Raw genomic sequence first — 57671 nt, forward strand, 5'->3', positions numbered from 1 at the left:
GGATAAAAACTCTCATCATTTTCACCGACAAGCACCAGTGCAGGCATTGAGATGCTTGAAATATCCTCAAGGTAGTTGTTTGGCGCAAAATTCACCGCCATACGATACGAATAGCTATCAACCTGCAAGCTGTCGTTCCAGCTTTCCGGGCGATTGAACAGCAGCACGGGCAAGCCATTAAGTGCACTAAAACCAAGCCTGTTAATCATCTCCAGGCCAATCCATCGCTTCAGTGCAACGGTTACCCATTCGCCGCTATTGGGTTTGACGGTGGGCGCCTTATGACCAAGATAAGGCGCAATCAAAAGCAAGCCATCCGGTTGAGGTACGGATTTGTTGCCTACGTAGCGCAGCGCCATGCCGCCACCCGACGAGTGTCCTCCAAGTACAATACGAGTGCCGGCGTAGTGTTCTTTTACATAGCCAAACAAGTCTTCTATATCGTGATCCAGCTGGCCAATATAATCGATATCGCCCCGCGCCCCGTCATTGCGGCCATGCCCTCTAAGGTCCGGTGTGATCACTCTCATCGTCCCGTTCTTTGCCAGGAAAGAGGCTAACTGACTCAGGTATCGACTTTCCGAGCCGGAGCCGTGCAATAAAATCAGGGTGGTATCACTGTCAGCCTCATAGAGTCTGAAAAAGAGTGCCTTGCCATCTCTCAGGGTAACGCTCTGCTCACTTCCCTGCTCTTTTTGTTGTGTGCTTTGTTTCAGGGAGCTGTAGTCGTAGTTTTCAACCATCTTTTTTTCTGGAATCGGCCAATAAATTAATGTCAGGCAAATTCCAATGTAAACTACGAGTGAGATAAATAAAAATTTAATCATGGGTTTGGATATCTTTATACTTTTTAGTTTTTATTGTGGACAGTGAGCGCTGGAGTGGTTTTCTAATAGAAACTCTCGTATTTGAGATCTAATTACTACGAGACTGCTGTTTCAGAAGTTCTATTAAATGACTTTATAGCAAATCCGATCATAAATCCTGATGCAACAAAAAATGAGAGCGGTTTTTGATGTGCTTGTTAAGCATTTACTCGGCCTCCAATTGTATATCTCTTACTACTGTTGCGTAGCTGTCAGCCTCAAAGGCTACAGATTTATATCCAGGAGCTGAAACAAACACGGTACTAGATAGTCGGATAGCTGAAAAAGGAACCGGTGTCCAAATTCTAAGTTTACTTAATGAGTAATACCCATCTTTGTTTGTGGTGGTACTTTCTGATTTATTTTCCAATTGATTGTGTTGAATCAGTACCGTTGCCTCAATAGGCAAACCATTCTCATTAGTAACCCTCCCCTCAACGGCAGGACTAACTGCTATATTTACGCACCCTTGAAGGAAGATAAATGCAATTGTAAGTATCAGTGCTTTCATATGCTTAACAGTGGTTTATGCGAACAACTTTCGCTTAGCAAGCTAACTGTGCGAAAGGCGTAATTACCTGAAAACCAGCAACAGCAAGCCTTTCCGCCATGCTCGCTGATATGATGACTTTAACCGCCATGTCGGAAACTTAGGAAACTTAGGACACCCATGGTTTGAGCTAATAGAAAATATGGGTGTCCTATATTTTATTTTCCGATATTTTCCCGTCCTATATTTTTCCCAACCGAAGGCGACAACACCGCATTGTTATGTGTTTTCATTGCGGCCAAGCTTATTGTGAACAATGGGCACAAAAAAAGAACCGACTGAAATGATAAACCCCAAACCCATACCCCAGGAACCTACGGGGTGAAATACACCGAAGGTAAGAAGTGCAGTCCAGGAAGCGAATAACGAAAGAACGATTATTGCTGTGGCGATGACGCGGAAATCGCGCTTACCCGAACCATTGCGAGACCAGACCACCAAAATGATGGTAGAGAGGAGATTCAATATAAGTAGTGGGAACCCTGCGCTCATTTTATTCCTTTGGACTCAAAACATTGGTGTTACCCATTAAAAATGGACACCTATTAATTGTTTCTTAGCTCAATTTCAGCAACAACTTGCTTGCCAACACCTATTATTTGATTGTGGTGCGTTTCGCAGAGCAGCCAAGATTTGTCTTTTGGGACAAGATAATACTCAAAAGCGAAGCATTCACCTATGACTTGAACTGCGGCTTCGGTAGAAGCTTCGAAGATTGGATAATATGCTAGATGATGATCTTCGACTACAAACCACACAATCTCTTTTGGATCCGGGACCAGCTCAGGTAGCCGCTCAAAACCTTTAGGGTCACTACTGTTAAGAGATTCAGAAGGCTGCAAGAAGGCCTCCCACCACCATCGCCTATCTCCGCCCTCTACAAAGTGGCTAATCAGTTCCTTGTATAAAAAACCATCTTCATCCACGAGAAGACTGACGCTATTAGATAAGCCAAGCTTGCTTATGGCTTTTTCCACTTCCTTTAATACTTGGGACATAGTTTCCTGACATGTAACGCCAAATTCAGGTGCGCCGTAGTCGTCACCTGGAATTTTTTGTTATGCGATGGTTACGTGTCGTACTCGCCGCTATCCCACGGCTCAAAGAATGCCATGTAGTTACCCGGGAGCAACTCTACTGCCCATACTTCATCATCGTCTTCAGGTTCCCGAACTATAAGCCCTATATCCGTACCGTTATGCTTGACAGAAAACGGCTTAACTTCAATACGTTGAAACTGAACTTCACCGAGTTCATTTAGACGAGATAGATACTTTTCTCTTCTTTCATCATCATCGTATGAGCCTCTTGGACCCATAGCATCAATTTTTGAGTTGGTAAGATTACCATCAGCATCGAATAAGAAGAGAGCTATATATTCACAACCCTCTTTGTTCGGATATGCAGGTTCAAAAGGTGTTGTTAAAAAGAACTGAGATCCATCTTTTGTTTTACCAATATGCTCAGCATGATAATTATCATGATTTATTGCTATTTTTTCTGGTTTCATTGACTCGATATCTCTTGAATCGCATAACGCCTAAATCAGATGCGCCATAGGCGTCACCGGGATTACTTGTTAGGCGCCCACAGCTTGTTAGGCGCCCACAGCTCAAATAGTAGGTTTGATTGTTTTTGAGAAAGTTCTCTCGTTGTAGAGAGGCCAGAACCTAAGTTTGTAATGCCGGCTTGAACTGCCAGCTCTAGAAAATCTTCCCACTCATGGTAATAGTCTTCGTTGTATGCATAGTGATACGCTCTGATTTTCAGGGCTGAGTCTTCGCTGATATGTTTAATTGTGAAGTGACGATAAACATATTCTGGTGATTCAGAGCTGGAACTCTCTCGTTCAATAATTACAACTGAATCGCCAATTTTAACTTGATCATAAAACTTCGAACCTTGCTTTAACCAAAACCATGCAGGCTCTTCATTTTCTGATACTTCTATATTTTGGTTATCTTCTTCTATATGATTTTCATCCCCAGGATACGATGCATCATTCACGACGCTAATCATCCAAGAACGAGGCGTTTCAATATTTATATTTCGTTTTTTCCTCTTAGCCTTTCTATTTCTTTTAACTTCAATGCTTAGAATTTTGTCAATGTATTCCCTGTCTACTTTATGGGATTGCAACTTTAACTTTTCAATAGTTTGCAACGCTCCAGACATGACGTTTGGATGATCTGAAATTATCCCAATTTCATCCAGTGACTCTCTCGAATGAGAAGAAATATTTGCTGAACCAATATAAGCATGATGATCAAATACTATTGTTTTGGCATGCAAGGAATCACACGTATAAATTTCTACACCATTTTTAAAGGCATCAGATATGACTTTGGCAGACGTTCTTCCTGTTCCAATTGCATCTTCAGATATATCTGCAACTAATGTGTCGCCATAGGTGAATTGTATTGCTGTATCATCAGTTATGTATGAAACCGCAGCTTTCTTCCCTTTGGAATCACCACTTAACTTTTCGAGTTTATCCCAAAGATTATCACTACTTACTTCGATCATGAATTGGACTCTTGATGTTTTGAGGCGCCTAACGCCTAGTTCAGCCGCGCCGCCGACGGCGGCGTCGGGTGAGCGCAGCGAACAAACTGGAACCATTTATTATGAGCGAACTAGAGTTCCTTCAACACTCTCTTTGTTTAATGTGAATGTAGCGTTGAAGTATTTATCTAAATCGTTTTTTATATCTTCTAAATCTACATCTTTGCTCAAATATGTGAATCCATGCAAATCCAATGAACCTGTTTTTTCATCTTTAGTGGGAAAGAAATCCTCTATCAAATCTACTGCTTCAAGAGATTGCCAGCAAAAAGGAACTACTCCAGTGTGAACAAATGTGTTTGTCCATGTATTAATGTTTTTTAAAACTTCAATACTCACTGGGATTTCTAAATATTTATCATTTTCACCAAAGAAGTCCAATAGCTTACTTATAGGAATAAATTTAAATCCGCCTCCAACTTTTTCTACCTTTTCTAAGCCAATCATATTTTTAACTCTTATCTCAATAGCTTGACGTATCAAAGTAGGCATTGAAGAGAAGTTGAAATTTCTAGTAGTAGTTTCTGCTATGAATTTTTTTGTAAAATATGAAAATTTTGCGTGTAAGAAAAACTGATGACTTGCTAAATAATTACTACGACTAATTTTATTGTTCAGCTTGAGCATGTTCCCTGATATTTGATCAAGGATTGACGTGTCACATATCAGTTCTTGAGTTAATAGAATAAGATCAGATTCAGTTAATATGTTCGAATAATAGCTATTAAACTGAGAGTTTTCATCAATTACTTTATCTATTTGGTTGCAAGCTGATTTGCATTGAGCATAAAGCCAATCTTCATCAATTTCACTACTATATAAGTTTGTTAGATAATCACTGGTCTCTTTATCCGATAAAAAATCTTCTAATTTTAATTTTACACTTGATAAAGTTTTTTTGTTGAAACTGATATCTCTCATCGTAACTTTATTTAGTTCTTCACTTTGAATCACTAGATATATACTCCTAGCTCATAACGCCCGCTTAACAGGCAAATACTGGTTGGCTAAAATCCGAAGCGCAGCGTAGGAGCCAACCAGTATTTGTCCTTATTGAAGCGCTTGTTAAATTTTTATTTTGCCGCTTTACTACCAAAGTAAAAAGCTAAAACAGCAGTTAAAGCCCCCCAAAGTTCTTTAGGGACTTGTGACTCTGGGCGCATTATAACCAAATACACAATTGTTAATGTTATGATTATGCCGATTATTCCAGAAACACCACCGATACCATTTAAAAAAGCTGTGATACCTACTTTTTTGGATTTTCTAGAAACAAGCTCATTTAGGAGTGCTTGGTTTTTACATACTTCTGCTTTGTTCCCTTCGAGATATACGAAACAGTGATGAGATTCACCTGATTCATTTTCAAAATTTACCAGATAAAGAGAGCCGTCCAGAAATTCGGAATGATGATTAGCAATCCGAAAGTTTTTGCATTTATGTGCAAACTTCTCCGCTTCTTCAATTGCTCTTTCATGATTATTCATATAAAACTCGAAAGAAATTTAACAGTGGTTTATGCGCACAAGTGTCACATAACAAGCTATCTGCGAGAAAGGTGAACTTCTCTAAAAGCCAGTAGCAGCAAGCCCTTTCGCCGCACTCACTGCTTTTATATCTTTATTGTCCATGTCGCGCTTCCCGATTTGTATATTTGTCGCTTAACTTAAGCAAGCTTCACAAAGCCAAAATAAACCCATACAAACCAGGGCGTTACCCAGCAACAGCCAAAATCACATAGACGAACAGCATACGGCTCAACTGCTACAGGCACGCTACCGCCCCTCCGGACCCGAAGTACAATAAGTCAGGTTGCAACAGGGCTGTAGAGACAATTCTGAAGCTATCGTACCGAGTCCAGTCAGCTCAGTAAACGACATCAATTAGATACCCTTTGTGGAGCAGTCACTATTACCATTACGACAATTTCAAAAGACAGGATGGCAGTCATAACACTGAAATCTTTCAGGCCTCTATGAAGGGTCAGTACAACCGAAAAAATTGCAGCAAACTGCATACAGATTCTGAGTATCAGCGACTACGCCGGCTCCCCATAGATGCACCCGCTGACTGATGCCACGGGCTGCAAAACCATGGATAAAATTGATCTGTACAATCAGCCTGCCACGACTACTTTTACTGAATAAACAAATAAATATTCATGGATATCGTGGGCGTGACAAATTCAGGCAGGATAAATACGAAGGGTAAAAGCTGGCTGCTTTCGATACTTAATGACATTAGTCGTTCAATTATACTGGCATTCGGAGTTTATGGTTGCAGTTTGACTCTGCAGGCAGGGCCTGAGGTCGAGCCCAGGACATATCAGCCGCATATGTTGCTGGGTGATCTGCCCGGCAACCAGACAGCAGACAACACACTAATTGATCCGCCTAAAACACCCGCAGTACCTGTTTCCCCAGTACCTGTTTCCGCAGTCATGACCGCCCCCTGTCTGGTTACAGCGGTAACACAGGACAGTAGCGGCACTCAGCATGTAACTGTCACTTCAGTCTCAGACAGTTCAACTCTTACGGTTTCGGTCACATCCTCAGCCAATTCTCTGCCCTGTGTCACACCGGCTGCTTGTGCGGGCGCAGAGCCGAATGCGCAACCGCCATCCATGACCCGGGTAATCGCTGCAGCGGACACTACAATCAATCTTCTGCATCCGGAAGCGCCAGAGTTTATGGTCTGTAATCCACTTGTTGCCAATGTGTCTACGCTGGTAAAAAAAACCTATAAAGTTGATGTATTCTGCCATCCTGTTACCGGCGATGTGATAACAAGAGGAGATCCCGTCGAGTGTAAGGTGGAAGTTATTAATGGCCTGCCTTACGCCCATTGTTATCGTCCAGATGGCACACCCCGGTCTCAGCCACCCCCGGAAGTCGTATTATCACGGCACCAGAAAAAAGCGGCGCCCCCGCCAGCCGTGACAATGATGGCGGCCACTCAAACAAACATGCCATCTCCCTTTATGACACCCCCGCCAGCTCCACTGGATACCGGCCTGGAGTCTTTTCCCTTATCCGCTGTTAATTCGGCGGCTACCTTCATGACGACAGCAATGACGACAATGACCGGACACGCCAGCTTATCACCAGGCCATTTATCATCAGGCTATTTATCATCAGGCTATGCAACTGGCATAAATCATATCCGGCCTTCACGCCTACATGCCTGCACCTATTCGGGTTGCAATAAAACCTATACCAAGTCATCCCACCTCAAGGCTCATTTTCGAACCCACACCGGAGAGAAGCCTTTTGCCTGCGATTGGGAGGGATGTACCTGGCGATTCGCCCGCTCAGATGAACTGACTCGCCACATGCGTAAACATACCGGCGAGAAACCGTTTGAATGCACAGTCTGTAAAAGAAAATTTAGCAGGTCAGATCATCTTGCTTTACACGTCAAGGCACACGACAGGCAAAGTGGGAAGCTAGATAACCGATAGAGTCCGCTCAGTGTTGGTAAACTCTTGCCGGGCTATAACTATTTCAATTAATCGGATCGTGGCTTCTTTGCTTCAATAAAATATATGGGTCCTTCAATATAGCCACGCTGCTGACCGGACAGAATTGAAAGCTGGAACTCTCCCGAACTACTTTCCTGCCAACAGCCGGACTCCTTTGAAAAAGAATATATTGAACCATTATGTTCCAGCATGACCTGACGGCCATACCCGAAGTTGTTCAGTCCATTTAAGCGCTCAAGGAGGAGAAGCTGATGATTAATAAGGGGTTAGCCATATTATCGAAGGAGCCTGATTATCGCAGAACTCAGCAGCTCCTTGTTTTTAAATGAACTATATATGCACCTTATAGTCATAATTAATCACAACACGCAAATAATTTACCGTTTGACTGCATACTGAATGAACCGGTTTTTTTACTGCTTGCTACTATTATCCCTTTGCTATTGTTGTCAGCTCACAGCCGCAGATTACCCACGTGCAAAAAAACCTTTTGTCAGTGACTGTAAAATAGCTAAATCGTGGCTTATCCCTCACGATCTGCAAACGACCACTGCAGTTGAAGCTCCCGGCTCACAATGTACAATCACAAACGCTGAGTCCCGGTGGTCTGAGCAAGAAGCTCACGCAGCAGAGTCAGGTCTGACCGTGGTTGAAACCGGGCTGCCGGATTATATGCTGCTCGCCTTGCGCTGGCATCACATCACCCGGATTCTGCTGAAAAGAAAGCCTGAGCTGATCATCCAGTGTGACCCTGACGGCAATACCCTGCTCCATCATGCCAGCACACAGGGTTATGCGGACACAGTAGCTCAGCTGCTGGCTCTGAATGCCGACCCAACCCGGCTTAATGCGGCCAATCAAACCCCACTTGAATGTGCCCGGGCCAGAGGCAGAATTGCCGCTATCCGTCTGCTGGAAGCACTGAATCCGGAGCCTGAACCGCCAACAACACCGGAAGCGGCTGAACTGACTGTTGAAACGCCTCCCTTACCGACATTTACCTGGGTAGAAGTGGAAGAAGCCCTTTCCCGGGCTTATTTGTTATACAGCTTTGAAGAACTGAATGATCTGATCCGGCAGGGCTTACTGGTCTGGCAGGATCAGGTTGCATGGAGAGATCCGGAAGAACTGGGCGTGATTCTCATAAATGCCCTGTTGCCTCCAACTGAAGCCGAAACTGAACAGATATGTATTCGCTGGCTGGCACACCACCCCAGAGCTAGCGCCATTATCGCCACCCGTAACAGCAGCGGAGATACCGCACAGGATATCGCCCGCAAGAAGGGTTTTACCGGGCTGACTGCCCTTTTGCAGTCATACTGCGATCAGGGTGATGGACATGAAGCCGTCCCTGTTCAGCCAGTTCCGGGTAGCCATGCCTGTGTGGACACAGAGGAAAATAACCTGGATCCATCTGATGACGAAATGAATAGCCTGGAGTTAGTCACTGTAGTACCCGGTCAACACTATAAAATGAATGATCTGGGTGCATCAGATGGTCAGCTGGGCCGACCTGATATTTCGGCTGTAGTAAGGCCACCTGCTCACACCAGCAGCCCGGCTCCGGCTCAAGACAAAGACACTCAGCCCCCAAATAATCTGGATGAATCTGATGATGAAATGAATAACCTGAGCCTGGGCGCTGTAGTACCCACTCAACAAAATGGGCTGAATGATTTGGGGTGTCTAAGAGAGGAAAGTCTAAGGGAAAGGCTAAGGGAGGATACCCATAGATATCGGGAAACTTCATACTGTATTCATGAACGCTCAGGCTCACATATTGAAATCAATGACCTGAGTGCATTAGATGATGAGCTGGATCCACCTGCTCATATCAGCCGTTCAGCACTGACTCAAGACGAAGACACCCGAACCGAAAATAATCTGGATGCAACAGATGACGAACAGGAACCTTCCCCCACGCCTACACCTTTCTCTAAAAGCAGAAAGCCGCTACCTCATCAAAACCCGGCAGCGCCTGTAGATCCTGCCAGTGCTTTCGTCACAGCCTGTGAAGGCCGGGATTTCAGCTCCCTGTTGCAACTGATTGATTCCGATCTCCATTGTACTGATCCACAACTGGATTGCTGTACTCTGGAACAGTTTACCCACCTGCTCTGCAGCGCTACCCTGGCCGGCCAGCAGCAGGTTGTGGAATGGTTGATAACACATCCGCATATAAAAACCATTGCACGCAATGGCTGGCAACAAGAGTTCATGCCAGTTCTGCTGGATGGTCAACCTGCTCCGGAAACCGCACTGGTCGATAAAGATGCGGCGCTGCATATTGCGGTACGTCACCAGTACTATGAGCTGGTCAGATTATTACAGCCCGTCAGCAATCCCGGACGACTGAACAGCAAGTCTGAAATGGCCTGGCGTATGATGCATCATGATCAGGCTCTGATGATGTGGCTTTATGCCCGTAAGCACGACCTGGATCCGGACACCCTGCCCTGGCCCGTTACTGAGGCTATACCCGGAACACGGATCATTGTGCTGTCAGATGCTGAACAAGCCCAATATCGGAGATTCAGGGAGATAAATACCTTCTGCGGGACCCGCAGCACTGACCGGCTGCTGTCCATTGCTGTAAAAATGAAGGATATTGCTGCCATCCGTGGGCTACTTGCTACCCGCCACAATGATGATTCCATAAAGCCAAAAGGCTATGACTCCGTTGTCTACTGCTCAATCGATACTGATGGCGATTCCTGTTTACAGGGGAGCTACAGTCAGTTCAAAAATGATAAAGGTGCTTATCTGGTTCTGCTCAAACAACCTTATGGCTGTACCGAGCTGTATGAAGAAAGCGTTGTATATGGCCAGCGCTCGCTGACCCGCAAGAGCAAAGTGGTCATTACCGGTCACGGTCCCAATATAGCAGGCAGAACCGGTGCCGAGTTTGCCCACGTCATTCATCAGTGGCTGAATGAACACGACTGTCTACCATACGATACCCCGAGTATTACGCTGTGCAGTTGCCATGCCGGTGGAAGTCAGGTGCCTGCAGAACAACTCTATGCCACCTTTGGTGAAAGGCGGAACATTGGCTGGCTCAACTTTGCTCATGAATTTACAGAAACCCTGGCCACGCTTGATCGTTACCCACGGGTAACGGCAACACCGGGTCTTGTTATGATAACCTCACAGGGACTGACGATCAGTGTGCTGGGAACGGAGACCGATGTGTTTGTTTTCAAGGCAACACACTGGCAGGGCGACAGCAACTGGCTTGATAATCCTGTCCACGCTATGGAAGCCAACCTGACCGGTATTACTCCGGAGAATTACCGTCATGATCTGATCGTGGTCTTTGAATATGACCCGGTTACCGCAACGATTACCAAAAGGCTGAAACATGACCAGGGAATGGGCGGGTTAAGTTCCAGGATGCCGCGGTTGTAGCGCAAGGTTGAAATCAACACCCGCTATCACTCTGTTTTTACCGCCTGCCGCAGATCATCAATAATACTGCGATAGTCCACATACAAACTGTCCCTGTATTCATCAAGATAAGCGCCAAACATTCGGTCATAGCTGTCAAAACTGTCTTCCTTCTCAACTCGGGTCCAGATCAGATACGGCAACAGCCTTTTACTGGCACTCAGTGCCAGATGCCGGCGTTCATCAACGACAATGCCGCTGTAAAAGTTGAGCTGATTATCAGCGGGCAGCTGAATTTTAATGGCGGGTTTGAACAGCCGGGTAGACCGTTCATAGCAGCAGTCCATGCTGTCATAGATATCTTCGTAATCAACCAGCAAACTGCACTCGCCCTTGTCCTCACCGGATTTCAGCCGAATAGTCAGCTTGGCCACAATAAAATGACCGGTAAATTTTCCCACCAGTTTTACCACCAGACGGGCGTCCGACAGATCCCTGATATGAGCAAACCCGATATTCTTTGCAATACCCGCTATCTCACAACTTACCCGGTAAACCCCGCTACAGGTAACCGGCGCAATAAAATCACGAAGCGATAGCATGAGAGTAAACCTGTGGCCTGGCACGAAGATAAAATGAGACAGAATAGAAACAAAAGATAGCTTAGATCAGTTTTTCATGATCATCCCGGCATCAATTTTGCTCGGCTCGGATAGTGTCAGCATTGCACTTGAGCGGGGCCAGTTTTTTCAGGGATGGAGAACACACCCTAGGGCGTTTTGAAAGAAACAAGTGACAGCAACACCGTCTATCAAATAAATATTCAATTTTACTGCAGGTGGCATATTTTTAAATATCCAGTCACTCATTGTGAATGAATATCTTGTGCCATGAATCCAAGCTATCACTGGAAGAATGCTGTACTGATCCCGGGTATGTGCTGTATCTGGATGATAGGCCTCGGTGTTGCCGAACTGGATGCTTCAGACCATGAACCGGATTCCAGTACAACAACAATGTTTACTCGATTGAAAGTCAGTTCAAAGCCGCCGGTAAAATCATCGCCTTCCACCAGACGTCATCATTTGTCACAACACAGCAAATCCCATGAGTCACTAGGTTCAGCGACAACTTTCTCTACAGTAGCAACCTCTGCGTCAGACCACTGTGTACCCGTTAAAGCGCCTGTAACCCCTATACAGAGTTCTCATCAGGTACAGAGATCAAACGGGTACTGCAAACCCTATATTTTTGATTACTGTTCTTCTGACTATTTTCCTGATGCCATTGCTGTTGCCGCACTGGCTGCCGGGGATCAATACCTTGAGCTGCGACGGGAAGCCAAAACCGGCCTGAAGCATACTTACTCTGAAGAGGTCACAGTTCAAACCGAAGATAATATGATGTGCTCATACGATATGACAGAATCCTCTGCAGAGAAGCGCTGTGACTATGCTGAGCTGGGACTGCAAATGATGGCCAGAGAGAAGCACTATGCTGTGCAGATGCTGGTGAAGCTGACACCGCAGGGCGGAGCGATACTGGAAAAGGTTCACAACACCACTAAAACACTGAATGGTTACCCCGAACAACTTTCCAGTACGGTTTATTACACCGAGTGTAGGGACAGCTATTTCCCCGGCCTTCTACTTATTCCCTGTCCCCGGCATGCGATGTCTTACCTGATTGTGGCACTGCGGGAGCGTGACACCCTGTTTAAACAGAATGTGCTGGGGACAGAACACGATTTTGTTAAGGTCACTCCCCAAGAGCTTCTTCCGGAGCAGGATCTGATTATTCTCAGTCTGGCACTGGCCCGCTGTATTCTGGAGATTTATCAGGAAAGTTATGAATTTGAACAGCCTCCTGCGCTAAAGGATTTCTGCCTGCATGATACAACACACCCGGTATTTATCCGCCCTCAGCATCTCCGACCCAAAAAACCTGCGACGACAGAAATAGACAGGGTGACGGCAACTGCCGGAAATGGTGCAGCCGCACCATGCCAGACTTGCCCGAGAAGTGAAGTCATATACTGGCTGGGCGGAGTATTCGCCATGCTGGCAGGCGTTGATAATATTTACATCCTTGAACTCAGGGCAAAACTCAACGCCCATGATAGTAACTATGTTCAAGTGTGCGAAGCGCTCAGGAAGACGCCATACAAACAGCATGTCACAGATCACCTTGACACGGCTTGTTCGAAGTGGGGTGAGCTTAAGAAGTCAGGTGTCGTGCCCAGAGTAAAAACCAAACTGCCTCCAAAAGTCCATCTGCTGGCACTGGCGAGCTACATGCTAAGAGAGAAGGCCACTAACAGGCCAACCATTAACCAGGTCGCTGATTACCTGTTAGCCGTTGTCAAAAAGCATCAGATTCCCGTCGATTTGCCATAAATAATGCCTCCGGAGTTCCCCTTCAAGGTGGCTCATACTACCTTCGTGAAACAAGGAGATATAAAAGAGATATAGGAGCAGAGATATAGGGCACCCATATATTGAACTGTAGAGGTCTAAGTATGGGTGTCCCTTTTTATTTTGCTTTTATTTTTCTTCAGTCACTTGGATTTTTGTTATGCTGTGCGCTAAATCAGTATTTGATATTCTCGTGAATCACCCTGTGAAATAAACTCTATGCCCTTTCTTGTGAAAAATTCCATCAACACTTCAACCCTATCGTAACCAAGAGTATTCGTGCCATTTTCAAAGTTTTCGATCACATTTTCACTGATGCTAACACTGGGATCATTTGCTATGTCCGTATAAGTTAGTTCTAGTGCCAAACGTGATTTTTTGAATACGCTAGGAGTAAATTTATCACAGGCTTTTCTAGTCACTTTCCAAGATTTGTCTACCCACTCCAGACAAGCATTTGTAGCCAAAACAATCTTATCTTTGATTCTATCAAGATCTTGAGGATATAGTTTAAACCACTCACCTCTTAAATGATGATCCTGATAAAAGAAGTGCAAATTCCGTTCAGCATCTTCAGCTTCTTGTTTAGTAGCAAACTCCACCTTGTGGTGAATATATAAATATTGATGATTTCCTATATTTAGCTCACCTCGTCGTTTATAAGCATCATTAGATATACCTATTTTCAACGGACCACCCTTCGGGCCTATAACATATAGAAAGTAACTCATTATTTCCTCTAGAGCATAACGCTTGGTTCAGGTGACGTGCCGCAGGTGCGGTCATCTGGAACCACTTGTAAGGAGCGATCTAAAGAGCGATCTAGGAAAGAGCGATCTAGGACACCCATATATTGAGTTAATAGAAAATATGGGTGTCCTATATTCTTGCCTAAATCAGGTGCGCCGTAGGCGCCACCTGGATTTTTGTTATCTGTTCATTACTCGGTGCTAGCCATGTGATTTTCTTTGCTTTATAACTTCTTTAATTCTATTCTTCAGCCAGTCGACAAGTTTTTTTGACTCTGGATCAATTCTCAAAATTTCATCGTAGTGCTTTAAAGCAATATCATGTTTATTTATAATTTCAGATAAATAGCTGCCATAAGCAAGATGTGCTTCTAAGTAATCAGGGTTGATAGATAGTGCTTTTTCATATAATTCACATATTATTTTCTGATTTTCTTCGTTGTTGTTGCGACACTGCTTATAATAGTTCGCCAAATTGTTATAAGCTCTCTCTTCGGTTGGATTGTATGAAATTATTTTTTCATACTGATTTTTGGCTCCTATATGATCGTTGAACTTATTACTTAATAAGCAACCTAAATTCAATCTTGCGATTGTGAAATTTGGAAGATTTTTTACCGCGTTATCGAGCAAACTCCTTGCTAGCTCTTTATTCTTATCTAATTGAAAAAGCATGAAAGCATAGTTGTTCATCGCATAGTAATTATCACAATTTAATTCTATTGCTTTTTCGTAGTTGAACTCTGCTTTTCTTATATTGCCTCTTTTGGAAGCAATACTTGCCCGTATTGAATATGCATCTGATACAGGGTTATTATTCTCTAACCATTCATCAAGTAATATTTCTTTTGTTTCAATATCATCAATATTAGATATTTTTAAAAGCTCAACCAGATGAGTGATATTGACGAAACCTAAGCAGTTTAAGATGGGTTTGTAGCCATCATCTTTTAGCTCTTTAAATGTAAGGTTTTTTAAATCACTAATATATGAAAGAAAATCATTGACTTTGGATACAATTTCTTCTACTACCTTCAGCTCACTTATCTCGTTAATAATTGCTGTAGCTGGTATCGAAGAAATAAGTGTACTTATAGAATCCTTTTCTTTGATCCAGTATTTTGTATACTCAAGTCTGTCTTCTATTGAATAAATCTTTGTACCATCGACAATTACGGGAAGTATCTTGCTGTTAAAATCCGTATCTTTCAAAATATGTAAAACTTCTTTCATGCAATTTTTAGAAGACAAGTAATTTCTACTTATCAGCAAGATAGCAAAATCGGTTTCACGTATTTTTCCCATGAAATCAGAAATCTTTGACTTATACTCTAAGTCTCTTACATCTCGAACAAGGTCTATTTGAAATTTACTTAAATCTTGTTCTATTTCATTGGCAATTTTCATATCATGCCATGAGTATGAAATGAAAACTATTTTCTTTTTGTTCATGTTTACTCTGATGTCTGTTGAACAGCTAACGCCGCATTCAGCGGCTTGTCCGCTGCAATGCTTTGTTAGGGCTTAATTCAGAGTTACTTACAAGCAGCTTTCCATCGATAAGATATACATCTATCTCATCCTGATCCATCAGGTGAGCCAGAACCTTGAAACTGTGTAGCTTTGCATCCAACAAATCAAATACTTTGTCTTTTATTTGGGCAACAAAGGTAACATGCCTTTCTAATTCATCACTCAAATTCTTGCGGTCATAACCAGACAAGCTCATATCTTCTTCGATTTTTTGCTTGTGCTCGCTTGTAAAATTGTCAAAAGCTTTCAGTCGGTACTCCATAAGTTTCTCAAGTTCTCGTTGAACTCTATTTACGAAATCTTTATGCCTCTTAATGTTACTGGTAGAATAATTACCACTAAGAACTATTTCACAAATTCTACCAGCTACCAAGCGTTCGAAGACTGAAAATACAGGGTGAGATAAAACTTTCATCACGAAGAACTGATCAGGATTGATCCGTCGACCATCATGCGTATTGAACCAGTAGTTATAACCCGTTGAATAGTATTGTGGTTCCGACTGTAGCAAGTCGCTAAATCTCTGTCTTTGAGAGACATACATTTCATAACAGTCTTCGTTATTCTTTACTATTCGAGATAAATATACATCTCTCATTGACCTATCCACTGAGATGTCAGGTATGCTTCTAAAACTATCTACTATAGTCTCTGAAATCCTTTCAAATCGAGCTTGTTCCTCAAGAATTTGGTGATTCCTGATATCAACGCAAAGATGGGAGATGTAAGATAGACTATTTTGAATTGCGCTATATAGACTTATACCTAACAAAGTGGGCATTAGATCCGTTTGATTTTCTAGTTCAACTTTTTCCAAACCAGCAACATCACTAATTTTACCTTTCTCTATGCATGTAGATGTCAGCAGCCCCTTTAACTCTCCACTGTTAATTGTCATTAGTTCACGAGAAGAGTCTTTCTTAAAAACAACTCTATAAAAGAACTCATCTTCAGCTCCTGTCGAGGAACTGTTTAGTTTTTGACTAAATGCCGAAACAAATGACGAATTTGAAATTAGGGAGGGATTAGGAATTAACTCCATGAGTTTCGGATTATTCTCAAAAATAACTTGAATGTTTTTTGGTAAATCTGACATGTATATTCCTTTCTATATTTTTTGAGCCCTTACAGTGGTTTATGCGCACAACTTTCGCTTAACAAGCTATCTGTGCAAACGCATAATTACCTCAATACCAGCAACAGCAAGCCTTTCCGTCATGTTCCCTGATATGATGAATTTAACCGCCATGTCGCATTTCCCGATTTGTATAGTCGTCACTTAACTTGTCCAGGCCTCAAAAAGTCAGAACAATCCAATACAAACTAATGACTTGCAGCGCCACGCCACATGCCACATAGACGAACTTCACTACGCAGGCATTCGATAGATACGCTACCGCCCCTCCGGCTCCGAAGTACAGAAAGGCAGATTGCAACAGGGACACAGGGATATTTATGGTGCTATCGTACCGGCTAACTTCAGGCCGGTAAACGACATGTAATAGATATTTGGAGGCAGGCCGTTCAGTTCGGCCAGAAAGAGGCGGCTTATGGCGATTCTGCAGTGGTATCCGGGCACACTTTAAGCTTGAACAGAACTGCTATCGCATGCATTAACTCATGGCTGACAGGGATTTTTTTCAGGGTGGATTCGAATACGCTCCCGGCAAAACAGCAGTCCGTGTTCTGCTGGTCAGCTTTAAGCATCACCCCAATACAGACGGTACAGATGTTATTGTGATCGTACAGCAAGGTGTGGATTTGGGTTCATGCCTAACCCAGCAGAGAGTATGCATGCCAACCGGACATCCTTTTTATCTTGGTAAGAAATGATAAACCTTGTGCTCAGGCACCATTTTCCCATATTTATCTTTTATTTGACGAACCAGCATTAAGCTTTGCTGATCAGTACGATCAACTTTTGAGAGAACGTAGAAGGCCGTAGCCAGCGCTTCTTTTACCATGCCGCTGGAAATATGACGATTAAACTCAGAATCAGGGCCAAAAACTATTGAAAAACGAGCAACGGCATCTGTAAAGCCTCCCTGACAAAGAATAATGGCAGCCCTTTCATACATCAGTAGTTGATGAATGACTGTTTCAATAACATGGTTTGATAGATAATTAACGATTGAGCTTTCCAGCTCAAAAAGATCTTCTTTTTTTCTTCTCCGGGACATCACTTCAAAAAGAAAACCCCAGGCTTTGAGACTTGCACTTTGGTTAGCAATCTCACTTCGACTATGAGCTAACAAATCAGACCAGCACTCAGTAGTCTCGTGAGCAAGCGCCAGATTCATTTTTTCATGCCCGGCTTTCAACCACCTCTGAAAATCATGAACTGCTTGAGTTCTTTGTGTCGCAATATGCTGACAATGGTTACTCTCACGATCATGATCCTCTCGCCGATTGTCCCCTCTGTGAGACACAACGGCTTTATGTGGCCCAACACCTGCATCCATAAGTGCCAGGCCAATCGGCATGGTATAGATTCTTCTATTACAGTGCTGGCAATATGCCTCGGTATTTTCACTCCAGGCTCTGCATTCATAGCAATATTGCTGTTTTTTTGAAGGAGGCTGGAACGGGCTTGTCGTTAGCGACATCATTGCCTTGCAGCGCTGGCATGGATCACCGGTATTCAGATCTGCATTCCAGTGCCTACATTTCTGACATTGTTGCCCTTTAGCCGGGGATTTTAGCTTGGCGGAACAGTGCCTGCACGAATCTCCTGCCTTTGCCCCTTCATTCCAGGCTTGACAGTTTTGACATATATAAGCAAAAACTGAATGACTGTTCAGCAAGAGCAAAAATATAATGAAGGCAGAAATCGAATGAACGTTGAGAATTCCTTTACTCTGCCACCTTAACAACTGAGTCACCTGGGCTTTACCATTCAAACACAGCGTTCGACGCAGTGTTAGTAAAGCGCACTACCCGAATCTATCAAGGTGCTGCGCGCTGGTGTCTTTAGGACTTGCTTTAATCTTTATACGGTCAGCTTCTCTCATCGTAAGCTTTGCGGGCGCGTCTGATTTCATCATGATGCGTGTCCGCCCAGGAAACCAGCTGATACAGAGGTTTAACCAGGTCTTTCCCCAAATCTGTCAGCTCATATACCACCTTCACAGGTACTTCGGCGTAGACCGTTCTGCTGACATACCCTTCCCGCTCCAGGTCCCGCAACGTCTGCGTAAGCATGCGCTGTGAGATGCCCACCACTCTGGATTTCAGGGAGTTAAATCTGTCCGGACCTTCGACCAGTGCAAATAAAATCAATACTGACCATTTGTCACCGATCTGTGCCACTACATTACGAATGGGGCACTCTTCAGTGTTGTGAAAGATACGCTTTTCAGCTCGAACTGTAGCGCTCGCCTGCTCTCTGTTTTTTACTACCACGCCGCAGCCCTCTTACCAATATCCGCCTATGGGTTACCAAATTGTGACCAGATGACATTCTGGTGCCTTCTTGTGGTGCAGGTTACTAATAAATACCATGACGTACAAATGGTACTTACTTCTGACCAGCAACATTAAGAGCAACCCATTATGTGGAAAATCATTTCAACAACACTACTGATATTGGCAAGCACAATTGCTTCTGCACAAAAACCCGCCCCGCTGGTGATTGACTTGCAGTCATTACAGAAACCCGGCTGGACACAACAAGAGCTGGCAAATGCCACTCTGATTACAGATTTTGTCCAGAAGCTGATGAATGATCACAACTTCGATTACATACTCAAGCACTATAACGACAGTGCCTATGTTCAGCACAATCGCAACCTGCCCGACAAGGTCACCGGCCTGGTCGGCTTTTTAAAAGCCTTTGTCGAAGACTACCCGGACTACACCTATGACGTGAAACATATCTATGTGGATGGCGACTACGTGATCTTTCACTCTCATGCCACTTTGAAGCAAGCTGACCGGGGGGATGATGAAAAAGGCCTGAATATTATCGACACCTGGCGCATTGAAGACGGAAGGATTGTTGAGCACTGGGATTCAATTCAGGCGCTGGATGGATTTATGCGGTTTTATTCTCTGGTCAAGGGTGGCAATATTCAGAATGGTAATGGGGTGTTTTGATTCACTGGGGATTGAAAGACACCCGGTAGCGTAAAAGCCTGGAATTTTTTGACGTCTTTTTTATTTTTGATAGGCCCAGACAGTGCATCCAAGTGTCCGCTTTTGGCGTTACCTGGATGCATTTTCTAAGTGTAAATCATATGGCTAACTTGTTTAGCTTTTGTAGCTTCAAAGATTTTGAAAATCCTTTTGCTGAAAATAAAAGCTTATACTCATTTTGATAGCTTTCAATAATGACATTTCTTTTTACTTTAAATTCGTTTATTAAGTAATCACGGCCTTTATCTGACGATGGGAAAATCGTAAACCATGAACCGTTGCATGCTTGAGACATTTTCACTAGCACATCATTAATATAAACAGGTTCATGGTTTGATACATCTTCATTAGAGCCATCACACTTGTCTTCATCGTACTTTTCTATGTAAACGCTCAAATCACCGGCAACCGATTCAGACAATGTGGCGTACATGCTTCCATGCAATGCCTCTTCGATAGCGTAATCACCTTCTTCTGTTTCGTACCACTCGTTAATATCAGCTGCAAATAAACTTTTACTGAACAATAGGGGGATGAATATAAATATCTTCTTCATTTAATGTAACTAGAATGGAAATTGTATCTGAAAACTATCTAATCCATCCTAATATATGAAAGAAGCTATTGGTATACATAAAAATACCATTTCAAATTTACTGGATTGCTTATATTAATGAAACTATTGCCTAACTCCATAATCAGGTTTGCTGTGATGATTTAGAGGAGTAAGGATTTAGGCCATCCATGTAACACATAGATTCAGGACACTCATGAATTGAGTAAATACAATATGTGAGTGTCCTTGAGGACTCTCCTAAACGTCACGATCACTAGCTATGAGATAACTGTAATAGTCAAACTAATTATATTTAAAAAGATGCCGAAGCCACCAATAAACCTACCATTGCCTATATTATTTAGAAAAACAATAAGCCATTTTGTCGGCCTGAGGAATAAGATATAAATTGGTATAGCAATATATACAAAAAACTTTTCTTTATCCAGTACTTACTCTCTATTGACTGCTCTGGAGTTCTATAATGTGGACCTTTTTTAAAGTCCTTAAAAATAACATCTCCTCTTTCTCTTATATCTTCTATATCATCAATGAGGCTATTTTTAAAACCTGATATTTTTTCATAATGATTAGAGATTAAACTTTCAATTAATTTTAATGTTTTCGGATGCCAGATTTCGATATAAGCAAAAAATGTTCCTACAATACCCAAAAGAATACTTAGTATAAACATGTGACCTCATTTAAATTTTAAGCCTGTCATTTAATTATCTAGAGAACCTATATTTATTTCAGAAAAACTCAAAATAGTTCATCACATTTACTCAAAGAAAACTTTAAAGAAAAACTTAGGAAATCTATAATATTTATTTTTGCGGTGCGTCGTTTACGCTGCAGCTAATTCGATAACAATTTCTTTTGTAGCAGTCATTAGATTTTTCATATCTGGTATTATTATTTTGGCACGACTTTCTGTTACCTTATCCATCATTGGAGTCAGCATCTTTCTCGCAAAGATCTTTCTGTTACTAGATGAATACATCTCCCTCATTTTCTTAGCCATATCTAATTCTTTTATTTTATTAACAACAGTTTCAGCTTCCGATTTATTTAACAAATATTCTGATGCCATTTGAGCGAAGACATCATTAACAATATCCAGCATTTCTTCAGCATCTTCACGAATAAACTCATCAAGTACGGCTTTTGCTCCTTTCTGAGCTACTGTTCCTCCTCCAAATGCACCTAGCAATCCCCCAATGATTCCACCCGCTGTTGTACCAATAACAGGAACTGCAGAGCCTAGAGCCGCTCCTGCAGCTGCACCTCCCATCCATCCAGCAGTTCCTCCTGCAACACTTGTAGCAGTAACAGCTACATTCTTAAAAAGCTGGGCTCCCGACACTTCATCTTTAAAAAAACGATAAGCATCGACTGAGGATAAAACGACTGTTGTTACTACTCCTGTAACAACATTACCTCTTAAGAGTTTACTTAAATGATTTGCTGCAGCCGCACCATAAATATTTGCACCAGACCTCATACCATTGGCCAGCCAGGCTGTTATATCTTTACCAAGTTGCCGAACCACCCAATCAGTAGAACTACGCAAGCTTTGCTCAATCCCTGTTCTACTGAGTTGAGCTGTGATTAAGCTTGAAACCCAGGTGATACCAAACGTTTGAATTCCGGAGTACGCAGCATTCTTTACAGCGACATTCCATTCATCGCCATTCCAGATTGATATAGCAAAAGTGATAGCAGCAGATATGCCCATTGCAGAAGTAGCATGTATTACTCCATTTTTGGCATCGTAAATTAGGGAGTCAACATTTCCAGCTTTAGCTATATTCTTAGCTTGCTCATACGTATAACTTCCTTTTTTAACTATTGTTTCAGCCATATCAGGATCAGTAACGCCATCTATCTGGCCTTTTTTGATCCGATCTCGCATTGCCTTTACAGCGTCGGCATGTAAATCACTAGGCACTTCAATTTGCATTGGTTCGCCATTGCGATCGTAATATCTAAACTTTGCTTCCTTGAAACACTCAGATACACATTTCGATCCAGTTCTACAATATTTAGTTTGTATTTCCTGACCATTAACTAATCGATCAGCTCCATTTTTTGCATTGTCATCACCAACTATCTGGGCGTCTTTTCCAGAAAAGATATCATCTAAATGATTGGCATCTTCTGCTGCGAATCCATGACCACGTTCACCATGGTATTTTACTTTCCGAGTGTATTCCTGAACATTATTTGCAACACCCGTGAAGACTCCTTCCTTTTCATAATTTGAATTATCATCTAAATCGCCGGGTTTTATTTTTTGTTCCATATTTAATCCTAATTAAGTTTTAAAGACTGGGTTTGATTGCTCAAAAATCCAATTGAAATGGTTTATGCGATAGAATTTCAATTAATTATCGTGTTAAAGCTGTAGCAATTTGACCGCTACTCGACAAAGTAATTTAGGGCACCTACATTTTGATACCACGCGCAAATTAACCCAAAAATTGCTATGCACTCTTCAGTAATACGCTACTAAAAGGGAATATGGGATCAAGGCACCCCACAAAAAATGAAAGAGTCCTTATAGCAGTGCGGTTGTTGTTGGTAGATATTGAGCCAGCCAAATCATCAGAAATGTGTTGAACGTGTAGCAACTACCAGTGGAATGTTGGTCAACCATGTTCAATGATGGCTATACGATCGGCCTGACAGGAGTTTTAATAAGCAAAAAAGAAACAAGCCACTATCAAAGCACTTATAAAAAACCACCATTTCTTGTATAGCACAATTTTATTTCATTATTTCAAATAGACAATTTAGATATTATAAATAGTTACCTTTTCTTTCTGTCACCTTTCTATAATTCTGAATTATTCAATCAATTGAACCTTTTAACTGTACTTCGATCTTAATAACATTCTATTCAACAGGTGCAGTGATGATTAATCGCAAATTAGTTATTGCCATAGCAACCCTCCTGTTACTATTTGCTAATAGTTACAGTTTTGCAACAGGTAGCTGGAAAACATATGAAATTGATAAAAAAAGCTTTCTTGTAAATTTGGGCAGCGGGTTGAAACACGACCAGTTACTCTGTCCATTCTGCTCACAGATAAATCTCAACCCGGTTCATGATTGCTCCCAAAATGACATATGTTGCAATGATTGCTTTGCTACAAACCAGTTCAGTTTCTGCATCGGTTGTGGAGAGCAGCTCTCTTTAACAACAGAATCATCACTCTCCTTAAACGTATTTAAAAAAAAGATTCATAACTTACCGGCTATCTGTACTGAATGTGGCTGGGCGGGAATGCTACTAGACGCTCCTCTTCATGCAAAGGGTAGTTGTGTTCCCGAGGCCGAAATGCCATGTCCCTATAACCCCTGGTGCTCGAAGAAACTATCAAAAGAGCAGATGGCTTCTCATATTGATTCATGTGTATATCGTGTCGAAGTATGTGATTTGTGCTGTAGTGAAGTAGCACACCTGCAAATGAGTACACATCAGGCTGAACACAAGGCTGACAGATTGCCCGGGAATCTGCTGACCGACAGAAACACTCTCTCAAATTATTTTGGAGATCTATATAAAGAGGATGAAACAGAGAGCAGCACTTACTACTGGGTAATTCCAGCAAATGAACTGGATCAATTGATGTCTGGCCAGGTTGCCAGCCTATGTTCATCATCTCCTATCCTGTTTTTTAATGGAGATCAAGGTGAAGTCTATTTCACACTTGATCGCTCAGGCGATCTTTGTCTAATCAGTGATCCAGTACTGGAGATGGGCTCCTGTAAAGATCTGTTCAGCATCACTGTATATACCTCGTACTCCATGAAAGACGGCATACTGCATGTTGGATCATTCAACTCCTATGGCAGTGTTGTTCATAATTCTGATAGTAAAGTTGTTATTACACCAGTTTTACAACAAAGCGAAACAATGAAAGGGTTTATGCAGCAATGTGGAGATAGTAATTACAGTAAGTACTTTGTCATCGCAATTGATACAAAGGCAATTTAATGTATAAACCATTGTGAATCGGGGTAATCAGCCGGTGATGCCTTACTCAGGTTAGTAGTGATTTTTAAAAAAAATAAAGACACCCATGTATTGAGTAAATACATGGGTGTTCTAGAGTATTTAGAGTCTCTTACCGTGCCGTCAGTCTTGAGCATCGCCTCTCACAAGCTCAAAAAGAATTATCTGGGTGTACTTTTTTATTTTATCTGGGTGTCCTTTTTTATTTTTAAGCGGATCGAAGGCTTATATGTTTTATGCCACTACTTGCAGCCTGCTCTGACCTTTTCTGAATCTAAATATTCTTCATAAGTGGAAAAGTTATCTGGAAGAAAAACTTTCACTCCTGGATTTTGCTTTAAATTCAGCCTGTTGTACTCAAGACTTTTGTCGTATGCTGCGCACTCGCTTTCTAGATCGTTGAGAATGCTATAAGCAAAACCTAAATTAAGATATGCACTAGTAAGTGCATCATATTTTTCAGTTTTATTATAATTTTCGATAGATGCTTCAAAATACTCTTTGGACTTCAAATAACGATTATCCATTGTAGCCGTCTTATCCAAAAAGCCATTGTCTCTATAGAATTTTTCCCATTTTGTAAGAGATCTGGACCTGAAGAAAAAACCATAAGTGCTATAGGCTCTTCCCAAACAAAGGTAATTTTTTGATGCTTTACAAATCTGAATAGCTTCAAGTATAAGTTTTTCAGCGGGTAATGGTCTCTGTTGCCTATCAAATAATTCAGCTGCCCACACTATTTTTTCTTCCGGGTCATCCGTTTCAGGAACAAGCATTGCAGCACAGCCAGATAGAATTACTGAAACCAATGAAATTATTGTTATTTTACTTTTATTCATTTATTTCCTTGATAATAAACAATATGGGTATCCTAATACTAATTACGTTTTATTAATATTTTAAGGATTACGATAGTTTGACCATATTATTGGTTTTATAGGCTAGAACTGATTGAGTAAATTTGATTGCTGCATAAAAGAAAAAATATAATGAAATCATTGAGTTTAGTAGTATACTGATTCTTTCAAAATATTCTAACAATGGGTTTAATAAATCAATAGATAGGAAGTTTACTATAAATTCATGATAATGCTTTGCAGATAGAATAATGACGGAAATGAAAAGTAATAAGACCCCAGTACTTAAGTGATTTAAAAATTCATATCTATTTTTCATTTTGAATTATCGTTGTATTGATCTGGATGACTATGAGCCGCTATAAAAGCAAGTTCAAGTATTATAATTATTTCGATGATCTTTTTATTTTTTTACTTTTTGAAACACACACCCTTAGATGGTTCGTATGTTTCCCCACCTTTCCTAACCCTGGCTACATAAGTCATTGATTGCATATCAACCATAATCGTTTTAACCCATACCGGTTCAGCAGCCTTGTTGATGAGTTTAAATACATCTACCCCGCTGATTCTTGAATGAGTAGCTGTAAATACTCCTCCACTTTGCTGGTAAAGATTGTACAGCCGCACTTCGGTAAAAGAAGGGTACTGTATATCATCATTTAGAATTACAAAATCCCCATCTTCTGAGAAATTAAGAAAGTAATATTCCCATCGATTTGAGCCAAGATTTTTATAGCTCTCAAATTCTTTGAGTTTTTTGGGTCCACATATAAGTGAACCTTTAGATTTAAAATCATATCCGTAACTATTTGGTGAAACCAATATGGATAAAAACAAAACAAATAATCCGGATAATATATATTGGCGTGTAATGACGGTCATATAGATAAGCCCTCTATTTTTATTTTTCATATAACAGCGGTTTATGCGAACAAGCTTCGCTTAAGAATTTATCTGTGCAAAAGGCGCATCGCTCTGGAAACCACCATTAGCATCCAATACCACATAGACCAACACCACAACGTCGCACGCCAAAACCCACGCTACCGCCCCTCCGGGTCCGAAGTACATAAAGGCACGTTGCAACAGGGACACAGGGACACAGGGACACAGGGATATTTTGAAGCTATCGTACCGGCTCCAGCCCGTTCAGTAAACGACATAGAATGGATACATTCTGAGGGGCCAATATCGGCCTTGATTAGGCTACATGCGGGGTATAATCGGACAAACATCAACAAGGTGGGATGACTACTTGCAATACCTTCATTCCTGAAACCCGACAGCCAAGTCAAACAGCTGCCATCGTACTCGGGTATGTCTCACCAGCGTTTCCATCACTTTCTCAGCCCCGCCGGGAATGGCCTGTTTTAAAACTGAATCAACTTCCTCCGGTGATTTGGCTCGCTGCAGTCGCAAAGTATCTGTAATAGCGAAAGCCAACCGGTCACTGACAAGAGTCATACCTTCCGGATAGTGATGAAAGTTACTCAGCCACCCGTAATCGATAATCACTGCCGTCTGATCATCCTTGCCAACTGCAGTTCTGATCGCCTGAGCCAGCATACCTACAGGCGACCCTTCATCAAATGAATCAAGATCATGAGAATCATACTGATAGCTACTGTAAAGCAGTGCTAACCCCTGGCCATAACTGCGGTCGGCAGGGTTGTAACTGAAAAATGAAGCATAGGTACTGCAAGAGCTGTCAGTATCGAGATGCTTCAAGATAAACCGCTCCAGCGGGTCAGAAAAAGAATCGTATTCCTCTTCGTCGCTTTCGCTTTCACTATCGGTATATTCATCGGTCTCACTTTCCAGGCTCAACCTGACAGACGGGATGCAAGGGTGCGGAATATAAACCGCTGGGTCTTCAGGCACACTCTTTTTACCCCGTGATTTATAGGGGGAAGCCATCGTACAGGGGCTGGTACAGGTGCTGGTTGCCAGCAGGAGAACCCCTAAAGTCCGGAGCCACACGGCGGGTATCCAGGGCAGGTTGTCCAGTCAGCGGTAAAAGGTGAACAGAAGGTAGTGATTGGCATGAGTGTTGGCTAATCCTGTGTGTACAGCCACCATAGCTGAATGAATCCATTATAGACGACGGCAGGTTATTTATTTGCAAGCAGATATTTCAGATAAGTATTCCCTGCCCTTCGTTGCTCTGGCAATAGTTGGCCAGAGCAACAGGACTTGAGCACTATTGATATTTCAGCTGCAACCAGGCCACATCCGCCTCCTTCTTGTAAGCCTGCCAATCACCCTTCAACCACCGCTGTCGCCCACGCTCGGCATAAAACAGATGCAGTTCATCCCCAAAGAATTCCCACACCGTGCCGTCGGTCTTGATCAGCCCTTCTCCCAGGCTCAGGGCATTGGCGCAGAAGCCGTTATATTCCGGCCGGTAACGTTCCGGATCAGCAGCAAATTTGTCAGCCGAGGCCTGTGACGCAAAACGCCATTTCGCGCCCTGCCACGCCACCACAAATGTTTCCCCCCCGGGTACCTCTTGATGCTGCCGGCGATTATCCGGCTGATGATAGGCAACGGTGTCATGGCCACCGATTGCAACCTCGTTCCAGAAGCTTTTACTAACCGCCTCGGCCGCATAAACACTGTGACTGGCAACAGCCATAAGCAGACTGAACATAAGTTGACGCATATGAATTTTCACCGGTTTTCTTATTTTTAACTGCAGATTGTTGTGAAGCTTGCCTTACTGTTTACGCCTTTTTTAAAAGGATGGATTCAGGCGGGGGTTATTTTCACTGTGTTTCTGTGGTGAATCCGGCGGCATTGCAGTTGGCAACCGGGTTCCTTTACTGCCAACCCGCCACAGGTTTTGCCAATATCGCCACAGGTTACGATATCAGGCATTTTCAGTATTTCACCCTGTTTCTTTTCTTTTTCTTTTAATTTCATAGAGATAAAAAAGAAAACAGGCTGGAAGGCTGACCACGGAAAACAGTAAAAGTCGGGGAAAAGGCTGCCACAAGTGTTTTGGCTAACTTGTGGCAAAAATGAGAGCAGTAACAATTCAGGAAGTTTCGGCCTGCACCATACCCACCAGATGCTCAACGATTTTCAGCATTTTGGTGATATCGGCCGGGGTCATATCGATTTTTTCAGTGATGTGTTTGCTGCGTTCAACCTTGTATTTACCGCCCACTACAAAAGCCGGGATGCTGGCTATCTGAACTTTGCAGGAGAGATCAACCGCCATCGACTGAATATTTTCTGCCCAAAAGTCGTCATCCAATGCTGAATCACCAAACTGCTGAAACTTAAAGCCCGGGATATTCTTCTGTTTCAAAAAGGTTGCCATCGCCCCGGTGTCACCCAGGCGCTTGCGCTCAGCAGAGCTGACCATCAGCTGTTGATGAATCAGTTTCAGAGTGTCGTACAGGACATGAGCTTCCCAGCGCTGTTCGTCGGCAATTTGCTCTAATGCGTAATGGTAAGTTACAAACGGATAATCCCACTCATTGTATTTTTTCACTGCGGCAGGGGTTGCTGAAGGCTCTTCTCTTACCCGATGAACTGTCGTTAGCTGTATCCGTTTTCCAAGATCCTGCCAGGTATCGGAGCGAAGCTCGTCTTCTACTTGAAAACAGGGAATACAGGTCAACGAATAAAATTTCAGCACACTGACCTTGCCCACTGCCCGGGCGTCAGCCACTAGTGAGTGATCAGTACAGGGCGGATCCAGCACATCATAGTCAACACCTTCCCTGAAAGCACCCCAGGCAGCGCCCTGATATCCGGCCATAACCAGTAACAGTCCCGACACCCAGCACTTGATAATCCGGCTCATGATCAACCCTGCCCGAGATGACTGAGGAAGTGTCATTTTTATATAGTTTAAATACCTGATCTTTCAATTTCGGCGCGATAGCGACTAAAACTTATTTTTCGAAACTCTTTAAATAATCCCCCGACACAACCTGTGTAACCCGCACCGCCAGCCCCCTTGTTGCCGACCCCGCCCGCAGGATACAAATAAGTCAGCATGACCGGCGTGTGTCTTCACCTGTCCCTCATGCACCCCTGCCGGGTGTTCCTCCGGTTCCCCTCCGGCCGGCAGGGTTCCCCTGACTGCTGATTCCCGCCACCTGCATGCACACGGGCTAACCGTTCAGATTAGTCCGTGTGCCCTTCCCTGCCTGATTATTTATCAGACAGCAGGCAAACAGGTCTGGCCGGGGTGTTGATAGCGCGCATATCGAGATAACACGACAGAGGACGCAGCAATGCCGAACCCGAATTTTAAAAAGACTCCTAACGTTTATGTGCAGGAAAAGTCGATTTTCCCGCCATCGGTTGCTGAAGTAGCGACCGCCATTCCGGCGTTTATCGGTTGTACCGAACTGGCTGCCGATGCCGCTGGTGAAACCCTGGTCAATGAACCGGTCCGCATCACTTCCATGCTGGACTACGAGCGCTGGTTCGGCGGTCCGGATATGGAAGCCTTTGCCAACTTTGAAATGAAAGTCGAGAATGTTGCCGGGGCCACCGATCCGGCCTATATCGATATGGTGGCGACCAAACCTGCCAGCGCGGTGGCCGACTTTATTCTGTACCACTGTGTGGCCCATTTCTTTGCCAATGGTGGCGGTGCCTGTTATGTCATCTCCACCGGCACCTACTACGACAACAGCGCGACTTCGACCAGCAAGCCGGATAAGCCTGAAGATGCCTTTGCCAGGGCGCTGAATGCGGTGGCCAAGGTTGATGAAGTTACCCTGCTGGTACTGTCCGACGCCGTTCGCCTGAAAGACAAATATTATCCGCTGTGCCAGCAGGCCATTATGCAGTGCGCCAAGCTGATGGACCGTTTTGCCCTGATTGATGTGATCGACAGCCTGGATCCGGACAAAGGTGACACTGATGTTGCCGCGGCCCGTAAGGGCATGCCTTCCGAAGTCGGGCAAACCAAGTATGCCGCGGCTTACTATCCCTACCTGCGTCTCAGCAAAGCCAGAAGCTACGACGAAGACAAGGTAACCTATACCGTTCACAACATGTCGAAGTCAGACTCTGAGCAGGACGACACCGCTCACAAGATGTCGGCTCTGAAAAGCAGCAACACTGCCGCTTACAACCGCCTCAAGAGTCTGCTGGATGGCCAGCAAATGATTCTGCCACCCTGTGCTGCCATGGCCGGTATTTATGCCCGGGTTGATGCCAGCCGCGGGGTCTGGAAAGCACCGGCCAATGTCAGTGTTTCCGGTGTCGTCGGTCCGGTGCATGCGATTACCAATGACGACCAGGCTCGCCTGAATGTGGATGCCACCTCAGGCAAGTCCATTAATGCCATCCGCGCCTTTACCGGCAAGGGCACCATGGTCTGGGGCGCTCGCACCCTGGCCGGTAACGATGCCGAGTGGCGTTATGTTTCTGTCCGCCGGCTGTTCAATATGGTTGAAGAATCAGTGCAGAAGGCCACCAACTTTGCGGTATTCGAGCCCAATACGCCGTTTACCTGGCTCAAGCTGAAAACCATGATCGAGAGCTATCTCGAAAACCTGTGGCGCCAGGGTGCGCTGTTTGGTGACAGCAAGGAACAGGCGTTTTTCGTGAATGTCGGTCTGGGTCAGACCATGACTGAAGCGGATATCAACGACGGTGTGATGAATATCGAAATCGGCATGGCAGCAGTACGCCCGGCTGAATTCATTATGCTCACCTTCTCTCACAAGTCGCTGGAAGGCTGATCCCTTTCTGCTGATTGATTCCCCCTTTCAATGGCTACGGCACCGGAGTCAGCAGTCTCGGTGTCGAAGACAAGCCCTGTGTTATATGGAGATAAACCATGGCAACAACTGCTGATGATATCGCTACCCAGTATCCGATCCCGGTCTACCGCTTTGTTGTGACCCTGGGTGATGAACAGATTCCGTTTCAGGAAGTATCCGGGCTGGATATCGGTTACGAAACCATTACCTACAAGGACGGCCTCGGCAAAAAGCATATGCCCGGGCAGGCCACTGACGTCAATATCACCCTCAAGCGTGGTGTCGTGCGTCAGGCCAGCCAGTTCTTTGACTGGATTAATGAAACCAGCCTGAACCTGATCAACAAGCGGGATATTACCGTCAGTTTGACCAATGAATCCGGCGACACCCCGCTGGTCACCTGGAAGGTCACCAATGCCTTTCCCAAAAAGCTGACTGCACCCAGCTTTAACGGGGGTTCCAATGAAGTCGCAGTGGAGCAACTGGAACTGATGGCCGACGATGTTTCCATCGAGTTCGCCTGATAAGGAGTAACCCCCGCCATGGCTATCAGCATCGGTTCGGTTGCAAAGGGGGTGGTCAGTGACCTGCTGGGCGAAACCCCGCCGGTGGTCGGCTATCGCTTTGCCGCGGTACTGCTGACCGGGATTATTCCCCAGCTGGCACCGGTGGATATGCGGTTTCAGGAAGTCGGTGGCCTCAAGCTGTCGCGCAATATCGGCAACGAACAGGAAAAACTGCTGCAGCCGGATAAACAGCGCCAGATTCTGACCCTGAAGCGGGGCATGCCCCAGGGCCCGACACCACTGCAAGTGGTACAGCTGATTGAACAGGCATTCTGGGATACCCGACTGCTGCAGACCAATATCCTGATTGCCACCTTGAAGGAAGGCCCGGTGCCGATACCAACTAAAGCCTGGCTGGTACACGAGGCGTTTCTGCAGTCGCTGGAGTGGGGCAACCTGAATGCCGGCAGTAATGAAGTGCTGATCGAAACCATGTCGTACAGCTACAAGCGGGTAATTCCGGTGCCGATCTAGCCTGTCTTGTTGCTCAGCGGTGTTGCTCAGCAATTCAGCGATAATGTGTTCCGGTTTGGTTTGCTTAACCAGGCCGGAGCACTGCCCTTCCCTCAGAGCCAGCGAATAACAACGATGAAAATCAATATCAGAGAGCTGAATATCAAGGCTCCGGTCAACAATACGCCGGCATCCGACAGTGTGATGTCCCATACCTTTGAACAACAGGGTGAGCAATCCGGTCAGGAAGCACAACACGACGATCTGATCATGCCGGTTATCGACACCCACTATAACCTGGCCCTGCCCGATAACCTGCTGATCGAGCAGGTGCTTGACTGGAAACGGTGGTAACCGCTTATGGCCCTTCCGGAAATGACCATTCAGGCCTACAAGGACGAGAAATATGCCACCAAGGCCGGTGGCGAGCTGTCAATTCCGTTCGCGATTGAAACCCTCAAGCTGCGACTGGCCAACCAGATCAGTGGCCCCGGAGTGATTAACGGTTCCAGTGGTTATGCTGCCTATCAGGGCGGTGAAACGGCTGCACTGCACGTCACTTTGAAATACGACACAGTTATTGCCGATAACCCGGCCACACTGAGCCTGGGTTACAAGCAGTTAAAAGACAAACTGTCCGCTTTTATGACCGCCGCCTACACCATGAACGGCGATACTCATGAAGCCAATTTCCTGATGCTCAGCTGCGGTGAAATGCTGCTGGGCGACGGCAAGCCGGGTGATGCCTTTCACTGCCGGCTGGCCGATATTCGGCTGCGCTATACCCAGGTCGATAAGGAAGGCCGACCCACAGCATTTGAAGCGGCCTGCACCTTTGTCGAAAGTCTGGCCGCCAAAACCATTCGCAAGCTGGAAAACAAAAGCTCGCCGGACCTGACCCATATTCGGCTGGTAAAAGAGCAGGAATCCCTGCCGTGGAAAACCTGGGATATTTACCGTGATCCCGGCTATCTGATCGGTGTCGCTGAAGTCAACGGGCTGGATAGCCTGCGTCAGCTGAATCCCGGTGACTCACTGATTTTCCCGCCGCTGGAAAAATAATATGACATCTGCCGTAAATATTGTCGTCAAGGCCGGCGGCAAGGATCTGTCCAATGAAGTCAGTGTCATCGGTTTTGATAGCCACTATATCTGTCATGGCGTTCCCGAAGCCCGGCTGGTGCTGCGGGAAGCCGCCACCGGCCCGGCCCTGTTCAAGGCCACCGAGCGCAAGGAACTGGAGCCGGGCAGCAAGATCGAGATTGCCCTTAACTATCTTGGCGATCCGAAAGCCAAAGCCGATGCTTTCAAAGGCATTATTACCCGTCGTTCGCTGAAAGTAGATCGCAATGGTGCCCGACTGGTTATCGATTGCCACGATCCACTGATCAAACTGGTAGAGCCACGGCTGACCCAGCGTTTCAAGGAAGCCAGTACTGACAAGGATGTCATTACCCTGCTGCTGAAAAATGCCGGTCTGAAACCGGAAAAGCTGGCAGCGACCAAAGCCAAACATCCCCAGCTGATTATTTTTGACGACGATGCCTGGTCATTTATCAAATACCGGGCCGAAGCCAATGGTCTGCTGGTGATGCCCAGAGTGACCGGCCTGACCATTGAGGCGGCCGACAAGATCAAGGGCAAATCCCACGAAGTAAAGCTTAATCAGATGCTGGCCGTTGACCTGCAACTGGATGTGAGTTCTGCCCTGGGTGAAGTCTCGGTCAGTGGCTGGGATATTGCCAAACAAGCCGCTACAAAACCGGCCAAAGGTGCCGCACCCAAAATCGCCGGCGGCCCCATGGACAGTAAAAAAGCGGCCAAAGCCATGGGACGCAAACCGTGGAAACCGGTCAGTGGCAATGCCCCGGGACCGGAAGAGCTGGCCGGCTGGAGTGCCGGTGAAATGGTGTACCGGGAGCTGGATCGTTATCAGGGACAACTGACCCTGCCCGGCCGTGGAGATATTAACCAGGGCGATAAGGTCAAACTCATCGACACCAGCAAGTCGTTTGCCGGTGAATATCTGGTCACCGGTATCAGACACAGGGTCGACAGCACCGGTTGGCAGACTGTATTGCGGATCGGCCTGCCTCTAACCCGCACCGGTTTCTTCAAAGGGCTGCATAAGATCCACCAGCCGATGCGTGGTTTACTAACCGGTGTGGTCAAAGATTTCAAAAAGAAAGAAAAGACCGATCTGTTCCGGGTGGCAGTTAAAGTCGCCGCTCTGGGCAGCAAGGATAATCTGGTCTGGGCCCGATTGGCAGGCCCCTTTGCCAGCAAGGAAACCGGCCTGTTTCTCCCCCCTCGTCCCGGCGATGAAGTGGTGCTCGGCTGGTTTGGTAACAGCAGCAGTGAACCGGTTATTCTCGGTTCGGTGCATAATCCGAAGAACAAGCCACCCGCCGTCTATGCCGACAAGGATGACCAGATGCTGCGCGGGCTGGTGCTGGCCAAGGATAAACTCAGCTGGCAGTTTAACCAGAAAGAAGTCAGTCACACCCTGACGGTAGGTGACGATAAGCACACTCTGGTAATGAGCGGCAAGGAAGGTCTGACTATTACCCAGGACAAGCACAAGCTGGCTATTGGCAAGGCCATCGATGTGGAAAGCGACAAGGACATCACCCTCAAAGCCAAGGCCAAGCTGAATATGGAACCCGGCGCCGACGCCACTATCAAGGCTGGCGGCAAGTGCGCCATTCAGGCCGCCAAGACTGAAATCAAATAAGGCTGACTTCTATGAGCGATACCCAACTGATTGGCCGGGGCTGGGGCTTTCCGGTGCAGTTTCATGCGCCCGGCCAGAGCCCGGTGATGGTATCCGGCGAAGATGATGTGCGGCAGGCTTTGTATATTCTGCTGGGCACCGCGCTGGGAGAACGGGCAATGCGTCCGGACTGGGGCAGTCCGCTGGCCGACTTTATGTTTGCCGAAATGGATGCTGCCACCCTCGCCCGGCTGCGGGAGCAGTTGGCCAGTATTATTGTCAGCGAGGAAGCACGGATCGAGTTGCATCAGATTACCGTGGACGACAGCAGTGCCGCCGACGGCGTGTTACTGATTATGCTGGACTACAGCCATCGAATAACCAACACCCGTGACAATATGGTTTACCCGTTTTACCTGCAGGAAAACATTAACCTGTAGCGGTAATACCCTGAATCAGGCGACGATGCTAACGGTGCCGTCCTCATTAAACCGGGTAATAAAGCCATGCCGTTTATCCTGAGACGGCGGCACCTGTTCCAGCTTCATTCCGATGACGACTTTATAAGCCTGCCATCGCAGCTGCCAGGGTAGCCGTCGGGCATCCGGTTCTTCGGTCTCCACCATTGAATAACCACCTACCCGACTGGCAAATCCCAGCTCCTTGCGATACATCTGACCGATCAGCGATCCGGACTCATGCTTGCAGGCAATCACCGCCAGCCGCGGCACGGCCATGGGCGCATGCACCAGACTGCGGGTATTGGATTCCAGCGTCAGCCCCAGCATAAAGACCTGCCGATAGCGGGTTCGGAGATAACTACCCAGCCATTTTCCGGCGTAAAACAATGAGTCTGCCGACATCACATAGTCAATCAGCAGCAGGTTGGGCTGCGGTGGCAGACAATGCCCCAGATAGCTGTCGAACACTCGCTCGATCCGCTCGGCACTGTCCGGATACTGCTCCGGATTATTAAACCGGAACCCGTCCCCTACATCCGACAAGGGAATGGAGAGCGTCTGAACGCCCGGGTTGAGACATTCCAGTGCAGCCATCACACAAGAGGGTGATCGCCCCAGCCCGCACCAGGCAAAGGCTCCCGAAGGGTAGTAATTACGGATCAGGGTGCAGATTTCATGCAGATCTTCACAGTGCCGGTGACTGAGCAGTTCTTCATGGTCCAGCGCCAGACCGGGGATGGGCATGGCCAGCTTTCACTAAAGGGCTGAGTATCACAGCATAGAGCAAGCTGACAGCCCTTTCATTTCCTGCAGCCATCACACTATTTACTCAACTCTATGCCCGACATCGCAATTATCACCGGTGACCAGGTGCAGTTTCTGCCTGCCCAGGGTGCCGCAACGCTTATGGCACCCGCCCTTATTCCCATAAACGGCAGCGGCACCCTGACCATTATGGGCAAACCGATATGTCTGGAAGGGGATGAAAAGAATGTACAGCTGCCGATTCCCTATATCGCCGGGCCCTACATCATTCCCGGCATGGGGCTGCTGAAAATTACAGCTTTGGGTGGGGATCAACTCAGCAAGAAGGCTCTGAACGGCAAGAAGATGATTCTCAAAGGCAGTCAGTTTGATGCCGAGATGCAGGTTACCGCACCCGCCCAGCAGCCGACTCCAACCGGCCCGGTACCGGATGGCACTCCGAAATATACCGGCAAGGGCCAGTTTATCAGCACCAATATCAAATTCACTCCGACTTGACAGCCAGATACTGAAATTATGACCAATCCTTCTGATCTGCAGCCGTCTGCCAGAGTGGGCAGCCTGCAGCCACAACGCGGACTTGCCGCCCTGTCGCCATCCAGTTTCTCGATTGAGGAGCGGGATACCCGGCAATGGTTACATTATCTGAAACAGTTCAGCGCCTGGCTGCGATTTCACAGTACCGATCCCGAGCTGGCTGACACAGTAAAAGACTGGTCAGGTTTTATTCCTGATGAGTTGATTAATAACGAACAGAACCTGACCGATCTGATTGCCTGGCTGGAAAGCGATAACTCAGCCGATAATACTCTGCCGGCCAATATCCGACAGCTGGCCGCCAGACCGGATCTGGCACTGGTGTTGACCATCCTGCAGCTGTTGCGCCATCCACGCCGTATGTTCCAGTCACTGACTGAACGTCATCTGCTGTATTACTACCGGGATGTGCTGGGGCTGAGTGAAAAACCGGCAGAACCGGATCAGGCGCACTTGCAGGTATTGCTGGCCGAGGATGCCGAACCACTGGTACTGCCTGCCGGCACTCTGTTTGAAGCGGGTAATAACAGTGCCGGCGAACCCCGCTACTACCGGCTGGAGCAGCCAGCCGGACTTAATCATGCCAGGGTTCAGACTTTGCGCAGCCTGGCGCTGAACCGCAGTGATAAACATACCGGTTTTATCCGTACCGATCTGATTGATCAGACCAATGGAGTGGAATTTCCGGAAAGCGGGATACTGACTTTTGGCACCGAGTCCATCTCTGATCCGGAACGCCAGCAACGGCCGGCAGTTGGATTTGCATTGGGTTCTCCACTGTTATGGCTGAGTGAAGGCACCCGTCGTATCACCCTGAAGTTTGATCAGGCATTCGTAACAGAACTGCAACGGCTGGATATGTTGCCGGAGCAGTTTCTGAAACTGTTCACGCTTTCCGTCAGCACTGCAGATGGCATGGTGTTACTGGATGACCATGAACATGCCGGTATCAGTCTGGCAACCAGCGGGGTGAGCTGGACTATTACCCTGCAGCCATTATTTCCACCGGTTACGACTACGCCGGAGCCTGTCCATCGCCGCCTGACCGTGCCTTATATTCAGCTTGGGGTTAAACCGGACGACAACCAGCGGTTACAGCATTATGAAACCCTGCGCCGCATCGGACTGGAAAAGATTCGGCTGGAAGTTGATGTTGAAGGTTTAAGTCAGCTGCAGATTCGCAATGACCAGGGCCTGCTGGATCCATCCGGCCCCATGGAACTGTTCGGCAGTCGTCCCCTGCCTCGCACCCGGCTGCAGTTTTCTCATCCCGAGCTGGCGCTGAAACCCTTAACGTCACTGACCATCAATCCTCAGTGGAATCGACCGGACGACTTTGTTACCCGCTACCGGAATTACCAGACCTATCTGCGTCATACCCGCAATCAGCCTGACCTGATCTGGCCGCAGCATACCATCAGTTTTGGTTCAGCTTACGGTAATACCAGCAACACTGATCTGTTTCCGGCAAATAGTACGGCACTGGAATGTGATTTAACCCTGCAGGAAAACAACAGTCAGATCTATCCTCAGGGACTGGATTGGAGTCGCTGGGAGCAACTGCCTCACGATAATCAGGAACCGCGGGACTGGCCGTTCTGGTTCAGCCTGCAGCTGGGCGATGATGATTTTGGTCACAGTATTTATACCTCGGTGGCCAGCTGGTTCAGCCGGTCCTATGGCAAGGAATACAATGACCTGATCAGTCAGTGGAACAAGAACCACACCAACTGGCAGTCAGCAACGCAGAATTACAACATCTATCTTGCCGAACTGAACAGCTACAACCAGGCCAAGGCCCGCTGGGATCAGCTGACAGCACTGGACAATGCCAAAGACTGGTTCAGCATTATCGCCACCGGCGGTACCAGCTCAAAACAACCGACGTTGTACGACCAGTTTGGTCGAACCGTGCGTAGTGGTAGTAATGAAGGCATTAATATCTCCGTCTGGCATCCAGCAACTAAAAGCTGGAGTCACACTCACTATGATATTGCCGATGATGCCAGTGCTGCCGGTAATTTACGCGCCTTTATGCAGGCATTGTCAGCAGACAAGACCGTGGTGCTTTACACCGGTTATCACAGCATGCACAGCCAGCGCTATCATGCCGAAGACGACGTGGTCGCTACGATCGAAAATTTTGGTGGTAGCAGTGCCCGGTTCAAGGATCAGTTCGGTTATCACCGGGCCTATCTGTTGATTGGCCGCAAGGGACTGGGTGCCGGCAAGGGTTTTGAGCAAGTCAGCTCAAGTAGCGGTCAGTGGCTGCGGGCCAATATTTCCCGCGGCAGTGATAACCAGTTAAAGCTGGATTCAGTCTCTACCAACCAGCCATTGTACGGTACCCCGCCAAATCCAGGCCCTCAACCTCAAGCACCAGCCGTGGTTGCACCACCGGGACCGGAACCCGTTCAACCGGTTGCGCCGGATCAGGTCGAAGTGAAAGAACCCTGGACGCCGCTGGTCGACAGTCTGACCGTTGATTACACCGCTGTCGCCGATATTCCAGTTGCCGATGCCGGGGTGGAAAACCGTCACACTCTACTGCATGTGCATCCGCTGGGGTCTCAATCCATTCGGGATGCCGAGCAACAGACCCTGCTGCCGGCACTGGACCAGAATGGCTACCTGTATATCGGCATCAGTCGGCCGCCGTCCGGTGGCAGTATTGATTTGCAGTTTCAGCTGGCACCGGTCGACAGCAGCAACAATGTTGATAACGCTGTCGTGCAGTGGAGTTATCTTGCCGGTAACCGCTGGGAGAAGTTTATTACCAATAACCAGCAGGAATCCGGTCAGCGGGCACCGATTCTGGCGGACAATACCAATGGTCTGGTCGACTCCGGCATTATCCGCTTCGGGCTTGAACCCGCAATGACCCGTGACCGGGGTTTTCCTGGTGATGACCAGCTGTGGCTGCGAGCTTCAATTAGTAATGACCAGTCCGGCCCGGTACAATGGTCACGCCTGCAGGGTATCAGTAGTCAAGCCATCGTCGTCAGCTATGACGACAGTGATAACCCGCCGGACCACCTACCCGCAGCATTGCCGGCCGAAACCATTAACGGGGTGCTGGAATCCAGTGTTGATGAAGAAATCTTTGCCGTCATCGATAGTGTCGCCCAGCCCTGGCCATCATTTGGTGGCCGGCCACCGGAAGCCGACACTGCATTTACCACCCGGGTCAGTGAACGCCTGCGCCATCGTGGCCGTGCATTAACCGCCTGGGACTATGAGCGACTGGTACTGGAGCAGTTTCCGGATATTCTGCTGGCCCACTGCCTGCGGGGTGAACAGTCTGGTAAGGTGCGGCTGCTGGTTGTGCCCCGCACGACTGATCCGGCTCTGCTCAAACCCCGGGCCAGCCGCGATATACGGCAGCGAATCGAACGTTACCTGCAGCCGCTGATGCCACCACGGGCCACTCTGTCAGTGGAGCCTCCGGTATTTCAGGAAGTGCGGTTTGATATTACCCTGACGTTCCATCCTGAATACGACCCCGGGCTGGTATTGCAGAACCTCAATCAGGAGCTGATCGACCGGCTTAACCCCTGGGCCGAAGGTGGCGCAGAACTGCAGCCGGAAATGGCGGTATCGGATATCGTCGCCTTTGTTGCCAGTCGCCCCTATGTCGAGCTGGTGCTGAAGGTACTGGTTGAAACCCTGCCACCGCAGGTTGTCACTGATAATCCCGAATGGATACCAGTGACTGACGGCGTGGTACGTCCGGTGCGCAGCGATATTATTCTGGTACCGGCCAGCCGCCACACCCTTTCAGCCCTGCCTTCAGGCAGCAAGGTTTTTGAAGGGATCGGGCTGATGGAAATCGAATATGACTTTATTGTGCCGGATATTCCGGTCACCGGTATCAGCCATATGGTCATCGGTGGTGACGGTCAGCCCAGCCCGGATGGCAGCCAGCGTCCGACCTTTACAGTTTCCTGTTAGAAAACAACGCTCTGCAACCCATTCCTAAGCCTCACCCTTAATTGTCCCATCACCTACAAACACGACAGGACTTCTCCATGAGCTATGACTATGGCGTACAGCTGTCGCTGGAACAGATACTCGGCCGCTTTCGCAACGGGGATACGCCCGGAGAAGGTGATTTCGAGCAGCTGATCCGGCTGGCTGAAATCGGCCGTCGGCTGATTAATGAATACAACAGTCGCACCCTGAAGGGTCTGGAGGTGAACGACGCCGGAAGCCTGGAGCTGAAACTGGATGAAACCAGCCAGGGCGAAAGCGGGCTCAGAGTTTCTGCCCAGGGCCTGAAGCTGGCCGGTAGTGGCCAAAAGAAACTGGCCGCACTGAAGCTGGATACCGAACAGCAGAAAATCAGCCTCGACAGTATGGAAGCCATCGAGATTCCCCTGGCCGACAGTGACAGCGACGGACTGATGTCGAGCCAGGACTGGAACACCCTGGATAATCTCAGTTCGAACACCGGCAGCGATACCATTCGGCTGGGCCAGCTGACCCTGGACGAAACCACCGACAATGACGGCAATGCGGTAACCGTTTCAATTGCAGCCGGGGAAGTCACCCTGACTCAGGTAATCCAGACACTATTGCTGCATGCCAAACAAAACCGGCAGCCATTCAGTCGCAGCGATTTCGGGCTGACGGATTAACGGGGCTGCACCATGACACTACCCACTCCAACAAACAAGACCATTGCCAATCAGTTACCTGATGAGCCGGCCCGTAATTTTAATACCCTGCGGGATGAAGGGCTGGAACTGATAGCAAAGCTGGCAGGTAGCCAGTGGACTGATCATAACCTGCACGACCCCGGCATTACCTTTATGGAAGCTGCCAGCTTTGCCATCACCGATCTTGGCTATCGGCTCGGTTTTCCGGTGGCAGATCTGCTGGCTCAGCCGGAACAGGAAAAGCAGCTGCTACCGTTTCATCCGGACAGCGATGCCCTGCCCTGTCAGCCCCTGACCACAAACGACTACAGCAAGGTGTTGCTGCAGCTGCCCGGTATTCGCCATGTGGAACTGACACCGAATGAGGCCAACAACGGTTTATGGAATATCCGGGTGGTACCGGACAGCATTGATGCGCGGCCGAAACAGGAGCTGATTACCGCCGTACGTCAGTGTTTTATCAGTCACCGTAACCTGGGAGAAGACCTCGGCTCCATCAAGGTGCTGGAAACGACGCCGGTCAGTATGCGACTGTTTCTGACCCTTGAGCCTGAAGCCGATCCCGCTGAAACCCTGGCCCGGGTATTGGTTACCATTGCCGAAGCCATCGCGCCTGTCGTCAGCTTTGAATCCCGGCAGGACCTGTTACAGCGGGGCATCAGTCCCGAAGCCGTGGATACCGGACCCTGGCTGGATCAGGGTTATATCGATGATGCGGCTCTGGCGATACCGGCTATCCCCTCACAGATCTATGCTTCCCGACTGGTATCCAGAGTGCTGGCACAACCGGGTATTGTTTCTGCTGAAGCGCTGCAGTTTCACAATAATGACCCGCAAGCCGACGGCTGCTGGGAATCCTGGGTTTACAGCCCGGAAATTGGCAAGGCTCCGGTGCTGGATCTTGAACAGACCCTGAAAAATGTTCGGCTGATCAAGCAAGATATAGAAGTCACCGTACCGACGGCTCGGGTCATTTCCCGGTTTAACCAGCTGCGGGGGGGCAACACCCATGCAGGCAGGGAATCATCAGCACCACAACCCGCCCGTTACCGCTCGGTATCCCGTTATCACTCGCTGCAACATGATCTGCCATCACTCTATAAAGTCGGACCGCAGGGTATTGCCCCGGGTGAAACCGCAGAGAATATTGCCGCGATCCGCCAGCTTCAGGCTTATCTGATGTTGCCAGACCAGCTGTTGGCCAATGAGTTTGCCCAGCTGGATCGTATCCGTCATTTACTCGGGCTACCGGATGCTGAACTGTTGCAACCCTTGCAGCAATTAATGGAACAGATGCAGGCCAGTCTGCCATTGAATGACAGCGCCATTGGCCATTTCTGGCGGTTACTCAAACAACTGCCGGTGACACACGACAGTCAGGCTGTAGCGGGTTTGAGCGAGCTGGAAGCGATTCTTGCCCGTTCCACTGAAGACTATCCGAGCGAAAACCAGACATCTGATGTGTTTCAGGAGCTGACCGAGCAAAGCTTCAGTATTGAACAACTGCAACGTTATAACCGGGTGCTGGCCCATCTGCTGGCCCGGTTTCATGAACAGACCCCGGACAGCAGTCTGCTGCGCTATGAAGAGTTATACCGGCATTATGCCGAGTCATTATTAGCTCACCCTGAAGCCATGGATAACCTGACGCCAGATGAGTTGGTCCAGAGGCTGGCATTGCTGAAAAACCTGCTCGACCGCGCCGCCTTTCTGCTGGATATTCCCCGCACCGGCGGTCATCGTGGTCAGGCCGGCAACTACCTCGACCGGGCCATTCGCGGTCAGGACAATATCAGTGGTGTACGACACCGGATTTATCGCCGGCTGGGACTGCCCCGGGTGGCAATGGATACCCTGGCATCCCATAACGGTGAAGGCTTCCATCTGGTAGAAGGCGTGTTGCTGCGCCATGCCAAAGACGCTGAGTCCGGTGTTGCCCTGCAGGCACAGCCGGATGAAGTGTTTATTGTGATCCCGGACTGGCCGAGCCGGTTTGATGATCCGGATTTTGCCCAGCTGTTTGTCGATACGGTGCACCGGGAACTACCTCTGCATATCACCCCACGACTGTTATGGCTGGATCGCAAGGCTATGGCCGAGTTTGAGCAGGTGCATCATGCCTGGCTCAACGCTCTGTCGGTACAACCTTTTCCCCTATTAAACGACGATCAGGTGCAATACAGCAGACTGCAGCAACTGAGCAGCTGTCTTGACCGTTTTATCTCTGGCTGCCTGGCCGGTAACAAACCGGATATCAGCGGCTGGCCGGTCGCTCACCGTACATTGCAACAATATCAGGATGACCAGGTCACCTTCGATCGTTTTGTGGTCGGATACACCCCTGCAGATCCACTGCATTATAACCCGGATGATCCTGACAGTGGCCGGATTGAAAAACTCAAGGTAAATCCGGACAACCCTGACGACTCACCGTTTGTTATCCGTATCCGCAAACCCTATTCGACCCGCGACAGCTAATTCCCGGCTGGTTATAGCCCATCGCTTATAAAAATATCCATAAGGAAAACACCATGGCCAAAAGCAGATCGGATCTGAAAGACCTGTTTGCCGACAACCAGATTCCCACCGGCAACAGTTTTGCCGAACTGATTGACGGCAACCTCAACAAGCAAGACGACAATATCAGCACTGAAGATGGCAAGCTGAGTGTTGATCGTCCGGCAGCGCTGAAAAAGGGTGTTGCAGTTACCGGCAGTACCTCAACCGATACGCTGCAGGTCAATGGCACAACCGGCGTCAGCGGTAATGCAACGGTGGGTGGCGAACTTGTGGTTGAGGGCAAAACCCGACTGAAGCAGGATATTACCCTGGAAGGCAATACCGATGCAGGCACCATTGATGCCGACAGGGTAAATGCCGGACAGCAGTCGGTAACCGGTACCCTGGCCGTGGGTAACGAGCCTGATCCGGGTGAAACTGAAAAGCGGATTTATATTAACCCCGACAACAGTGGCCAAGTGGGTATCGGTCAGGCATCGCCACAAGCAACCCTGCATGTCACCAATACCTCGGATCAGCACTGTCTGCTGGTAGAAGACAGCGACAGTGATCTTACTCCATTTGTGATTGACCATACCGGCCGTGCCGGACTCGGTACCGAGACCCCCCAGGGTGCATTACATCTGGATGTGCCGGTCAACGAACAGGCACTGATTCTGGCCTCCGGTGAAAACAATCACTGGCTGACAGCCGACCATGACAAGGTGACTATTCGTCCTGAACTGGATACCCATGCTATCAAGGCTGACGGCAAGCTGACCATTCTCGGCGACAGTGACGAGCAGACACTGGAAGTCAGTGGTAATGCCCGACTGAATCATAATCTGGATATTCAGGGGCAGGCAGATATCCATGCCAGCCTGAGTGTGACTGGCCCCGCGACCCTGAGCGACACCGTAGATATCACCGGTGAAACCCGGTTGCAGGATAAGCTTCAGGTGGGTGAGAACCCGCTGGATAGTGTCATGCTCGGCGTTGACGGTGATGTTCATTTCAGCGGCAAACTTGAAGCTGGCGCCGATCTCGATGTTACCGGCGATACGACCCTGAGCCAGAGTCTGACCGTCAGTGGCGAGTCAAACCTGAATGGCAAGGTGACCGTGGATAATCAGCTGGAAGTCACCGCTGAGACCAGGCTGAATAATACCCTTGATGTTCATAACAGTGCCTCGTTTCATCAGCAGACCAGCGCCAACAACAAACTGTCGGTTGGTAACAGCGAAGGCGGCGGTGATGCCCTGACGGTATCCGGCAGCAGCAATCTGGATGGTGCGTTGCAGGTCAAAGCTGCAGCAACAGTAGACAAGGGTCTGACAACGACCGGCAACAGTGCTGAAAATATTCCGGCCCTGATGGCTGAAGGGCAAGCAAAAATCAGCGAGTCACTGACTGTCGGCAGTGAAAACACAAAGGAACAAGAGGTTTTCACTGTTCAGGGTCATGCCGATATGGACGGTAACCTGAATCTGAGTGGCAATCTGACGGCAGAAGGTAAAGGCCGGATTGATCAGGGGCTGACCCTTGGTGAAGATGCAGAATCCAGTAAGTCTCTATCTGCCAGCGGTAGTGCTCAAATTGGCAAGCAACTGTCCGTAGGTAATGACACCACTCTGGATCAGGATCTACTGACCGTCTCCGGTCACTCCCTGTTAAAAGGTGATACCCGGATCAACGGTCATACAATGGTTGATGCCGGACTGAAAACCAGCGGCGACAGTGATCAGAATATTCCGGCACTGGAAGCAGAAGGCCAGGCCCGAATTAGTGAATCTCTCTCCGTTGGTAATGAATCCACCGCTAGCAAACAGGTTCTGGCCACAACAGGCCATGCCGCTATCGATGGCAAGCTGACCGTCAACAAGGATGCCGCTATTACCGGTGCCGGAACAATTGGCCAGGGCCTGACCCTGGGCCCCAATCCGGACAACAATATGGCATTGACTGCTGATGGTCGTGCGGAGATCAGTGGCCGGGTGTCGGTCGGTGACGAATCCACTTCTTCAGAGCAAATGCTGACCGTATCTGGTCATAGCTTGCTGGATGGCGATGCAACCGTTGAAAATAGTCTGACCATCAATAACACCAGCGAATCCGACGACAGCCTGACTGTAAACGGCAAGTCACAGCTAAGCGGTGATGTCACCATTGATGGTATGACTTCTGTTGCCGGCGATACCAATCTGGCCGGCAACCTCACCGTTACCAGAGACACAACCGTCAGTGGCAACAGTGAATTACGGGGCGAACTGCAAGTTAAAGCCGCGGCCTCCTTTGAGTCCAGTGCCGCCATAGCCGGAACAGCCACTGTCGCCGGCAAGGCAACGATTGATGGTCGCACCACTGCAGCCGGTGGTCTGACCGCGATTGGTGACAGTGAAACCCAGACTGAAGCCCTCACTGCAACCGGTAAGGCCAGTGTCAGTGAAGCGCTGACACTGGGTAATAAAGACAAATCCAGCCCGGAAAAGGATACCGGTGACCAGACAGTACTGGATGTTTATGGTCATACCGAACTGGATGGCCATGCCACTGTTCGCCAGAAGCTGACTATAGATGGCAGCAGCCATCTGAAAGAAGATCTGACCCTCGACAAAAATGCAGCTATTGCCGGTTCCGCCACGATCAACAAGGGACTGGTGGTTGATGGTGCTGTCGCCGAGGGCCTGGCCATTCATGCCCTGGGCAATGTCCAGCTGGATAACAATGCCACCATTGATGGCGAAACCCTGCTGAAAGACAGCCTGACTGCAGAACAGGATGCCCATATCAAGGGCGATCTGCGCACTGACAGTCAGCTGACCGTGGGTGGCGATGCCGATGCTGCCCATCAAATGACAATACACGGCGACTCGCTGCTGAAAGGTGACCTTACTGCAGAGACTGATATTACTGCTGGCAACAACCTGAAAGTCGACGGCAGTTCATCGTTAGTCGGTAATGCTGATCTTGGTGGCGATCTTGTTGTTAGTGGCAATACCCGTCTGAGCGGTTCTGCAGATGTGACCGGGTCATTAACTGCCAAAGGTGAAGCCCGCTTTAACGACAAAGCCATGGCAGATCACAGTCTGGCAATCCGCCAACTGGATAAGGACGGCAACCCGGTTGCTGATGCTGATGTGCTGAAGGTGTCCGGTAACAGTGCGATGGATGGCACGGTTACCATTACTCATATTGATAACGACACCGATGCTCTGGTGGTTTCCGGCAGCACTCAAATGGATTCTGCCCGCATCGAGGCCATGGCGGATACAGGCCAGCTGCAGGTTCGCGGCGACAGCACCATGGCCGGTGATCTGGCCGTCGGTAAAACCCTGACTGTGACCAATACCGATCAGGCCGATATGGCACTGGATATTACCGGCCACGGCAGTGTATCCGGCACGCTGAAAGTTCAGGGCGACAACAGCATCACCACAGCTGGCAGTACGGTACTGACCGTTGATGGCAAGGGAGATATTCAGGGTGACCTGGATATTTCCGGAGTACTGCAGGTTGGCAATGCTGACAGTGAGGCTGATGGCCTGACTGTCAGCGGTAACAGTCAGCTGAACGGTGCCACGATTGTCAGGGATACCCTGTCAGTTGAAAACAGAACCGAAGGCGAGCAGGCATTACAGATTGCCGGCAACAGCCATCTGGATGGCAATGTCCAGATTGCAGCCTCGGCGGTGGTCGACAAGGGGCTGACCGTATCCACCGATCCCGATATTGACGACAGCCATGCTCTCACCGTACACGGCAATGTACGCTTTGATGCCCAGCTTGCGGTTGAGTCCGATGTTATTATCTCGGATGACCTGACAGTCACCGATGATCTGCGGGTACAAAGTGATGCCCAGATCAAGGGGCTGACCGAAGCCGGATCCCTGATTGTCGGCGAACCGCCAAAAGATGCCGAACTGACCCCGGACCAGGCTCAGATTGTATTTGGTGACTCCCAGCTGAATGGCCGACTGGATCTGAATGGCGGCGCCAACTTCAGCAGTGGCCTGAAACTGAGCGGCAGTCATGATGGTCACCAGACGCTGGATATTGACGGCGATGCCGAAATTAACGGCGATCTGGATATCAATGGCACCACCTCGGTACGCGACTATCTGACGGTAGACGGCGGCAGCACGATCAAACAGACCCTGACCGTGGATGATACGGCCACCCTGAACAAGGAGTTGATTATCCAGGGTGCTGTCGGTGTTGATCATGCGCTGGATGTCAGTGGTGATACCCGGCTCGGTGGCAGTGTCAATATTACCGACGACACCCGACTGGAAAAGGATCTGGATGTTGGTGGTTATACCCGTATCAGTGGTGAGTTAAGTGCCGGAGGTGATACTGCACTGGCCGGAGCATTGTCCGTTGCCAAAGATATCACGGTATCCGGCAGCAGTACCCTGTCCGGCAAGGTGATGGCTGAAGACTGTATGGCCATTGGTGGCGACGCACTGGAACAAAATATTCTGACTGTCACCGGTGATTCAGCCCTGCTGGGTCATACCGCCATTAACAAATCACTGGATGTCGATGGCGGCGTAACAGCCAATGACGGCATAGTGGTCCATGTTTCCCCGGATACCCCGCTGGCACTGGATATTAATGGCAGCAGTCGCTTCAGTGGCGCGGTTACCGTCAATGATACTGCCTTGTTTAACAAGAACTGTACTGTCTTCGGTGACCTGCGAGCCCGCTCCAGTGCTTATCTGGACAGCCTGGTCGAGGTCTCCGGCCCGTTCAAGGCGCTGTCGGACAGCACCCTGTATGGCAACAGTGTGGTCAAGAAAAGTCTGTCAGTAGAAAACAATGACAGTGCCGTTAATGCCCTGGATGTACGGGGCAACGCCCGTATTACCGGCGACCTGGATCTGACCGGCCGGCTGACTACTGAACGGGGAATCACCCTCAGCTCCAGCGATCCGCAGGAGCCGGCACTGACAGTGGCGGGTAACCAGCAGGTAGAAAACACCCTGACAGTAACCGGTAACCTGATCAGTCAGTCACAGCTGAATGCCCGCAGTGCGGTAATCAGTGAATCAATCACGCTTGGCAGTGGCAGTTGCAGTGGCGATTTCGGTATTGCCGGCAGTCTGACCACCAATGGCAGCGTTACCCTGAACGGCACATTACTGACCGAGCAGGCCGTGACGTTGCGCGATAGTCTCAGTGTTTCCGGTTATACCACCCTGAGTCAGGGTGTAACCCTGGGCGGCGGCCTGACCTTTGCCAATGGTGCCCGGATTAACCGGGTTGAAGACGACATTCATCTGGGTGGACTGAATGCTGCCGATGATGTGCTGCCCAGCCAGAAAGCGGTCAAATCCTATGTCGATACCTTTGCATCACCGTTTGGCTTTGGTAACCGGACTCGGGTAATCCGCACCCAGCAAGAGTTCGAGAAAATATTCGGTACCGGGATCCAGACCGAGACTATCGATGCCTATACCACCATTATCCTGATGCCTCCCCGTGAAGCCGGTGACAATCCAGGCGTGATTACCGGCGGTATTGAAGCCGAGCTGGATACTAACGAACAGTGGCCCGGTATCAGCCATTATGTGTTGAAAAACTCGGTTCGCCTCGAGTCCGGGGTCAGTATTATCGGTTATAACCCCAATACCACCCTCGTTGTTAAACAGCAGCCACAATTCCGGTTTGAAATCGAGGCAGAAGAAAACAAAACCGTACATGGCATTATGCTGGAAGGCTGGACCTTTGACGGAGGCGCCAAGGCTGTAACCCATAATGGCGGCGCCTTCCGCCTGCTCAGGGCTGAGCGCTGTACCCTCAACTGTCATATTGTCGGTCACTTTGTCGGTGGTCGTGGTGGTGCAATTTATGCCGAATTCAGCCGCCAGATTACCGCTGAACATATCCGCAACTGTCGCGCCGACCTGTTTGGTGGCGGCGCCTACGGACTGGAAGACTCACGACTGGTGATTATGGGTTGCTATGCCAACCGGGGTGGCGGTGCTGCTGAATGTGATAACAGTGATATCACCGTACGTCACTGTGAAGCCGAATACGGCGGTGGTGTCTACTACTGCCACCGCAGCCGGGTACTGGCCCAGGACTGCACTGCCGTCGAGAAAGGCGGTGGCGCCTGCTTCTGCAGCGATATGATCTGTACCGGTCACTGGCATAACAATATGGCGTCAGCGGTGGACAATGCCACCTACCACCATATCTTTGCCAATAACTACCGCTCCGGTGACCAGCGGGAAGAACACTATTGGCAGGGCAGCTTTATCGGTACCCGGCTCAGTGTTTCTACCGGCACCTGGAATGCTTCCAACCTCTGATTCTTTTCATACGCCCTGCCCGGCCGGCAGTACTGTCGGCCGTTGTACTTCAGTTTACTTCTGATGGATAAACAATAATGGCCAAATATCTGAAATGCAGCCGCAGTAACGGGCTGGTGATGAGTTTCAAGCTGCACGACAAACCTTTCTCGCTCTGCAACCCCGCTGTGTTCTGGGTGCAGATCAACCCGACTGCCGGCAAGCCGGAGTGGCAGCCAACCATTCAAGGCGATCAGGTCAAGTTCAAACTGTATTCCGGTCAGATATTGCCGGTCGATGGCCAGCCGGTCGTCAGCGATGGCCAGGGTTTGTGGCAACACAGTATCAATGCTGAAAAGGCACAGCAACGCGCCAGCCAGCAGGCCGAACGGCTGAAAGATATGGAAACCCACCGGTTGATCAAACTGTGGTGCGAACAGCAGGATGAAGGCAGCGAAGAGGCCTTTATCAATCTGGGCATTGCCAATGCCAAAGATTCTCGTTACCTGGCTTACCGTGAAGCCGCGGATGAAATCCGGAAATTGCGTCGGTGAGTGAGACTCAGGCCAGCTCGGAAGTAGAAAAGCTGAAGCTCAACTTTGTGTTCAGTTACGAGCAACCGGAAACAGCGCTGACAACACGGCTGGAGCAGGCTGTCTACCGGACGCTGGAAGCCTATCAGCCACCGGCAGTCAATCATCCTGTCAGTATCGACCGGATTAATATCGAGCTGGATGAACTGCAGCTGACCGACAACAACACCTCCAATCTGTTGCTACTGGAACAAGAGCTTGAGCAGTTGTTGGTTGCCCGGTTGGACCAATGTTTTGAGCAGTTACAACAGGAGATAGAGAACGGTCCAGCCTCTGATAGCAGCCGGCAAGATCTTCAGCCAATAGCATCGCAGCATAAACAACCGGAACAACCTGAAGCTGAACATCACATAGACGTTGCAACCTCTTCAGATAGAACACAATTTCAAATTACTGACTTATTGCAGCGTGAATATTCCACTACAGATTTACTGCAACAGCTGGAACAACCTGGAACAGACTCTGGTATTGAACTGTTTCCCGGATATTCCGGTAACGAGGTTGGCAGCGCAGAAGATAGTACGGCTGGTAACAAGGGGTATTTTGAAACGGTACCGGCTGGTGATAGCAGAGATATAGCCGGTAACAGTCTTGAGCGGAGTATTGCTAGACAGTCCGTAGCGGGTATTGATCGAAACAGATTGACCCAGCCTGACTCACTGTCGTCAGCAAAGCTTTTGAGGACAAAGATAGACCGGCTGTTACAGAGTCTGGATACCCTGTCAAAACAGACAGAGAGTAGTAAGGAAACCGAAAAAAAAAGCAGGATCCTGTCAGAAACCCTGCATCAAACACTACAAGAAGTCCGTGTATTATACCTAGCACTGGACAAATATACAGTATCATTTAAAAACGCATCACCCGACGCATTTGATCAGCCCGCACTGATGCCGGAAACGCTGGAACATCAATTGCGGCAGTTCGAAAAAATGATGCGACAATGCATTGCAGAAACAGCTCAAAGGGCTGTTAAAAGCCAAGGGAAGCCAGAATCGTTACAGCATGCCGGTATCCCGGAAAGCCATAATAATCAACATCAGAGCCCGGAACAGTCATCAGGGGTATTGACTGGACATATGACCAGGGCACAACAATCAGGACATAAACCGGTACTGACACCAAACGACTCTGACTGTGAAGCTACAATTCCGGATAAAAAAGAACGTGCACTGTACCCCGACCCTTCCACTCTGCTGCCCTCCTCACCAGAGGAAAAACAGATCCGTAGTCCTGCCGCGGCCTTGTACAACCCTGATCTGGACAGTGCTGAATTATCAGTAGCACTGATTCATCCCGAACTGCTTCAGCTTTTAAGCTTCCCGGAGTTGCCACTGAAACTGGTGCGGGTGATCGATCAGTGGTGTCGTCAGGCGCAGGACATACCGATACCGTCACAACAGCGCTGGTTGCAGCGGATTCTCACTGCCGTGGAGCAGTCACCGCTGCTCCTGCTGTCAGCTGAAACGGTATCGGGTCAGCCTGCACCACAGGAAGCGCGTTCAGACAGTACTCCCGAACAGCATATAAAGCGCTGTGATCACACATCAGCAGCCATTGATACGCATCACACACGTCAACAGCCGCGGGCAGCTTTACCTCAATCCCGGCAGCCTTATGAAAATACCTTCAACCAAAAGGTCTCTGCAGAACGAACGACTGAAGATGCGTCCGGGCAAACAGCAAACACCCGGAGCGCCACATCCTCAGTACCATCTCCAGATCCGGAACTGCAACGAAAACAACAACAGTGGCACAGTGAATTACAGCAGTTGCCGCTTCAGGCCACGGCTGATACCTGGCATTCTGCAATCCATTCCTGGCAACAGGCCTTACCGGAGATACAAGACAGGATCATGCTGGCCCGGAGCATCTATTTTATAAAGGCTTTGCTCCAACAGGCCTCACAGGAAAGCCCCACTCTAAAGCAGTGGTTTTCTTCCCGTCGGCAGCGCTGGCAACAGTGGCTGCAGCAACTTGATCCGGCACAGCTTTATCTCCAGCAGTTCCCGCGATCATCAATTCAGCAAGGCATCGAGCAGATTAAAACCCTGATGTCTGTTCAGCGACGCCTGTTACGATCAGAGCACTGTCCTGTATCTGTACGGGACGATAACCAGCGCCGGCTGACTGTTGCCCGGCAGATACTGGCACAACAACTGACATTTGGTTCTCGACATGAGACCTTCAGCTCTTCGGGTCAGACGGTTACCGACTTAGCCGGGCTCTGTCATCCAGCTAAGGAAGAAGTCACAGAAGTGCAGCAGCAGAAAGGTATACCAAAGACCACAACCAGCAACAAAGCTTACAGTTCTCCGGCTTCAAATCTGTTGGACGTTCCCGATGCTGACCCGGATACACGGGCAAGCCTGTCACAAGCCGCAGCCGACATCAGTCATTCCTTGCAACAAACGCTGCGGCAGTTGGAACAAACCCTTAATACCGAAAAATCCCGTTCCGGACCTCAAGCCCGGTACTCTATGCCGGAGCTGTCAGCCAATGAAAGTATTGAAGTGCAGAATGCAGGACTGGTGCTCCTGTGGCCTCATCTGTCACGGCTTTTCAACCAGTGCGAGCTGCTGGCAGCCGATCAGTCTTTTATCGATATCTGCCATCAGCATCAGGCCATGGCTCTGCTGGAATATATTGCCGGCACCGACGCCTGTCCGGAAGTACAACAGCAAAACCGAATGACCACGGCGCTGATAACCGGGCTCAAACCGGCAGAGATACCTGACACCTTGCCAACACTGGCTGATTCCCGGTGCCAACACGCTGATCAGTTGCTGGCAGCAGTCATCAGTCAGTGGTCGGCATTACGGGATATCACCCCGGCCGGACTGCGCAACCTCTTTTTGCAGCGCAACGGCCACTGGAAGACTTATGACAATGGCTGGAAGTTGACCGTAGAAGACAAGGCTCAGGATATTCTGCTGCAAGCCCTGCCCTGGCCGGTCAGTATGATTACCCTGCCCTGGCTGGGTGGATTATTGAGTGTTCACTGGAAAACGCCGGCCATTCAACTGAAGTAACCTCATCAGGCTGCATTTCCTATCTACACTTATTGGCATGGATGTACCGGATCTGAGGCATACCACCTCATGCCAATAACCAGAAAAAGGAAATTATATGCTTGTATCACTGCGTCGATTCTTCAGGCCCTTCTGGCTGCTGGGCAGCAGCCTGTTTCTCACCGCCCAGGTTCATGCAACGGAACTTATCGACGTTGCGACGGATCACGCTACAGTTATGGAAAAATTCCAGCAGTGGAAGCAAGGGAAAAAAGTACTGACCCTGGTGGGTTTTTCCGGTGCTGGGTACCAGGATGAGGCCAGACTGGCAAAAGAAGTCAGGGGAATGCTGGCAAACTACCCTGCTGACAAGTGGATCATCAATATCGGGGGCACACCAGATGGTATTGGTCAGATGTACCCTCTGGCCAAATCCATGGGTTACACCACCACGGGCATTGTTTCCAGTCAGGCCGTTCCGACACTTAATTCGAAGTTACCTGCTTTACCTACTTTACCTCCAGATCTGCCCGGGAAATTCCCCAGCGTAGACTACGTCATGATTGTCGTTGACGATAAATGGGGAGGCTTCGTCAATGAAACCCGACGACTGAGCCCGACTTCAAAAGCGATGGTTGCCGTATCTGATGCCATGTTTGCCTATGGCGGCGGGGGTGTTGGCCGGGATGAAATGATTGCAGCCCTGCTGCAGACTCACAAACAGATCGAAGTTCGCTTCTTTGAATTCGAAATGAAACACGCCCCGGATAAAAAGGATGTTAAAGGTGCTCTATATCATGCATGGGAAGCACTGGAAGCCAGTGGTTTTGGCCTGTTGAAGCTAAAGTAAGACACTCTTCGTTGATACCGCCACCCCGGCGGTATCAATCTGACCTGTATTCCATTTCTGATCACCCGCCCCTCACTCTCTCAAACTGATTTTATAAGGACACTGCCATGCCCGAAACGCTGGAACAGGCGCTGATCCGGCATGAAGGTCTGCGGCTGACGCCGTATACCGATACTGTCGGCAAACTGACCATTGGCGTTGGTCGTAATCTGGATGATAACGGTATTACCGAAGACGAAGCACTGCTGCTGTTACGCCATGATATTGCCCGGGCCAGGGCTGAGCTGGAACGGGCTTTCCCGTTTGTGCTGGGGCTGGATCCGGTACGGCGCGATGTGCTGATTAATATGGTATTCAATATGGGGCTGCCAGCGTTCAGTGGTTTCAGACATATGCTGGCCGCGGTCGAACAGCGTGACTTTGCTACTGCAGCAAGGGAAATGCTGAATTCCCGCTGGGCCCGACAGGTAAAAGGCAGAGCCAGTGAGCTGGCCGGGCAGATGAAGCGGGGGCAACCGTGACGGACGCTCACCCTGAATCGGCTCCCTCAACACCGACCGTTCAGCAAGAACTGGCCGGAATAGCTGCGCTGATAGACGGCATCTGGCAGCTGGCCAGCAGCTCGGAAGATGAAGCTGGCAATACTGAAACTTATCAGCAGGCCGTCGCCGATTGGCGCAGTTACCGGGAAAAGTTGTTACAGCAGCTGGGACAAAGCGAAGAACTGGCTCGACTAAAGCAGCTGTTTAATCTCTCACAATGGCAGCTGGCACTGGTGTTGCTCGCTGCATTACCGGCACTGAACAGTCATTACCGGGGGCTTTACCAGGAGCTGAACCCCCGCTCCCGGCCGGAGGCCAGCCTCGACTGGCTACTGGACTTGCTGGCAGAAAGTCCGGCGCAATCACAGCAATGGCAACAGCAGCTGGGAGCAGATAGCCCTCTGCTTTACTATCGCCTGTTGCAACCACCGGCAGATGCCGGTTATTGCCTGAGTGGTAACCTGGAAGTGGCGCCTGATCTGTTGGCTTATCTTCAGCAGCAACCCTTGATTGGTGATCCGGATGCCCTGTGTCTGAATCTCTTTACCCTGCCATCACACAAGCTGCTGCCACCGGATAAAGATATTCAGTCACGTTGCATCCAGCTTCAGGGAGAATCAGGCAGTGGTCGAACCAGCCTGGCTCTGTGGCAGGCATCCAGTGACGGGCGACAACTGTATTTACTTAACAATGAACGGTTGTGGCAGTATTCCGCACCCATCACCATGCTGCGGGATATAGTGCGATTTCTGACTCTGGCGGATGCCGAACTGTTATGGCCTGACGGTTTGAAAGCGCTGCAGCAACAACCGGCAGCAGTTTGTCTGCTGAACCACTGGCTACAACAACACACTACAGCCCGGATCTGGTTTACAGCAACATCTGGGGAATCTTCACCAGATTTGTGGCCAGCAATACTGGCCCATCATCATCCGGTTACGATACAGCTGGGTATACCCGATTATAAACACGCGGTTTCGCTCTGGACGACACTGGCAGAAGCATTACCACTAAAGCTGCGACGGGTATCCTGGCGCACAGTAGCCCGCCGCTACCGGCTATTGCCAGGCGATATCCAGCAAGTGTTGCTGGAGCTGGTGCACCGTCGCCATGCCATAACCACTGACCGGGTGCTGCAACAGTGTGTGGCCCGTACGCCTCTAAGTCTGTCCGGGCTGGCTACCCGGGTACAACCGAACGACAAGGATGTACCGCTGGTATTGCGCCCGGATGCCGGTGCCCAGCTGCATGAACTGGGCGAACGCTATCGGTTACGACAGCTGTTGCAGGAGCGTGAACTATGCTCATCTATCGGGATTATGGCACTGTTCTCCGGTTCACCGGGGACCGGCAAAACCATGGCCGCAGAAACGCTGGCATCAACACTGGGGCTACCGCTGTATAAAGTGAATCTGGCCAATATTGCCAGCAAATGGATTGGCGAAACCGAAAAGCACCTGGATACCCTGTTTGCCGAGGTAGAACACCACAATGGCATGCTGTTTTTCGATGAGGCCGACGCACTGTTTGCCCGTCGCAGTGAGGTAAAAAGCAGCCATGACAAGAATGCCAATATGGGTGTCAGTTATCTGCTGCAACGTATTGAAAGCTATAACGGCCTGCTGATTCTGGCCACCAACTTCAAGACCAATCTGGATAAAGCCTTTCTGCGGCGGCTGCAGTTCAGTATCGAGTTTGCCCGGCCTGATGAAGCAGCAAGAACAACCCTGTGGCAGCAGTGGCTTGAACGACTACCGCCAATAGCCGGAATTGGTGCGGCAGATCTGGCGTCAAAACTGGAACTGACCGGCGCCCAGATTCGTAATATCTGTCAGCACACACTGTTGCTGGCCCTGTCCGAAGCGGATGACGAAGAACAGCCAACAGTGACCCGACAACATCTTGCGGGTGCAATCCGGCGCGAATATCAGAAACACGACAGCACCTTTCTTGCGGCACAAAAACTGGCCGGCTGGCTGGAATAAAACGCTTATATTACAAGCATCTGCAGCAGACTCCTCAACCTGAACAACATCTATCAAATAACAATAATCTGGCGGAATTCCGGCTATGAGTGATCACACCCCGTTCGAGGCAGTCAGCCTGACTCTGAAGGATCTGGTCGAGCGGGATGTCCTGCTCGGTGATACCGACAAGTCCGGCGTGAAAATCAGTCTGGAAGTTCCGGACAAGGAGTTTGTCTCCACCCTGCCCGCCGAGCCGGTTATTAATATGTACCTGTACAGCCTGCAGGATAATCTGGAGCGACGCAGTGCCGACAGTTTCAGCCTGGGCGCACGCAGTGGTAACTCGGCGCCCATGTCGCGGCTGCCACGGCTGGTTAATCTGAATTATATGATCAGCTGCTGGAGCCGGGGTCCGGAAGATAATGCTCTGGTCGAACAACTGTTACTTTCAAGGATTGTGCAGGGTTTGGGTAAACACCACAGTATTCCGCCGGATATGCTGAACACCTATGGTTATCAGCCCGGCCCCGCCGGTGTGACTGTGAAAATACTGCTGGATCAGGATAACAAGCGGACCCAGGGCGAATTCTGGAATGCTCTGGGTGCTCACCCCAAGCCGGTGATCAGCCTGGAGTTAACCGTGCCGGTTGATGTTCATGGCAAGGTCAGCACGCCGGTGATCACCGAACTGAAGCGGCGTTTCAAGAAAATACCCCCTCCCGGTGAAAGTCGTCAGGTGCCGGACAAGCCTCCGGCACTGATTATTTCCGGTAATGTCATCGGGGGATCGATTGATTACGCAACAGTGACTGTAAATCTGCAGTCTACTGACAGTGGTAACCCGGTATCGTACCGGGAAACCCGGCCAACCGATAACGGCTTTTATGCGTTCCAGAATATTGGCCCCGGCACTTA

Annotated in this window: 47 protein-coding genes (2 of these 47 cut by a window edge); 24 read left to right on the forward strand and 23 right to left on the reverse strand. The window is 48.4% G+C overall.

What is annotated here, in order from left to right:
• The 8 genes from ACYZZ0_RS03390 to ACYZZ0_RS03425 form a co-directional block, all read right to left on the reverse strand.
• Positions 1-827: the 5' portion of an alpha/beta hydrolase gene (locus tag ACYZZ0_RS03390; RefSeq protein ID WP_461535167.1), read on the reverse strand. 145 nt of this gene lie to the left of the window's left edge; 827 of the gene's 972 nt are visible here — the first part of the coding sequence; its start codon is at positions 825-827; the stop codon falls past the left edge of the window.
• 205 nt (positions 828-1032) lie between these two features.
• Positions 1033-1377, reverse strand: coding sequence for a carboxypeptidase-like regulatory domain-containing protein (locus tag ACYZZ0_RS03395; protein ID WP_461535168.1), 345 nt, complete (start codon positions 1375-1377; stop codon positions 1033-1035).
• A 258-nt stretch (positions 1378-1635) separates the two neighbouring features.
• Positions 1636-1908 carry a hypothetical protein gene (locus ACYZZ0_RS03400; RefSeq protein WP_461535169.1) on the reverse strand — a complete coding sequence of 91 codons (273 nt, stop codon included), beginning with the start codon at positions 1906-1908 and terminating at the stop codon, positions 1636-1638.
• A 53-nt stretch (positions 1909-1961) separates the two neighbouring features.
• Complete coding sequence (locus ACYZZ0_RS03405; RefSeq protein ID WP_461535170.1) at positions 1962-2414, reverse strand: DUF6756 family protein; 453 nt, start codon at positions 2412-2414, stop codon at positions 1962-1964.
• Positions 2415-2485: 71 nt separating this feature from the next.
• Positions 2486-2926, reverse strand: coding sequence for a hypothetical protein (locus ACYZZ0_RS03410; RefSeq protein ID WP_461535171.1), 441 nt, complete (start codon positions 2924-2926; stop codon positions 2486-2488).
• Between the two features lie 62 nt (positions 2927-2988).
• Positions 2989-3942, reverse strand: a complete 954-nt coding sequence (locus ACYZZ0_RS03415; protein ID WP_461535172.1) for a phospholipase D-like domain-containing protein — start codon at positions 3940-3942, stop codon at positions 2989-2991.
• A gap of 99 nt (positions 3943-4041) precedes the next feature.
• Positions 4042-4935 carry a hypothetical protein gene (locus ACYZZ0_RS03420; protein ID WP_461535173.1) on the reverse strand — a complete coding sequence of 298 codons (894 nt, stop codon included), beginning with the start codon at positions 4933-4935 and terminating at the stop codon, positions 4042-4044.
• Between the two features lie 119 nt (positions 4936-5054).
• Positions 5055-5468 (reverse strand): hypothetical protein, encoded by a 414-nt coding sequence (locus ACYZZ0_RS03425; protein WP_461535174.1) that lies wholly within the window; start codon positions 5466-5468, stop codon positions 5055-5057.
• Positions 5469-6265: 797 nt separating this feature from the next.
• Between ACYZZ0_RS03425 and ACYZZ0_RS03430 the strand changes: the two genes are divergently transcribed.
• Both ACYZZ0_RS03430 and ACYZZ0_RS03435 read left to right on the forward strand, forming a co-directional pair.
• Positions 6266-7441, forward strand: a complete 1176-nt coding sequence (locus tag ACYZZ0_RS03430) for a C2H2-type zinc finger protein (protein ID WP_461535175.1) — start codon at positions 6266-6268, stop codon at positions 7439-7441.
• 666 nt (positions 7442-8107) lie between these two features.
• Positions 8108-10870, forward strand: a complete 2763-nt coding sequence (locus ACYZZ0_RS03435; protein ID WP_461535176.1) for a hypothetical protein — start codon at positions 8108-8110, stop codon at positions 10868-10870.
• Positions 10871-10896: 26 nt separating this feature from the next.
• On the opposite strand, the gene ACYZZ0_RS03440 is transcribed toward ACYZZ0_RS03435, so the two are convergent.
• Entirely contained in the window at positions 10897-11451 is a 555-nt protein-coding gene (locus ACYZZ0_RS03440; protein WP_461535177.1) for a hypothetical protein, read from the reverse strand.
• Between the two features lie 288 nt (positions 11452-11739).
• On the opposite strand from ACYZZ0_RS03440, the gene ACYZZ0_RS03445 reads away from it, so the two are divergent.
• Positions 11740-13245 carry a hypothetical protein gene (locus ACYZZ0_RS03445; RefSeq protein WP_461535178.1) on the forward strand — a complete coding sequence of 502 codons (1506 nt, stop codon included), beginning with the start codon at positions 11740-11742 and terminating at the stop codon, positions 13243-13245.
• A 188-nt stretch (positions 13246-13433) separates the two neighbouring features.
• On the opposite strand, the gene ACYZZ0_RS03450 is transcribed toward ACYZZ0_RS03445, so the two are convergent.
• The 3 genes from ACYZZ0_RS03450 to ACYZZ0_RS03460 all read right to left on the reverse strand — a co-directional run bounded on the left by ACYZZ0_RS03450 (position 13434) and on the right by ACYZZ0_RS03460 (position 16641).
• A complete protein-coding gene (locus tag ACYZZ0_RS03450; protein ID WP_461535179.1) occupies positions 13434-13994 on the reverse strand; it encodes a GIY-YIG nuclease family protein in 561 nt (186 codons plus the stop codon).
• Between the two features lie 219 nt (positions 13995-14213).
• Positions 14214-15464, reverse strand: a complete 1251-nt coding sequence (locus ACYZZ0_RS03455) for a toll/interleukin-1 receptor domain-containing protein (protein ID WP_461535180.1) — start codon at positions 15462-15464, stop codon at positions 14214-14216.
• A gap of 37 nt (positions 15465-15501) precedes the next feature.
• Positions 15502-16641, reverse strand: a complete 1140-nt coding sequence (locus ACYZZ0_RS03460; protein ID WP_461535181.1) for a hypothetical protein — start codon at positions 16639-16641, stop codon at positions 15502-15504.
• 524 nt (positions 16642-17165) lie between these two features.
• Between ACYZZ0_RS03460 and ACYZZ0_RS03465 the strand changes: the two genes are divergently transcribed.
• Positions 17166-17378 (forward strand): hypothetical protein, encoded by a 213-nt coding sequence (locus ACYZZ0_RS03465; protein ID WP_461535182.1) that lies wholly within the window; start codon positions 17166-17168, stop codon positions 17376-17378.
• Here the strand turns inward: ACYZZ0_RS03465 and ACYZZ0_RS03470 are convergent.
• Together ACYZZ0_RS03470 and ACYZZ0_RS03475 are read right to left on the reverse strand one after the other, a co-directional pair.
• Positions 17360-18028, reverse strand: coding sequence for a hypothetical protein (locus ACYZZ0_RS03470; RefSeq protein WP_461535183.1), 669 nt, complete (start codon positions 18026-18028; stop codon positions 17360-17362). The two genes, ACYZZ0_RS03465 and ACYZZ0_RS03470, sit on opposite strands and share 19 nt — an antisense overlap.
• Before the next feature lie 514 nt (positions 18029-18542).
• On the reverse strand, positions 18543-18947 hold the full coding sequence (locus ACYZZ0_RS03475; RefSeq protein WP_461535184.1) for a winged helix-turn-helix transcriptional regulator: 405 nt from the start codon (positions 18945-18947) through the stop codon (positions 18543-18545).
• A gap of 150 nt (positions 18948-19097) precedes the next feature.
• On the opposite strand from ACYZZ0_RS03475, the gene ACYZZ0_RS03480 reads away from it, so the two are divergent.
• Complete coding sequence (locus ACYZZ0_RS03480) at positions 19098-19640, forward strand: nuclear transport factor 2 family protein (RefSeq protein ID WP_461535185.1); 543 nt, start codon at positions 19098-19100, stop codon at positions 19638-19640.
• Positions 19641-19776: 136 nt separating this feature from the next.
• On the opposite strand, the gene ACYZZ0_RS03485 is transcribed toward ACYZZ0_RS03480, so the two are convergent.
• From ACYZZ0_RS03485 to ACYZZ0_RS03495, 3 genes are all read right to left on the reverse strand, one after another.
• Complete coding sequence (locus tag ACYZZ0_RS03485; protein WP_461535186.1) at positions 19777-20235, reverse strand: hypothetical protein; 459 nt, start codon at positions 20233-20235, stop codon at positions 19777-19779.
• A 361-nt stretch (positions 20236-20596) separates the two neighbouring features.
• Complete coding sequence (locus ACYZZ0_RS03490) at positions 20597-20929, reverse strand: hypothetical protein (protein WP_461535187.1); 333 nt, start codon at positions 20927-20929, stop codon at positions 20597-20599.
• A gap of 153 nt (positions 20930-21082) precedes the next feature.
• Positions 21083-22540 carry a hypothetical protein gene (locus ACYZZ0_RS03495; protein ID WP_461535188.1) on the reverse strand — a complete coding sequence of 486 codons (1458 nt, stop codon included), beginning with the start codon at positions 22538-22540 and terminating at the stop codon, positions 21083-21085.
• 612 nt (positions 22541-23152) lie between these two features.
• Here ACYZZ0_RS03495 and ACYZZ0_RS03500 point away from each other — a divergent pair.
• Positions 23153-24238, forward strand: coding sequence for a hypothetical protein (locus ACYZZ0_RS03500; protein WP_461535189.1), 1086 nt, complete (start codon positions 23153-23155; stop codon positions 24236-24238).
• Positions 24239-24498: 260 nt separating this feature from the next.
• On the opposite strand, the gene ACYZZ0_RS03505 is transcribed toward ACYZZ0_RS03500, so the two are convergent.
• From ACYZZ0_RS03505 to ACYZZ0_RS03525, 5 genes are all read right to left on the reverse strand, one after another.
• Entirely contained in the window at positions 24499-25095 is a 597-nt protein-coding gene (locus ACYZZ0_RS03505; protein ID WP_461535190.1) for a hypothetical protein, read from the reverse strand.
• Positions 25096-25524: 429 nt separating this feature from the next.
• Entirely contained in the window at positions 25525-26028 is a 504-nt protein-coding gene (locus tag ACYZZ0_RS03510) for a hypothetical protein (protein WP_461535191.1), read from the reverse strand.
• Between the two features lie 354 nt (positions 26029-26382).
• A complete protein-coding gene (locus ACYZZ0_RS03515; RefSeq protein ID WP_461535192.1) occupies positions 26383-26997 on the reverse strand; it encodes a hypothetical protein in 615 nt (204 codons plus the stop codon).
• Positions 26998-27316: 319 nt separating this feature from the next.
• Entirely contained in the window at positions 27317-27778 is a 462-nt protein-coding gene (locus ACYZZ0_RS03520) for a YHS domain-containing (seleno)protein (RefSeq protein ID WP_461535193.1), read from the reverse strand.
• 375 nt (positions 27779-28153) lie between these two features.
• Positions 28154-28930, reverse strand: a complete 777-nt coding sequence (locus ACYZZ0_RS03525; RefSeq protein WP_461535194.1) for a thioredoxin domain-containing protein — start codon at positions 28928-28930, stop codon at positions 28154-28156.
• A 436-nt stretch (positions 28931-29366) separates the two neighbouring features.
• Here ACYZZ0_RS03525 and ACYZZ0_RS03530 point away from each other — a divergent pair, with 436 nt between their 5' ends.
• From ACYZZ0_RS03530 to ACYZZ0_RS03560, 7 genes are all read left to right on the forward strand, one after another.
• Positions 29367-30830, forward strand: a complete 1464-nt coding sequence (locus tag ACYZZ0_RS03530; RefSeq protein ID WP_461535195.1) for a phage tail sheath family protein — start codon at positions 29367-29369, stop codon at positions 30828-30830.
• Between the two features lie 98 nt (positions 30831-30928).
• Positions 30929-31375, forward strand: a complete 447-nt coding sequence (locus tag ACYZZ0_RS03535) for a phage tail protein (RefSeq protein WP_461535196.1) — start codon at positions 30929-30931, stop codon at positions 31373-31375.
• Between the two features lie 18 nt (positions 31376-31393).
• On the forward strand, positions 31394-31891 hold the full coding sequence (locus ACYZZ0_RS03540) for a phage tail protein (RefSeq protein WP_461535197.1): 498 nt from the start codon (positions 31394-31396) through the stop codon (positions 31889-31891).
• Positions 31892-32005: 114 nt separating this feature from the next.
• Entirely contained in the window at positions 32006-32224 is a 219-nt protein-coding gene (locus ACYZZ0_RS03545) for a hypothetical protein (protein ID WP_461535198.1), read from the forward strand.
• 6 nt (positions 32225-32230) lie between these two features.
• Entirely contained in the window at positions 32231-32932 is a 702-nt protein-coding gene (locus ACYZZ0_RS03550; protein WP_461535199.1) for a CIS tube protein, read from the forward strand.
• Between the two features lies 1 nt (position 32933).
• Positions 32934-34604, forward strand: coding sequence for a phage baseplate assembly protein V (locus ACYZZ0_RS03555; RefSeq protein ID WP_461535200.1), 1671 nt, complete (start codon positions 32934-32936; stop codon positions 34602-34604).
• Between the two features lie 11 nt (positions 34605-34615).
• Entirely contained in the window at positions 34616-35023 is a 408-nt protein-coding gene (locus tag ACYZZ0_RS03560; protein ID WP_461535201.1) for a GPW/gp25 family protein, read from the forward strand.
• 15 nt (positions 35024-35038) lie between these two features.
• Here the strand turns inward: ACYZZ0_RS03560 and ACYZZ0_RS03565 are convergent, their stop codons facing one another.
• The gene (locus ACYZZ0_RS03565) at positions 35039-35788 is read right to left on the reverse strand and encodes a hypothetical protein (protein ID WP_461535202.1); all 750 of its coding nucleotides are present in this window, start codon (positions 35786-35788) and stop codon (positions 35039-35041) included.
• 93 nt (positions 35789-35881) lie between these two features.
• On the opposite strand from ACYZZ0_RS03565, the gene ACYZZ0_RS03570 reads away from it, so the two are divergent.
• The 11 genes from ACYZZ0_RS03570 to ACYZZ0_RS03620 all read left to right on the forward strand — a co-directional run.
• Complete coding sequence (locus ACYZZ0_RS03570; protein ID WP_461535203.1) at positions 35882-36307, forward strand: hypothetical protein; 426 nt, start codon at positions 35882-35884, stop codon at positions 36305-36307.
• 18 nt (positions 36308-36325) lie between these two features.
• Complete coding sequence (locus ACYZZ0_RS03575) at positions 36326-40297, forward strand: baseplate J/gp47 family protein (RefSeq protein WP_461535204.1); 3972 nt, start codon at positions 36326-36328, stop codon at positions 40295-40297.
• A 77-nt stretch (positions 40298-40374) separates the two neighbouring features.
• Positions 40375-40983 (forward strand): hypothetical protein, encoded by a 609-nt coding sequence (locus tag ACYZZ0_RS03580; RefSeq protein WP_461535205.1) that lies wholly within the window; start codon positions 40375-40377, stop codon positions 40981-40983.
• Between the two features lie 12 nt (positions 40984-40995).
• Positions 40996-43482: a hypothetical protein gene (locus ACYZZ0_RS03585; protein WP_461535206.1), complete on the forward strand. Its 2487-nt coding sequence runs from the start codon at positions 40996-40998 to the stop codon at positions 43480-43482.
• A gap of 53 nt (positions 43483-43535) precedes the next feature.
• On the forward strand, positions 43536-49817 hold the full coding sequence (locus tag ACYZZ0_RS03590; protein WP_461535207.1) for a beta strand repeat-containing protein: 6282 nt from the start codon (positions 43536-43538) through the stop codon (positions 49815-49817).
• Positions 49818-49894: 77 nt separating this feature from the next.
• Positions 49895-50350: a hypothetical protein gene (locus ACYZZ0_RS03595; protein ID WP_461535208.1), complete on the forward strand. Its 456-nt coding sequence runs from the start codon at positions 49895-49897 to the stop codon at positions 50348-50350.
• Entirely contained in the window at positions 50347-53418 is a 3072-nt protein-coding gene (locus tag ACYZZ0_RS03600) for a contractile injection system tape measure protein (RefSeq protein ID WP_461535209.1), read from the forward strand. The genes ACYZZ0_RS03595 and ACYZZ0_RS03600 overlap by 4 nt, the downstream gene beginning before the upstream one ends.
• A gap of 97 nt (positions 53419-53515) precedes the next feature.
• On the forward strand, positions 53516-54247 hold the full coding sequence (locus ACYZZ0_RS03605) for a hypothetical protein (protein WP_461535210.1): 732 nt from the start codon (positions 53516-53518) through the stop codon (positions 54245-54247).
• Positions 54248-54354: 107 nt separating this feature from the next.
• Positions 54355-54768, forward strand: coding sequence for a glycoside hydrolase family protein (locus ACYZZ0_RS03610; RefSeq protein ID WP_461535211.1), 414 nt, complete (start codon positions 54355-54357; stop codon positions 54766-54768).
• Positions 54765-56774, forward strand: a complete 2010-nt coding sequence (locus tag ACYZZ0_RS03615) for an ATP-binding protein (RefSeq protein ID WP_461535212.1) — start codon at positions 54765-54767, stop codon at positions 56772-56774. Before ACYZZ0_RS03610 ends, ACYZZ0_RS03615 begins: the two co-directional genes overlap by 4 nt.
• A gap of 85 nt (positions 56775-56859) precedes the next feature.
• Positions 56860-57671: the 5' portion of a Pvc16 family protein gene (locus ACYZZ0_RS03620; protein ID WP_461535213.1), read on the forward strand. Its footprint extends 112 nt past the window's final position; only the first 812 of its 924 coding nucleotides appear in the window; the start codon lies at positions 56860-56862; the stop codon falls past the right edge of the window.

It is taken from the genome of Spongorhabdus nitratireducens (assembly GCA_947387575.1).
Classification (GTDB): Bacteria; Pseudomonadota; Gammaproteobacteria; order Pseudomonadales; family Endozoicomonadaceae; genus CANDOC01.

Coding starts and splice junctions, on each gene's coding strand:
- ACYZZ0_RS03460 (WP_461535181.1), bottom strand. CDS start 16,641: ATGTCAGATTTACCAAAAAACATTCAAGTTATTTTTGAGAATAATCCG.
- ACYZZ0_RS03425 (WP_461535174.1), bottom strand. CDS start 5,468: ATGAATAATCATGAAAGAGCAATTGAAGAAGCGGAGAAGTTTGCACAT.
- ACYZZ0_RS03545 (WP_461535198.1), top strand. CDS start 32,006: ATGAAAATCAATATCAGAGAGCTGAATATCAAGGCTCCGGTCAACAAT.
- ACYZZ0_RS03410 (WP_461535171.1), bottom strand. CDS start 2,926: ATGAAACCAGAAAAAATAGCAATAAATCATGATAATTATCATGCTGAG.
- ACYZZ0_RS03480 (WP_461535185.1), top strand. CDS start 19,098: ATGTGGAAAATCATTTCAACAACACTACTGATATTGGCAAGCACAATT.
- ACYZZ0_RS03415 (WP_461535172.1), bottom strand. CDS start 3,942: ATGATCGAAGTAAGTAGTGATAATCTTTGGGATAAACTCGAAAAGTTA.
- ACYZZ0_RS03465 (WP_461535182.1), top strand. CDS start 17,166: ATGGCTGACAGGGATTTTTTTCAGGGTGGATTCGAATACGCTCCCGGC.
- ACYZZ0_RS03555 (WP_461535200.1), top strand. CDS start 32,934: ATGACATCTGCCGTAAATATTGTCGTCAAGGCCGGCGGCAAGGATCTG.
- ACYZZ0_RS03510 (WP_461535191.1), bottom strand. CDS start 26,028: ATGAAAAATAAAAATAGAGGGCTTATCTATATGACCGTCATTACACGC.
- ACYZZ0_RS03445 (WP_461535178.1), top strand. CDS start 11,740: ATGAATCCAAGCTATCACTGGAAGAATGCTGTACTGATCCCGGGTATG.
- ACYZZ0_RS03400 (WP_461535169.1), bottom strand. CDS start 1,908: ATGAGCGCAGGGTTCCCACTACTTATATTGAATCTCCTCTCTACCATC.
- ACYZZ0_RS03590 (WP_461535207.1), top strand. CDS start 43,536: ATGGCCAAAAGCAGATCGGATCTGAAAGACCTGTTTGCCGACAACCAG.
- ACYZZ0_RS03500 (WP_461535189.1), top strand. CDS start 23,153: ATGATTAATCGCAAATTAGTTATTGCCATAGCAACCCTCCTGTTACTA.
- ACYZZ0_RS03565 (WP_461535202.1), bottom strand. CDS start 35,788: ATGCCCATCCCCGGTCTGGCGCTGGACCATGAAGAACTGCTCAGTCAC.
- ACYZZ0_RS03485 (WP_461535186.1), bottom strand. CDS start 20,235: ATGAAGAAGATATTTATATTCATCCCCCTATTGTTCAGTAAAAGTTTA.
- ACYZZ0_RS03395 (WP_461535168.1), bottom strand. CDS start 1,377: ATGAAAGCACTGATACTTACAATTGCATTTATCTTCCTTCAAGGGTGC.
- ACYZZ0_RS03585 (WP_461535206.1), top strand. CDS start 40,996: ATGACACTACCCACTCCAACAAACAAGACCATTGCCAATCAGTTACCT.
- ACYZZ0_RS03495 (WP_461535188.1), bottom strand. CDS start 22,540: ATGGAACAAAAAATAAAACCCGGCGATTTAGATGATAATTCAAATTAT.
- ACYZZ0_RS03550 (WP_461535199.1), top strand. CDS start 32,231: ATGGCCCTTCCGGAAATGACCATTCAGGCCTACAAGGACGAGAAATAT.
- ACYZZ0_RS03455 (WP_461535180.1), bottom strand. CDS start 15,464: ATGAACAAAAAGAAAATAGTTTTCATTTCATACTCATGGCATGATATG.
- ACYZZ0_RS03540 (WP_461535197.1), top strand. CDS start 31,394: ATGGCTATCAGCATCGGTTCGGTTGCAAAGGGGGTGGTCAGTGACCTG.
- ACYZZ0_RS03530 (WP_461535195.1), top strand. CDS start 29,367: ATGCCGAACCCGAATTTTAAAAAGACTCCTAACGTTTATGTGCAGGAA.
- ACYZZ0_RS03595 (WP_461535208.1), top strand. CDS start 49,895: ATGGCCAAATATCTGAAATGCAGCCGCAGTAACGGGCTGGTGATGAGT.
- ACYZZ0_RS03490 (WP_461535187.1), bottom strand. CDS start 20,929: ATGTTTATACTAAGTATTCTTTTGGGTATTGTAGGAACATTTTTTGCT.
- ACYZZ0_RS03505 (WP_461535190.1), bottom strand. CDS start 25,095: ATGAATAAAAGTAAAATAACAATAATTTCATTGGTTTCAGTAATTCTA.
- ACYZZ0_RS03450 (WP_461535179.1), bottom strand. CDS start 13,994: ATGAGTTACTTTCTATATGTTATAGGCCCGAAGGGTGGTCCGTTGAAA.
- ACYZZ0_RS03525 (WP_461535194.1), bottom strand. CDS start 28,930: ATGAGCCGGATTATCAAGTGCTGGGTGTCGGGACTGTTACTGGTTATG.
- ACYZZ0_RS03605 (WP_461535210.1), top strand. CDS start 53,516: ATGCTTGTATCACTGCGTCGATTCTTCAGGCCCTTCTGGCTGCTGGGC.
- ACYZZ0_RS03520 (WP_461535193.1), bottom strand. CDS start 27,778: ATGCGTCAACTTATGTTCAGTCTGCTTATGGCTGTTGCCAGTCACAGT.
- ACYZZ0_RS03570 (WP_461535203.1), top strand. CDS start 35,882: ATGCCCGACATCGCAATTATCACCGGTGACCAGGTGCAGTTTCTGCCT.
- ACYZZ0_RS03610 (WP_461535211.1), top strand. CDS start 54,355: ATGCCCGAAACGCTGGAACAGGCGCTGATCCGGCATGAAGGTCTGCGG.
- ACYZZ0_RS03405 (WP_461535170.1), bottom strand. CDS start 2,414: ATGTCCCAAGTATTAAAGGAAGTGGAAAAAGCCATAAGCAAGCTTGGC.
- ACYZZ0_RS03440 (WP_461535177.1), bottom strand. CDS start 11,451: ATGCTATCGCTTCGTGATTTTATTGCGCCGGTTACCTGTAGCGGGGTT.
- ACYZZ0_RS03560 (WP_461535201.1), top strand. CDS start 34,616: ATGAGCGATACCCAACTGATTGGCCGGGGCTGGGGCTTTCCGGTGCAG.
- ACYZZ0_RS03575 (WP_461535204.1), top strand. CDS start 36,326: ATGACCAATCCTTCTGATCTGCAGCCGTCTGCCAGAGTGGGCAGCCTG.
- ACYZZ0_RS03470 (WP_461535183.1), bottom strand. CDS start 18,028: ATGCCGATTGGCCTGGCACTTATGGATGCAGGTGTTGGGCCACATAAA.
- ACYZZ0_RS03535 (WP_461535196.1), top strand. CDS start 30,929: ATGGCAACAACTGCTGATGATATCGCTACCCAGTATCCGATCCCGGTC.
- ACYZZ0_RS03580 (WP_461535205.1), top strand. CDS start 40,375: ATGAGCTATGACTATGGCGTACAGCTGTCGCTGGAACAGATACTCGGC.